Below are 46,650 nucleotides of genomic sequence, written 5' to 3' on the forward strand. Positions count from 1 at the left end.
ACGTCGCCATGACGGCCGCGTCGCTGTTGACCGTAGCAATGTTCGCTGGTGTTCAGACGGCTTCGAATTCCGTTGCGACGACGGCTCGCCGCTACGCGTAACCTTTGCGCTGGATTGCCATGACCGGGAAGCCATCAGTTGGGCTGCAACCACCGGCGGGCACAGTGGCGATATTGTGCGAGATGTGATGCTGGCCGCCGTCGAACAGCGCTTTGGCGCTGTGCAGACCGAGCGCACCATCGAATGGCTGTCGGACAACGGGTCGGCGTACATCGACCATCGTACCCGCGCCTTCGCGCGGGAGCTGGGACTGGAGCCACTGACCACCCCCGTGCGTTCTCCGCAAAGCAACGGCATGGCCGAATCCTTCGTCAAGACCATGAAACGCGATTACATTGCGTTCATGAACAGGCCCGACGTGCCAACAGCGCTCTCTCAGTTAACGGTCGCATTCGAGCAATACAATGAGCGGCATCCACACAAAGCGTTGAGATATCGTTCGCCTCGCGAGTTCCGGCGAGCTGCCACATCATCAACTTAACGGTGTTTGAGTGTCCTGAATCACAGGGTCAACTCCACTCCTAGCCCACCTGTAAGCCGCGTGGCGCGTAGTCAGGTTGGATTCACGCCGAAGGTGGGATTGGCGAGCGCATAGGCGAGTGCGTAGTCGAGTTCGCCCGACGCCTGCGCATGGATGGTGAACAGGGGATCGCCCTCCGACACGGTGTCGCCCAGCCGAGCGCGCATTGCGATGCCGGCCACCTGGTGGCGCGGCGCGCCCGCCAGCTTGGCGGTGCGCGCCAGGCGCCGGTTGTCGATGGTGGTGACGGTGCCGCTGTTTGGCGCCAGTACGTCGCGCCGGAACAGCGCCTCGCCCGGCACCGTCAGCCCGCCCTGCGCCTCGCAAATGGACTGGAACCTGGTCCAAGCCGCGCCAGTGTCAAGGATCTGCTCGGCTTTGGCCTGGCCTTCGCCCACCGTGGCCGCCCCGCAGAACTCCAGCAGCAAGCCAGACAGCAGCAGCGCGCGGCACCGCAGGTCGGTGGGCGCGTGGGCTTCGCGTCGCAACACGGCCAACACGTCGTGGGCCTCCAGCGCCGGACCAATGCCACGACCAATGGGCTGGGCGCCGTCGGTATGCACCATCATCACTTGCAGCCCGAACGCCGCCGCCACGCATTGCATGAAAGATCCCAGGCGCAGCAGGTCGGCTTCGGAACGCACCTTGGCCGTGGGGCCTACCGGGACATCGATCAGCACGTGCGTGGCCCCGGCAGCCACCTTCTTCGACAGGATCGACGCAATCAACTGGGCGTCGCTGTCGATATCGAGTGCGCGCTCCACGCGAATCATCACGTCGTCGGCCGGGCTCAGGTTCAGAGCGCCGCCCCACGCCAGCGCGCCGCCCGTGCGTTCCACTACGCGCCGCAGTTCGTGCACGTCCATTGTCACGCGCGTCAGCGTTTCCATTGTGTCTGCCGTGCCCGCTGGCGACGTGATCGCGCGTGACGAGGTCTTGGGAATCGTCAGCCCGGCGGCGGCGGCGATTGCCACGATGATCGGCGTGGTGCGATTGCCGGGCAGGCCGCCCACGCAATGCTTGTCAGCCACCACCTTGCAGCCCCAGTGCAATTGCTTCCCCGTGCCGATCATCGCGCGGGTCAGACCGATGACCTCCTGCTCGTTCATCCTGCCGCCCGCGCAGGCCGCCAGGAAGGCCGCGATCTGCATTTCCGTGTAGCGCTCGCCAGCAATGTCCTCGACGATGCCGGCCAGTTGTGCGTCGTCGATGGCCAGGCCATGAATCTTCGCGCGGACCGCGCGCAGCGACTCCAGGGCCGGCGCGTGCGTAATCTCGATGGCGTCGCCCTCACGCGCGCCCAGCTCCGCCGCAGCGCTCGCCGAGAGACTGGCCTGGTGGGTATGCAGCAGCGGGGCGCCCACCAGGTTCAGCGTGGCGATTAGCGTGCGCGCACCAATTCGCACTTGCACGCGTGCCTGCGCCGAAAATCCTTCGGCCCCGCACACCGGACAGTCGGGATGAAGGTAGATCACGTGCTCCTGCCACGTGTCGATACCGAGCGGCTTGAATACCAGCATGGCGGGGGAGAAGGGGAGCATCAACGGTCATCCCAGTATGGACGCCGGGCGCCGTCAATGAAATCAGGATGCGCTGAGCTGTCTGTAGGGCATGGATGACAGCCATCGCCGCAGCGGGTGCATCGCCCAGGCATTTTGCGCGAGAAGCGCCCGGAGGTTGATGAAAATCAAGCTGCCGCCCGGCATGCGATCCATCCTGAAAAACACAGTTGCCCGCGGTGCTGATCGCAAGGCATCCGGTTCGCGATGGCGCGGCATGGACAAGGGGATATCGATGAAAGTGCAATGTCTGGGCGCCACCGACACGGTGACCGGTTCCAAGTACGTCGTGGACACGGGACGCGTCCGCGTGATGGTGGATTGCGGCCTGTTTCAGGGATACAAAGCCCTGCGTCTGCGCAACTGGGATGTTCTCCCGGTCGATCCCGCCAGCTTGCATGCGGTAGTGCTGACCCACGCGCACATCGATCACAGTGGATACCTGCCTCTGCTGATCCGCAACGGATTCCGGGGACGCGTGTACTGCACGCTGGGGACCGCGCAATTGTGCGGTGTGCTGCTGCCAGACTGCGCGGCGCTGGCCGAGGAGGACGCGACGTATGCAAACCGAAAAGGGTTCTCGCGTCACGATCCGGCGATGCCGCTCTATACGCGCGCCGATGCCGAGCGCGCGGTGCATCGCCTGGAGGCGGTGCGATTCGACACGCGCGTGCCGGTGGGCGCGGGCATCGATGCCGAGTTCAGTCACGCCGGTCATATCATCGGCGCGGCCAGTGTCACCTTGCACGTGGATGGGCAGCGCCTGGTGTTCTCCGGCGATCTTGGGCGCCTGAACGATCCGGTGATGCGCGCGCCCGCCTTCCTGAAGCATGCCGACTGGCTGTTCGTGGAATCCACATACGGCGACCGGCGCCATCCCGACGTCGATCCCATCGACGCGCTGGGCGATATCGTCAGCCGTACGATCGACAGGGGCGGCACGCTCGTGATTCCGACCTTCGCCGTGGGCCGCGCGCAGTCATTGCTCTATTGCCTGTACCGACTCAGGCAACTGCGTCGGCTGCCGGACGTACCGATCTACCTGAACAGCCCTATGGCTATCGCGGCAACGACGATCTTTGCCCGTCATGTGTCCGAGCTGCGCATCGACGAGGCCAGCTGCGCAGGCGCTTGCGATATGGCGCGCCCCGTCACCAGCACCGAGGCATCTGTCCGCCTGAACGCGGACCGCAGTCCGAAGATCATCCTGGCAGGAAGCGGGATGGCCACCGGTGGCCGTGTGGTGCACCACCTGGAAGCGTTCGGCCCGGACCCGCGCAACACCATCCTGCTGTCTGGATTCCAGGCGCCCGGCACGCGCGGCGCCCGCCTGTACAGTGGCGCCAGGCAAATCCGGCTGCATGGCAAGGACATCGACATCCGCGCCGAAGTGACGCAGATCGAGAACCTGTCGGCCCACGCCGATACCGACGAATTGATGACCTGGCTGAAGGGATTCGAGCGCGCGCCGCGTCAGACGTTCGTCGTGCATGGCGAGCCGGCGGCCAGTGACGCGTTACGCCAGCGCATCGAACACGAGCTGAAGTGGCAGGTGACGATGCCCGAGTACCGCCAGAAGTATTCGCTGGAGTAGGGCGACAACATGACGCGATAAGGTTGCGAAAGGGAAATCGCGGATTTGAACTTATATGGAATGCTCGTCCTGGCCCATCCGAAGCTGGTGCTGCGCCACGAGCGCGCTCAGTTCTTCGAGCTTGGCCCGCGCGAGGCCAAGCGCCAGGGCGCTGTGCGGCTGCGGCACGCCGGCGGGCAGTATGCGCTGCACCGGACCGGGCGGCGCGTAGTCGCGCACGAGCACGAAGCCCTGGCTGTAGCCCTTGTCGGTGCGTTGCGTGTAGGCGCGCAGGTCGCAGTTGCAGACGCGCCTGAACAGGTCGTCGGCATCCGTCGGGGCGGCGCAATCCGGCTCGGGCGACGCGTCCGCTGCCGGCGCATCCGTGTGGAGCATGCCGGGCCAGCGCCGAAGCATCCATTGCGGCGCAACCCTCGACAGGGTCGGCACTCTCATGTTCGTCTCCTATTCTTGCCACCGGACACGCCGATATCGATGGTGTCGATGCGTGCGTGTAAGCCCTGGTTCAATATAGAAGCGAGCACGGAAAACATCTGATCCTGGTCAAGAAGATCGGAGGCCTACGTCGGGGATGAGCGATTTCTGCAGTTCGAGCACGCCTTGCCGGTACGCGTCGCCACGCACAGCGCGGCGTGCCCGCGTGGGTTGTCTGCACCGCGCGACGCTCAGACCTGTGCCAGCGCGTCCAGATCGAAGATTTCAATTTGCTTGCCGTCCACGCGGATCAGTCCTTCGCGTTGGAAGCGCGAGAACGTGCGGCTGACCGTTTCCAGCTTGATGCCGAGGTAGCTGCCGATTTCCTCGCGCGTCATCCGTAGCGTGAACGCATGCGCCGCGTAGCCCCTGGCGCGCAGGCGCCGCGAGACGTTGAGCAGGAAGGCAGCGACCCGACGCTCCGAAGGCATGCCAGACAGCAGCGTGGTCTGGCGGGATTCACGCACGATCTCCTGGCTCAGCAGCTTGTGCAACTGGCGCTGCACGCCGCGCATGTCGCGGCAAAGCAGTTCAAGCGGCGGAAACGGGATCACGCACACGGTGCTGTCTTCCAGTGCAACGGCATCGCAATCGTAGTGCTCGCCTGAGATGGCACCCAGCCCCAGCATATCGCCCGGTAACAGGTAGGCCGTAACGTGCTCGACACCTTCCTCATGGCCCGCCACCGTCTTGAACGATCCCGTGCGCAGCGTATAGAGGCACTGGAATCTGTCGCCCACACGGAACAGGTAGTCGCCGCGATGCACCATGCGCCACTGTCCGATGACCGATTCGAGCCTGGGCAGGTCGTCGTCATCGAGTCCCGCCGCCAGGCAGAGCGGCCGCAGGCTGCAATGGGCGCATCTGGGTGTCAGGGCCATGACCTGCGCTGGTGGCGCGTAGGCTTCTGGGTAGGGCATTGGCACGGCCGTGCGCAACTGTATTATCTGGTGCAGCATGTCATCCCCTTTGCTGGTCGAAGCGCTGGCTGTATGTCGGCGTCGGTATTCGGTGTCTCCCGATTTGCCTGGAGTATTGGCCACGGCTGGTCCGGCCGAAATCAGCCGTGGCTGAGAGGTGGGTCAGATTGTGCTGAGCGCGTGTCAGGAAAACCTGACACGCGCTTGCCCGCCGAATCCGCGTTCGCCCGGCGCGGCCTTGCGCCAACGCAAAGCCGCGCATCGTATTACGCCTAGAGTCATTGAGAGGCAATACGCGGACAGGCATAAGGGGGGGAGATGAAAGGCGATATTCAACTGAAGCAGGACGTGCTTGACGAGCTTGCCTGGGACCCGGAAGTCGACGAGCGAGAGGTCGGCGTGCAGGTGAGGGACGGCATCGTCACGCTCACCGGGAGTCTACGGTCATTCCATGCCAAGCGTTGCGCCGAGCGGGCCGCGCGGCGCGTGGCGGGCGTGCGCGCAATTGCCGTGGAACTGGAAGTGGTGCTGCCGGGTGACGCCGTGCGGACCGACGCCGATATCGCCTGGGCCGTGGAAAACGCACTGACGTGGAATTCGGTGGTGCCCGCCGGCCAGCTCGGCGTGGTAGTGGAGCGCGGCATGGTGACGCTCTCGGGTGAAGTGGACTGGGACTACCAGCGTCGTGCCGCGGCCGATACGGTGCGCCGCCTCAACGGCGTGCGCGGCATCGTGAACCAGATCGTGCTGCGCCCCCGGACCAGCGCGCCCGACGTGCAGCAGCGCATCGAGGATGCCATGCGGCGCCAGGCGGCGCGCGATGCGCGGCATGTGAAGGTCATCGTCAAGGATGGCGTGGTCACGCTGTCGGGCCATGTGACGTCGCTGGCCGAACGGCAGGCGGCGTTCAACGCCGCGTGGATCGCGCCGGGCGTGATGAAGGTGGTGGACGATATCCAGGTGCTGCCGCAGTAGCGTTGCCGTGGCGCAAGGCGTGCGCCATCGCGCGTTCAGCGCTCAGATGCGCAGGACGGCGGCACCGGCAAGCCGTCCCGCGCGCATGTCGTCGAGTGCCTTGCCGGCATCGCGCAGCGGATAGACCGTGGTGTGTACCTGGATCGGCAGGCTGGCGGCCACCTGCATGAGCCCCACGCCATCCTCGCGCGTGAGATTGGCAACGGACACGATGTGCCGCTCTTCCCAAAGCTGCCGATACGGGAACGACGGAATATCGCTCATGTGGATGCCGCCACATACGACGACGCCACCCTTGTCCGTGGCACCCAGCGCGGCCGGCACCAGTGCGCCGTCCGACGCGAAGATCAGTGCCGCATCCAGCACAGTTGGCGGCGGTTCCAGGCTGCTGCCCGCCCACGCCGCGCCCACTTGCGTGGCCAGTGCCTGCGCCGCCGTGTCGCCGGGCCTTGTCATCGCATAGATCGTGCGGCCCTGCGCCACGGCGATCTGCGTGACAATGTGCGCGGCCGCGCCAAAGCCGTAGATGCCCAGCCGCTGCGCGTCGCCCGCCATGCGTAGCGTGCGATAACCAATCAGGCCGGCGCACAGCAACGGCGCGGCGTGCGCGTCATCGTAGGCGTCGGGAATCGGGAAGCAGTAACGCGCGTCGGCCAGCACGTATTCCGCGTAGCCGCCATCGCAGGTATAGCCGTGGAACAGCGGCGCGTCGCACAGGTTTTCGCGCCCGCTGATGCAGAAGCGGCAGACGCCGCAGGTATGGCCTAGCCACGGCACGCCCACCCGGTCACCGAGGGCCACGCCGGCCACGCCTTCGCCCAGCTTCTCGACGCAACCCACGATCTCGTGCCCCCGGGATCAGCGCCGGCTTCGGATGTGGAAGGTCCCCGTCAATCACATGCAGGTCCGTGCGGCATACCCCGCAGGCAAGTACGCGGATGCGCACCTGGCCGGCGCCCGGCGTGGGCACGGGCACGCGCTGCGCGCCAAGCGTGTGACCGTCGAAGATCATGGCCTGCATGCTGGCGTCCATCTGGCATTCCTTGTCGGACTCGCCCGCGTAACGCGCGGGCAGTTGAGTCGATGGTTGCACGCGCCACGCGCACTGACTTGATCTGGCGCAAGTGTCGCACTCCCGCACTGATTACCTTTGACTGTAGTCGGTTCAACGACGCGAGAGGACATAGCGATGGCTTACAAGACAGTGCTGGTCGATCTGACCGACGACGGGGCAAGGCAGGCGCGGCTGGATGCGGCATTTGCGCTGGCAGCGGACTCCAATGGGCGCGTGATCGGACTCAGCGCGACCGGACCGATGCTCGATCCGTATCGCAGCGTGGGCGCGGAGACGATGCGCTATCAGGCCATGCACGCCGATATGTTGCGCGGCGTGGAGCAAGCGGGTACGCAGGCGCTGTCCGATGCCTGTGCGCGTCACGGTACGCCGACCGACTATTCGCACGTGCTGGCGGAACAGGATGCTGGTTGGGCGCTGGCCACGCACGGCATGGCCAGCGACATCATCCTGCCCGGCCTGCCGGGGGCGCCCAGTGAACTGCCCGTGCTGATGGCGTCGGCGGCCGAATATGCACTGATCAACGCGGGCCGGCCGATGCTGGTGGTGCCGCCCCAGGCGCGGCTGTCGAAGATCGATACCGCGCTGGTGGCGTGGAACGGCAGGCGCGAGGCGGCTCGCGCGGTTTGCGATGCGCTGCCGCTGCTCCAGCGCGCGAATCGAGTAATCCTGCTGGTGGTGATGGGCGGCAAGGGGCTTTGGCAGCATGGCGACGGCGAGCTGCTGCGCTGGCTTGGCACGCATGGTGTCCAAGCGTCGCTGGCGGTGGAAGAGTCGTCATCGGTGGCGGGTTGCCTGCTGCAGAAGGTGCTGCAGGTATCAGCCGACCTGCTGGTGGCCGGCGGCTACGGGCATTCAAGAATTGGCGAGCTGATGACCGGCGGCACGACCCGCACGTTGCTGCGCAACACGCCGGTGCCATTGCTCATTTCGCACTAGGCGGCCGCGCCGCCAGGCCAGGAGATCAAGCCATGCTCGCCTATCCAAGCATCTTCGTGCATGTGGACGCCAGCCCGCGCGCGCTGATCCGCGCGAAGCTGGCCGTGCGAATCGCCACCGCCCAGCGTTGCCGCCTGGTAGGCGTATGTGCCACGTTCGCCACCGATCCACAGTCGTTTTATCGCGTGGATCACGCGGCGGCCGTCCTGGAGCAGGATCGCGCCCGACGCGAACGCCAGCATAAAACGCTGCAACAACGATTCGAGTCGGCGGTATGGAGCGAATCGGCGTCGGCGGAATGGCGCAGCGTGGATGGCGACCCGGTACGCCGGACGCTCAGGGAGGTAAAGGAGGCCGGGCTGCTGGTGGCCGGGCAAATCGATGCCAGCGAACCCGAGAGCGTGGTGGCGCCGCAGTTTCTCGAATCGCTCATATTGGAATCCGGTCGGCCCGTGCTGGTGGTGCCCTATGCCGGGCCGGCGCTGACCGTGGGGCGCCGCGCGCTGGTGGCGTGGGATGGCGGCAAGGAATGCGCGCGCGCCCTGCACGATGCATTGCCGCTGCTGTTAGGTAGCACCGTGCACCTGCTGCATGCCAATCCGGTCCACCACGCACCGCGCGCAGATGCGGCACCGTTGGATATCGCGTGCCGTGTGCTGCGCGACGTGGGCGCCGATGTCCGCACGGAGTTCGAACCCGGCGCGAACGACGCCGCCATCGGCGACCTGATATTGTCGCGCGCCGCCGATGTGCAAGCCGACCTGCTGGTCATGGGCGCGTACGGGCACGGACGCTTCCGCGAACTGGTGCTGGGCGGCGTCACCAAGACCATCCTGAGTTCGATGACGATTCCCGTGCTGCTGGCGCACTGAGACGCGTCACGCCAAGTTGGCGAAGCCGCCCGCACCCCGGGGTTCCGATAGGCGCGGGCGGCGTCGGCATGCGCATCGTTAGCGTGCGAACAGCGCCGGGATCGGAGATTCATCGAGCACGGTGCAGGGAATGTCTCCCAGCTTGCCGGCCAGCTTTCCGACCGTTTCGTCGCGCGCCTGCGCGCCGCAAACCAGCAAGTCGGTGCGCGCCGTCCGGGCGGTGGCCAGCAAAGCCTTGCCCAGTGACGGATGCGCGTCGCCCGTAAGTCCGAACAGGCAGGCGCGGATGCCCCGGCGCGCCAGCCACGTCAGCGCGTAGCTGGCCGGCGCCATATCGGTGTGGCGGTGTCGGGAGAAGGGAATGCAGCAAGCCAGCGCGACATGCTGCGCGCGGCGCAGGATCGGCAGCGCGTCGCGCAACGCACGCGCCGATTCGCGCGTGCCGCTCCACGCCACCATTACGCGCGCATAGGGCCACGCCTGCGTGGGCGCGGCGTCGTGCGTCAGCGGAATGACCAGGACCGGTGGTCCGGCCTCCAGGATGGTGCCTTCCACAAACTGTCGCGTGTCAACCGGGCAATGGCCGTCGCCAGCGCACGGCTGGCTGACGATGATCAGGTCAGCCAGGCGGCCTTCGCATTGCATGGCTTCAAGTGGCGTGCCTTCTCCCACGCGCCAGTCCACGGCGATGGGGGCGCCTGCCGTCGCGGCCTCGAAGGCCAGGCGGCTGGACTCGCAATCGGCGAAGAGCGCCGCGTCGGGAGCCAGGCCGCGTTGCGGCAGCAGGCCCACAAGCGTTGCCGGCAACGCACAAGCCAGGGCGACCGCGTGGGAAAGCCGGGCCGTGGCGTACCTTGACGCATCGACGTGGACCACGATAGCTGAGATGTCCATCTGCCCCCTTGCCAGTGCCACGACATTGGGCACGCGTCAAATCTATGCCATGACTTGAAGAAGCCGTTGCGAAAAATCAATCAATAGCGGACTGACTCGATCAATCAAAGGCATTGCGGCAGATCAAGTGCGATGGGCTGGAGCAGCCTAGTCTCGAAGCACGATGACGCAGGCGGAGCCCGATCATGTACGAGAGAATTCTGGTGGCGGTGGATGGCGGCGATTCCGCCGACCTGGCGATGACGCAGGCCATCGGCATGGCTCGGGCGTTCCATGCCGATATCAAGCTGCTGTATGTGGTGGACGACAGCGAATTTTTCGATACGGCGGGCATGGCGGACACCGCTATGGTGGTGAGCCAGCTTGTACAGGGCGGCGAACGGGCACTGGACCTCGCCGCCGAGCGGTGCTCTGAAGCCGGGGTCACCTGCATCAAGGAGCTCGTGGAGCGTCCGCTTGGCCGCGGCAACATTTCGGAGACCATCGTCGAGCGCGCGGACACCTGGCCGGCCGACTTGATCGTCATGGGCACGCATGGGCGTCGCGGCATGCGGCGGGTCATCATGGGCAGCGTGTCTGAAGGCGTGGTGGCGCAGACCAGCAAGCCCGTGCTGCTGATTCGCGCGGAGGCCAGCAGTGTGGCGGCCGGCCGTCGCAGGCAGGTGGGATGAAAGATATTAGAGCGGCGATTCGCCGGGAAACAGGTTCGCCTCGATGGCGTAGCGCACCAGGGCGGCGTCGCTGCGAAGCTGGAGCTTTTCCAGTAGCCGCATTTTGTAGGTGCTGACGGTCTTCGAGCTGACGCACAGGGCTTCGGCGATTTCGGTCAGCGATTCGCCGTTGACGATGCGCCGGTACACCTCCAACTCGCGGTCGGATAGGCTGGCATGCGGCGCATCGATTTGCTCCTGCACGCCAAGCGCCAGCTTTTCCGCCATCTCGGGGCTGACATAGGTGCCGCCCGAGGCCACCTTGCGCAGGGCCGCGATGAGGTCATTGGCGGCGCTGTCCTTGGTCAGATATCCGGCCGCGCCAGCCCGGAATGCCCGTACCACGTACTGCTCCTCGGCATGCATGGTCAGCACCAGAACCCGGCTGGCCGGATACTCGGTGCGGACATGCCGCACCAGTTCCAGGCCGCTGCGCCCGGGCATCGACAGGTCCAGCAGGATCACATCGGGTGTGGTCTCGCGCAACACCTGCGGCACTTCGGAGCCCTTGGCCGCTTCGCCGACCACTTCCACGTCGTCCTCGCGCTCCAAAATATGGCGCAAGCCGTTGCGCACCACGGCATGATCGTCGGCAATGACCACTCGTATCATCGTCTCACTCCGCCACAGTGGCACGTATGGGAAAGCGCAGGCATAGCTCGAAACCTTGCCCCGGCGCGTGCGTCAGCGCCAGCGTTCCGCCCAGCAGCCGGGTTCGCTCGCGAATGCCGAGCAGTCCGAAAGAACGGCGCGTGCGGTCGCGTAGCGTGCCGTCCCAGCCATTTCCGTTGTCGCGCACGCGCAGCACGTGTTCGTCGCCGTGTTGGTCCAGGGCGATCCACACGCGATTGGCCTGGGCATGGTGCACGACGTTGTTCAGTGCCTCCTGCACGATGCGGAAAACCGCCGTCGCCTCCTGTTCGCTTACGTCAAGATGATCGGGGGCGCGCAGGTCGATCGTCAGGCCGCAGCGGCGGCTGAAATCCTTGGCCAGCCAGTCCAGCGCCGCCGCCAGCCCCAGTTCGTCGAGCAGAGCCGGGCGCAGGTCCGCGGAGATCTGCCGGACCGCGGCGATGGCGGCATCGATGCCGCCATGCATGGCCGCCGCGCGGCTCAGGCAATGCGACGCCGTGCCGGCTTCGCGCAGGTCGCCCTCCAGCATGGCAAGGTCCATTTTCAGCGCGCTCAGGCGTTGCCCGATGTCGTCATGCAGTTCGCGGGCGACGCGGCGCTTTTCTTCCTCGCGGCTTGCCAGAATGCTATCGGAAAGCGCCTGCAGTTCCTCGCGCGAGCGCCGCAGCGCGGTCTCCGCGCGCACACGCTCGGTGATGTCGCGCAGCATGACGGTGAATAGCTTGCGCCCGTGGCCGTCGTTCGTCTGCGAGATGGAAGCCTCGATGGGAAATTCGCTGCCGTCGCGGCGCAGCGCATAGAGCGTACGCTGCAGCCCCATCTGCCGATCCGAGACTCCGGTCACGCCGAACCGGCGCACGTGCTGGGTGTGCGCGGAGCGAAAACGCTCAGGCAGCAGGAGGTCGAGGGTCTTGCCGATGGCATCCAGCGCGGCAATCCCGAACAGCGCCTCGGCCATTGGGTTGAACAGCACGATCTGCTGCTGTTCGTTGATCGAGATGATCGCTTCCATTGAAGTCCGCACGATGGCTGCCAGACACGCCTCGTTGCCCGAGATCTGGGCGGGCAGGTGCGTCGCATCGCTGCGAAGGGGCGTGTCTTGGGTCATGTCGGGCCACTCTTAAGGGACGCTTAATGCCGAAGGGCGTGATTTTTCTTTTCCTAAGACGGCAGCGGTCTGCTGATCAGAATATAGAAGATGCGTAACGCCCGCGCGACTGGCGCACGGGATGCGGGCGCCCATCCGCTCACATGTACTGCACATGACTGGTGCATGTATGCGTCAGGCGGCACTTATCGTCCGCGCCGTAGGCTGCGATCGGCACCGAACATTTTTTGCGGACGCGACGCGACTGTGTTGTCTCATCAACTACTGGTCTGAAAAACGGGCGCCCCAGCGCTTGACGCAACGCAAGGGCCGGTCGTCATGGGCTGCCATGCTGAAGACAGCCGGATTTGCCGGCAGTTGAATGAAGGAGTCCACGATGACCAGCCTCAGACATTACGACCCACTTTCCATCGAGCCGATCAGCGACATGATGCAGGGCATGCTGCGCGCATTCCGCGGCACGGCCGACGGCGGCATGGTGTTCAAGGTCGATGTGACCGAGTCGGACGGCAGCTATACGGTAACCGCCGAGCTGCCCGGTGTGAAACGCGAGGACATTGATATCAACGTCGATCGCGGCACGGTCATGATTGCCGCCAGGGTCGAGCGCTCGACCGAACAGCGCGACGGCGAACGCGTGATCCGCCACGAGCGCTACAGCGGTGCCATGCGTCGTGCTTTCACGCTGGACGCCGACATCGACGAATCGAAGGTGGATGCCACCTACGCCGACGGCGTTCTGCGGCTGGTGCTGCCCAAGAAGGAAGCCACGCCGCAAAAACGCATCCAGATCCGTTCGGCAGGGGAAGACATGCAATGAATGAGAGTCGATGAACTCGGTTGCGGCTGCTCGTTATGTGGCGCGTCAGGTTTCCAGGCGCGGCTGTCGGGATTGCCTGACTCGCGCGGGCATTCGTCGACGCCGCAATGGCTACGCGATCCGCTGCAACGACCGCGCCCGCGAGGCGCGGTGAACGGCGCCCAGCACCTGGTAGCCGGACGGGGTAAGGCGCACCGCGGGAGACGCGGCTGGTGCGTTGGCCATGTCGATCAAGTGGCGGGTGGCAAGCGCGGCCAGATCGCGCGGATCGATATCGCGGCACGACCCCAGCGATCCCAGCACCATCAACGCGGCGATTTCATGGGCACTCAACATGGCATGTCTCCCCTTGGCAGCGGCAACTGTGTGTGTCTCGTCTTTTGCCTAGTGAAGATAGCCATTGTGAAATCGTTAGTGCGCGAAAACCCATAGCTGATTGATAACGATCAATTATGGCGGCATCGACGATGCCAAGTGACTGGCCTCGCCATGCCCCACCCCAGGCTTCCCAACATGTAGACGGGTGCCCCGGCGTTGGAGACTCGCCGATCGCGCGCGCGATGACAGCGGGCCCCATTCCGGTTCATCGCTGACCGGCCTTAGCAGTGCCATGTCTGATTTCATCGTCTAGCATCGCAGCCCGGGGCGATCCATGACACCCGCGCAGTGGCCCATCACGGAGCGATGCCGAACGCGTTGTTCCTTGATCTATCCCAAGCCTGGGTCACCCTTGTTGCCTACGCTTAGTACATTGCCAAACAAACCATGCATGACCCAAAGGAGACGCCAGATGAACGACGACGTGCACGCCACGCTTCCCGCCTACCGGGATGCCCTGATCAATGATCTCAACGTTCTGGTTGCCGATGCGCAAGCCCTGTTGCGCGACGTTGCCAGCGACGCCTCTGGCCGCTCGGCCGTGGCCCATGCCGATATGAAAAGACGCGTGGAAGACTTTCGCCAGCGCATGGGCGTGCTGCGCGAAGGCGCGCGCCAGCGTACGCGCCAGTTCACGGAGGCCACCGACGCCTATGTGCATGAGCACCCCTGGCAATGCATCGGCACGGTGGCCGTGCTGTCCGCCGCTATCGGCGCGATTTCGACATTGGCGGGCAGTCGACGCCACTAATCGCTTCACCGAAGCCGGCGGCCTGCTTGTCTGAAGGCCGCCGGTTCATGCTCCGCATCTGAGCTGAGGCTGCCGCGCATGCGGCTGGCCCTGCCAGCGTTTGGCGCCGATTGCGCGCCCGCAACTCGTTCGCCGTATGCGCCGTCTCGCCGTCTTCGATGTGCGGCGCACTTAAGGGGCGATGCCTTCGCACAGGTCGGCCTGGCGCTTGCAGTACTGCCAGGTGGCTTCCTCGCTATTCATCGTGAATGAGATGGTCAGGTCTATTGGCTTTCGGCCAACGATCAGCGCGCGTTCCTGGATGATGCCCTGGTACACCGCCGCCAGATAGTATTGGCCGGGCGGCACCCGCATATACAACAGCGGCCCCTCGCTCACCACGCGCAGGACGCGTTCGTGTCGCGCATTGAGCAGCAGCACCTTGACGTCCGCAAGCGACGCGCCATCCGACCGGTCCTGGAACCGCAGGTGCACGTTGAACTGCGGCGCGAGCGAGCGCATGCGGGCCACATCGTCGGCGCCGATGCCGCCCGACAGGTACGGAATGCTGGTGGCGCCCTGCTGCAAGGTGGCCTTGGGCGTGCTTGCAGACGCTTGGGCGCCGGCCGATGCGGTGAAGGCGGCAAGGATCATGACATTGACCCAGGAGCGAGGATTGCCGAGGAAGCTCATGATCGATTCCGCCGTGTGATTGCGTTGCCGCGTTGGATTTCACTTTATGTCCGCATGGGCGGTGGCCGTTGACACAGCGCAAGGCGATTGCCGTGCAATGATCAAGGGGCAGGGCGGGTTGTCGCCAACGATGCGAATTATGGCGTCGATATCGCTCGCCACCAGACAGGCGGCGCGCAACCCACGCGCGACGTGGCGCGATGCATACGCCCTTGCGGTGAATCAAATCAGCGATCGCGCCAGCGCCTAATTTAGGGACGGTGACATCTCCAGGTACGGCGACGTATCGTCGAACACATCATGAGCGCAATCGAGTTTTCAGGCATGTTGCCGACCTACTGCTCGGCAGGCCCCAGCCTTCAGTGTCAGGCGCGCGTCGATGGCGCGCCGGCGTGCTATGGCATTACCGCCGAAGCCCTGGAGGACCACTTCGGTGCGCGATCGTGTCGGCCGGAAGACCTGTTCGTGGCCTATCAGAAGCACAAGGGCGCCATCGAGACGATGGCCCGTGGCCTGTTCGAGATGACCGGGGCTCACAGCATTTTGCTGCACAGCGGACATTTTCGATTTGGTATGTAGCCGCAGGTGTCGACGGGACTTTGAACGCCACGAGAATTGCGGCGATGCCGCACGGTGTCCGTGCCGTGCCGGGCGTCTTGAAAAGAGGTGATTGACGATGAAAACGATTTGGGCCGGTCGCCGTGCCATTGTCATCCTGTTGGCGATCCTCACCGCATGCGCGAGCTATCCGCCAGGGGATCCACAGCTTCTGACATTCCTGCAGGACGGCGTCACGACCCGGGAGGACGTGTACATGAAACTGGCCGAGCCCAGCGCGGTGTGGGAAGGTGGCCGCGTCATGACCTATCAACTCGACCGCAACAACCAGGGTTATATCCCGATGCGGCGAAGGGAAGCCGCATGGACCGCCAAGTACAGCCTGGTACTGGTTTTCGACGAACAAGGCATCCTTCGCCGGCATTCTTTGGTCGGGATGAAGGACGACCCCGCTGTCCATTGAAACTGGTCTCGGGCGCATCCATTCCGGCGCGCCGATGATCCGATGATCGCAACCACGCCGCTACCCCGGACCCTACGAAGGACACAGGCGGTTTCCTTGATCCAACCCAAATGCCGGGAGGATTCGTCGCCTACCTTGTCAGCATGGGGCGGATTCACCGGTTAAGGAATCGCCGTGTCGCGTTAGCGCCCTGCCCAGTGCTGTGCGGCGCATAAGCGTTTGTTGCCGTCCTCGATTCAAGGAGCCTGTGATGCAATCCATCGTACTTGCCGCTGATGGGTCAACGTACAGCGATGCGGCGGCGCACTTTGTGGCCGCCGGAAAATTGCTGAAGGGACCATTAATCGTCCATCTGGTCCATTGCATGCCGGCCGTGTCGGGCGAGGTGAAGTCATACATCAGCGCCACCGACCTGGCGGCATGGCACGCGGACGAAAGCAGCCGGACATTGCGCTCGGCCGCCGAGATCCTGAACCTCGGCGGCGTGTCGTTCGAGCAGCACGCGCTGACCGGATTCGCGCCAGAACGCATCGTCGAATTTGCACGCTCCGTCGATGCGTCGGCGATTGTGATGGGTACTCACGGCCGGGGCGCATTCTTCGATGCCGTCGTCGGCTCCGTGGCGGGCCGTGTCATCGCTCATGCGCCGTGCCCTGTCATTCTGGTGAAGGGTGAAGCCGCGCGCGGCCGATGACCTGGCATGCCTGATGCCGGGCAGTAAAGCCGGTTCGTGGTCGTGCCGGGCACATCGGGCAGCGGTAACTCGACGCTGCCGCAAATTCTTGGCGGCCTGGGCCGGCCGTCGTCGACACGAGCCGATTGCGCTTGCCGGAACCGCTCGCGCCTCTCGATGTGCCGCGGTTCAGGAGGAAATATCGAATCGGAAAACCCATGACGTTGGATCTTGATCACTTCACCCCATCGCTGTCGCTCGGCGGCGGGCTTCTTATCGGCTTGGCGGCGGCCGTGCTGATTCTCTTCAACGGCCGCATTGCCGGCATCAGCGGCATCCTGGGCGGATTGCTGGGCGTGCCTCGCCGTGACATGGCGTGGCGCGTTGCCTTCCTTGCGGGGCTGCTCGCCGCACCGGTGCTGGGCCGCCTGGCGGGTCATCCTGCGGTTGCCAGCATCGAGGCTGGCTGGCCCCAAGTACTGGTGGCTGGCTTGCTCGTGGGCATCGGCACGCGATACGCAAGCGGATGTACCAGCGGGCATGGCGTGTGCGGAATCTCGCGCGGTTCAGTACGGTCGATTGCAGGCACGCTCACCTTCATGGCAGCCGGCTTCCTGACCGTCTTCGTACAACGTCATTTGCTGGGAGCCTGAGATGGGCGTGATCACTGCGTGGGTAGCTGGGCTGGTATTTGGGCTCGGCCTGATGGTGTCGGGCATGGCGAACCCTGCCAAGGTCCTGGGCTTCCTGGACCTTGCCGGCGTGTGGGACCCTTCGCTCGCTTTTGTCATGATCGGTGCGATCTCGCTGGCCGCACTCGGATTTCTGGTCGCCCGGCGCCGTGCACGTTCGTGGCTCGGACTGCCGATGCAGTGGCCCTCCAGCACGTCGATCACATGGCGCCTGATCCTCGGCAGTGCCACCTTCGGCATCGGCTGGGGGCTGGCGGGCTTCTGCCCGGGGCCCGCATTGGTGGCGTTGGGCGCGGGATATCCGAAGGCCGCCGGTTTCGTCCTGGCCATGCTGGCGGGGATGATGGTGTTCGAACTTATCGAACAGGCGAAATCGCGTGTGGCGCGCGCTTGAGCGTGCTGATCATAGGCCTAACGTAGGTCGAACGTGGGTTGACAAAAATCAACCCCAGGTCCGCCTGCTATCCCAGAATCGGAACTGACAGGTCGTTACGCAAAGCACTGGCCGTCAAGCCAGTCCTACATCGCACTGGCCACGACGATGCCGGCCGTCCGCGAGTCGCGACCCCACACCTGAACAGGGACCAACATGCGTGACAGCGTACTCATATCGCCCGCCGAACTGGACGAAGCAATCCGTTCGGAAGCGGTCGTGCTGATCGATACGAGAGATGCGGCCCACTACGCAGAGGCGCATTTGCCCGGCGCGGTGAACATCCACGAGATATTCACCTATCTTGCAACCACCACACCCGAGGGTCTCAGGGCGCTGCGCGCTACCTTTGCGGCGGCCTTTGGCAAGGCGGGCTTGTCAGGCAATGAAACAGCGGTCGTCTATGAGCAAGCGACGGCCACGGGGTTCGGTCAATCGTGCCGGGGATACGTCCTGCTCCGATACCTCGGTTATCCGCGCGACAAGATCAAGGTCCTGCATGGTGGCTGCGTGGAGTGCGGCCGGCCTGCCGAGTACGACCGAGGTTTTCACACCTGCCTGCGCGACCTTTCCCACCACGGACGACGACACCGGCCTGCTGGTGGATCTGGCGGAAATGAAGCGCATTGTCGACGACCCGCGCATCGTGAAGCTCGACGTGCGTGATGTCGATGAGTGGATCGGCGCGAGTTCCTCGCCGTACGGCAAGGACTTCTGTCCCCGCAAGGGCCGCATCCCGCATTCCGTCTGGATCGAGTGGTACCGCATGATGAAGCCGTCTGCCACGGGGCAGCGGTTCAAGGCGGCCGAGGAAATCCTGGCCGAATGCGCCACGGTGGGAATTCGCCGCGATACGCCCGTTGTCGTGTTCTGCTTCAAGGGCGCTCGTGCGTCGAACACCTTCGTCGCTCTGGAAGAGGCCGGCATACAGGACGTACGCCTCTACCTTGGATCATGGAACGAGTGGTCGAGGGACATGACCTTGCCCATCGAAGCGGGGCTGCCTTATGTGGGCGCCGGCGCCGGGCGGCCAGTCGGTGAACGCAATTGCCAAAGCTAGGAGACGCCATGTCCAAGCATTACACATCGAAGTTCGCCATCCGCCAGGCCGTTGGCCTGTGTCTCACGTCGGTTGCCATCGTGGCGATGGCGGCGCCGCCTGCTCCCGCAGCGCGCGGCACGAACGACTGCACGCGTGGGCCCGGCTACGGGATGTATGGCCGTTACGGCATGGGGCCCGGCATGATGGGGGGAGGTATGGGCCCCGGCATGATGGGGGGAGGGATGGGTCCAGGCATGATGGGGGGCTATGGTGAGGGCCACGGGATGGGCATGGGTGCGCAGCACTGGGCGCGCATTCCGGGCATGAACCTGTCTGACGAACAACGCGCGAAGATCAATCGCATCGCCGACGACACGCGCAAGGCGCATTGGACTACCGTCGGCGCCATGATGGACCAGCAGGCGCGGCTGCGCGACCTCTACGGCGCGCAAAAGCCGGACGAGGCCGCCATCGACGACGCCTACAAGACCATCGGCAAGCTGCGCAGCCAAATGTATGACTCGACAGTCGATGCACACAAGCGCATGGAGGCGGTGCTGACGAAGGAGCAGCAAGATGTGCTCCACAGGTATTGGCGCTGAGTGTCGCCGAGGACGTAGCCCGCCAACATCCGGGCCTGCCGGGCACTGCTTTACAAGCCCGTGGTCTGCCGGGCATGCGCCGCTATTGCACGCAGACATCAGCGGAATTCGACGCAAACCTCCATCACCTTCGTTGATGCCGTTGCCAGCGATGGTGCGGCACCACCTAGGACGCGCTGCATCTGATGGAAAGCTTGTCGGGCGAATGGATTGGGAGACGGTCGATGTATCACCATGTTCTTGTCGCTGTTGACGGCGGCGCCTGCGCCATGCGTGCGCTGACTGAGGCGATCCGGCTCGCGGCGGCATGCCGCGCGCAACTGGAAGTCGTGCACGTAATTGACTATTCGTTCTTGCAGTACGACAGCGGTTACGGTATCCGGGCGGATATCATTCCGGAACTGTTGGAGTACGGTAAGAATCTCTTGCGCGACGCTGCAGGGGCGGCCGAGCAGGCCGGCGTAAAGTGCACGACGACATTGATCGATAACATCATCTGTCTGGGTGATGTCGCCGGGCAGATCCTGGAGCAGATCAACACATCCCACGCCGACGTAGTGGTGGTGGGCACCCACGGGCGTCACGGACTGAAGCGCGTATTTCTAGGGAGCGTTGCCGAATCATTGGCGCGAGCCTCCGCCGTGCCGGTGCTTCTGGTCAGGGAGGAGCCGCGCACGCATGAGATTGCTCCCGGCGAGGCGATAGCGGAAGCCTCGCGATGACCGTCGGTTTGCTGCTGCAAATGAGACCGATCTATCTGGACCGCGCCAGACCAGTTCTTGCACCAGTCACGCTAGTGGCGTGACTGGTGTCGCTGGCGGAGAATCTCGTGTGGTATCGATGTTGATCGACTCATGACCGGGCTGTAGCCCGTGGCGGCCCAGCAGGGTGTTCCGTCTGCTGTGGCTCGGAGATGGCGCTTGCCAATCCGCGAATCCGCATCAGTATGTCGCACTGGCCGAACCACGACGCGCGCACGGCGATGCAGGCGGCCTCGAATGCCTTGACGTTTCCCCCAAGGCTGCGCGCGTGCTGGAGCCACCGGCTGTGGCAGCGATCCTGATGGTCGATGTATCGCTGACGCAGCATCGGATCCAATGGAATCAATCCATCGGAAGCGGGAAACTCGGGCGCGCCAAGATAGGACTCAAACCAGAATAGGCAGGCACACGCGCGCATTCGGTCTTCGAGGGGGGTATTGACGTAAGCCATGTCGGCTGTCGGCTATCGTATGCGGAGATTGTTGACGACATCGGAAACGCCCGGTGCGGACCATGCGGCGCCGGCGGCGGCTCGGCGCTCGGCCAGCGAGTCGACGGTTCCTTCCAGCGTGACGACGCCGGCGTTTGCCTTGATGGAGATGTGATGGGCTTCACGTTCCGCATGACGCCGAAGCGCGGATTCGATCTTTCCTTCAATTGCCTCGGGCACGATCTTCGGCACGACACGGATCAGGTTCGATACACCAACCACGCCGCGGATATGGCTGACCGCGTTTTCCGCCGCACGGCGCTGAAAGCCCCATTGGACGGTGCCACGGAGCGTAATCCAGCCCTTTTCGATTTCCACGTGCAGATTGTCGGCCGGCACATGCACATACCATTGCAACGCATTACGCGCGGCCAGCGCGACAGCTTCGTCGCCCAGCGTCGACTTCGGCGTCACCTCAAGTTTGACCACAACACCTTTGACACCGCTTATGCGCTCGGCGGCGGTTTCCGCAGCAATCTTTTCCGAGTACGTACCAACGTGGCCGGAGAGGGTCACGACTCCCTGGTGCACTTCGACACCGATACCGGCGGCAGCTACGCGGGGATCCCAGTCGAGCTCCTCATCGATAAGCTGCTTGAGTTCCATGTCAGTTTTCATTCCATCCTCCTGCCTCGGTCATGCTGGCCATCGAAGGATGGCCCTGCATGCTGCAATCTAGAAGACCCTGGCATCTGGCCCTTGACGTGGCACAAATCAGCCCATCGGCGACGGGAAGGCAGCAGCTTGCTCAGTACTGCCGGCCCGCCCGCGCTGGCATGCAGGCTAGGCTTCGTTCGGCGACAGCCATGCGGGGCGCGGAGAGGCGCCGGGATCGGTTGTCGGCTGGGAAATCAGCGCCGTTGCAAACGCGTCGATGTCGGGGCGTGCGTCGCCGCTGATGACATCACGCTGCAACAACACCATCACGGGGTGCGGAGTACGACCCAGTGCCTCGGCAATCTCCTCGGCAGCGCGGAACCCGCCGCGCGCGGCCATGACGGCGGCGGCCGCCACGCCACGCCTGAACGGGCGCTGATCCCTCAGGAAGCTGCGCATTGGTGCGGCGAGATGACCGACCCAGACGGGCGCCATAAAGACCAGGTTTGCGTACTCGGACAAGGGTGGGCCGGCGTAGCGATAGGGCACGTGCCGACGCAGAAGGTTGTCGATGACGCATCGGAGGTCACCCCGGAAGCCAGCGCGACTGACTGTGTCCTCGACTTCAAATAGGGGGCAGTCCAGACGATCGGCGAGCATTTGGGCAGCCAGTCGCGTGGTACCGCTACGAGAGTAGAAAAGCACAGCAATGTCGTTCATGGCGCGTGACCGGTAGTTGGGATCATTGGGATGCAAGTCTTCCCAACTCAAGGCTAGGTTTCTCGGATTCTCCTCGCTTGATATGCGTCAAGGTCCCGGCAGTCAGGTTTCCTACGCTGAATGCAGGAACAGACTTTCTTGTGAAGGAGTTGCGATGAAACGAAAGCTTGCACTGAGTGCGATGGCTGCTGTGGTCATGGGTTCGCTGGCCGTATCCGCCGTGCATGCGCAGAAGAACTACACCGATGGTGGGGATCTTTATGGCGGGGCACACGCGGCAACGGGCAAGGCAGCACCGTCAAAGGAAGCCAAGAAGTCATCGACACAACGCTCCGGGAAGTTCGATCCCTACACTGACGGCGTACGTGAGAAGACGACGTCTTCCGGCGCGAAGAAATTCCCTGACGAGCGCCCGCAACCGGATGACGTGGCGAGATCCGGGAAGTTCGATCCGTATTCGGAAGGACAGAGCAAGTAGGCGTGCATCGACGGGCGCGATCGGGCAGGCAAAGGCATGTCGCCACGGCATCTTGCTTGCCTTTCTCCGCAACGGCGATTGCGCCGAATCGATCTGACGCGCGGCGCTGTAAGTCATCTTTTCAAGATCGAGCTTCGCGCCACGTCTGGTGTGAAGATTGTGTAGTGGTCACGGAGACGTCATGGAACGAAACGAAGGCAACGTGGATCGCGCCCTGCGCCTGGCGGTTGGCATCGCGCTGGTCGTATTCGCCCTGGGTGGAATCATTGGCCCGTGGGGTTGGGTTGGCCTTGTCCCGCTACTGACGGGACTCATCGGCTTTTGTCCGCTCTACCGCGTGTTCGGGTGGACCACCTGTGCCCGCCGTGGCGGTACCTCCCACGGAGGTCAACACGACTGAAACCTAGCGTGCCGGTACGGCTTCCTCCGGAGCGGAGAATGGCAGGCTGGCGACGATGCAGACCCCCGCGCCAGGGTGGCTGTCGATCTGGAGGCTGCCGCCGCGTTGCAGAATACGTTCTCGCATTCCGAGCAAACCGAACGCGTCTTGCCTCGGCGCCACTTCCGGCGCGAAGCCTACACCGTCATCCTGGATTCTGAGCTGGTAGCCTTGGGCATTCGTGGAAAGGTCTACAACCACGTGGCCCGCGTGCGCATGTTTCACGGTATTGGTCAGGGCTTCCTGCGCGACCCGGTAAAGGGTGATGGCGGCCCGCTCGTCCACCGTTCCGATCGTCTCGTCGATTTGGCATTGCACCCGTAGACCGTGGTGATGCTCCACCTCCTGCGCGATCCACTCGATTGCCGCATCCAGACCGAGATCGTCGAGGAGGGCGGGACGCAGATTCGCCGCGATCCGGCGCACGGCGGAAGCCATGTTTTCAAGCCGATGGTTGATCTCGTCGAGCGTTTCGGCATGAGCGGCGCCGGCGCGGTTGGTACTAGCCGATGACATGTCGGCCTTGAGCAGCGATAGCGTCATTTGCATGGCAACGATTTGCTGACTCAGGTCGTCATGGAGTTCCCGGGCGATTCGCTTTTGCTCGTTCTCCCTGGCGTGTTGCACTAATGCCGCGGTGGAAGCGGAGCCTTCCAAATCCGATAGCCTGCGCCGGGCAGTGAGGTCCTGCGTGATCTTGGCGTAGCCCAGAAGTGTCCCGTCGTCCTTGTGCACGGCGGTGATGGTAACGTCGGCCCAAAACTGGCTGCCATCCTTTCGAATGCGCCACCCCTCGTCCTGTGCGCGTCCCGTGGTTGCCGCGGTGCGCAGCAACTGCTCCGGTTTTCCAGCAACCAGGTCTTCCTTCGAATAGAAGACCGAGAAATGTCGGCCGATGATCTCGTCGGGGGTAAATCCCTTGATTCTTTGGGCGCCGAGGTTCCAACTCGTCACATGTCCGCTGGCGTCGAGCATGAAAATCGCTTAATCACTGACGGCTTCGACCAGCAATCGATATCTGTGATCGATCTCGATGTCACTGAAGTTGGCGGCCCCTTGCCACGCCAAGCCGACAGATGCCACGGTGCGCCTCCAGTCGGAATTCCGGTGCAACTCGTTATATGCACGGCTGCCCGCGTATGCAAGGGGGCGTTGGAAAGCAAATAGAAACGGTTTTGGACTGATTTCCGCTATTCGAGATCGTATTCCCGCATTACTTCGCGCGTGACGGCCTCGACCAGTGCAAGGCAGGGCGCATTGACTCCGGGGAAGGCGTCGATCACCCAGTTGCAGGCTTGTCCGGCCGTCATTGTCCGCTTGGGAAGAGGAATCTGGCATCCCCAGCATGTCTCCCCGAGATCGGCATTATCTTGCAGCCGACGCAGTATCTCGCGACGGATTTGTTCTGCGGTAGCTTGATGCTTAATCATGGGATCCCCCGTTATTCGGCATGGGTAAATCGCTTTTCGCCGCCGTCAGCACGAACGACGCGCGATGCGCCGGGACAGAACAACTGTCTGTCACCAGAAGGCGGGCGTCGTTGGCAGAAGTGGCGCCCGGCCCGAACAAGAAGCGTTATACGGACTTGATTGCGATCTTCTTCTCCGGCTTCTGGGCTTCGGCCGTCTTCGGCAGGGTCACCGTCAATACGCCGTTCTTGAACGCCGCGTCAATTTGCTCGACGTCGACGCCCTCGGGCATGCGGAATGCGCGCTCGAAGGAGCCGTAGTGGCGCTCATGGAGGAAATAGTCCTTGTTCTTTTCCTCCCTCTCGACACGCTTCTCCCCTTTGACGACGAGCCCTCCGTTTGACAACTTCACTTCGATGCTCTTCTCATCAAGGCCCGGCAGTTCCATCGTGATTTCGTAGCCTTTGTCGGTTTCTACGAAATCGACGGCGGGACCAGCCGAGAACATCAACCCCATGTCGGGCATGGCGGATGCGAGGCCCTGCGTCAGCCGGGGGAACGAGGTCAGCTTGAAGTCCCGATCGAAGTTCTGGAACAGACGATCAACCTCGCGACGCAGTCCTTCCAACGGGTGCCACGCGTGCGGCATCCAGGGCTGCATCATTTCCTGTGGGTCCTTTGTGACAGGCAATTTGCTCTCTGTTTCGGCCATTTCATCGTCTCCTGAAAAATTGGGAAAGACGATGTCATGCTAGGTGGTGTGCATCCCGTCCCGTTGATAAAGATCAATGGCCCGCTGCCCTCGGATGCAGGGCCTCGTCGTGTGAGACTTTGCGGGCACTGAACGTGTTGGCTTGACGTATCGCAAGTGGTGGCGGTTGCCGGCATATACAGTGCGGGCAGCAGGCCTGGAGCCTGGAAGGAGTGTTTCGTCATGGACTTCGCCACGATCCTCGTACACTTGGATGGCAGCCGACACCTGCATCAACGTGTGCACCTTTCCACGCAACTGGCTCTGGCCAATGGGGCACGGCTCATTGGCTTGTTCGCTACCGCCCGGCCCGATCCCAATGACATTCGGGGCCTGATAGATGGCGATCGCTATCTCGCGTCTTTCAACACCTGGCACGATCAGGCGTGCAGGGCGGCAAGGACCGCGTTTGAGGGCGCGACTTCCGGAGTAGGTATTACGACGGAATGGCGTGAATCGGAGTCGGGCAGTCAGTCGGCCGTTCTTGTGGCGTCTCGGCTGGCCGACTTGATCGTATTGGGACAGACCGATCCCACCGACCGGATGGCGTCTGGCGATCACCAGGCGGTCGACGAGATTATCCTGCGCTGCGGACGGCCGGTCCTGGTGGTGCCGCACACGGGGTCGTTCCCAACGATAGGGCAGCGGGTGGTGGTGGCGTGGAATGGCAGGGGCGAGGCGGCGCGTGCCATTCGGGACGCCCTGCCGATTCTGGCGCGCGCCACTTCCGTCGAGATCGTGCAATGCGTGGCGCCGGATCGTTGGGAAGATCCGTGGTGCTCGCCAGGCCAGTATGCCGTCGCGTGGCTGCATGATCATGGCATTCATGCAACCCTTTCGGAGTCGATGCTGGACAACGATGCCGAGGCAGGCGAACTGCTGCTGTCCCGCCTTGCGGATTCGGATGCGGATCTGCTTGTAATGGGCGCGTATGGTCACGCGAGAATGCGTGAAGTCGTGCTTGGCGGCGCCACTCGCACCCTGCTGCGCACGATGACGACGCCGGTCTTGTTGTCACACTAGCACGCCGTGCGCAGCCCTCGCGGACGGCCGGCTGGCGGCGCGCAGCCAGCGCATGGTCTATTTCAGATTATGTGCACGGAGGCCAGTCTAGTTGATCCGCAAGTCCAGCGAAGGTGTGAGACGAAATGCGAATGATTCGTAGCGTTAATCTCATGATGCGGATGGCAGACACAATCGTTGGCGCGTTGGCACGCACCATGTATCTTGAAGAGGGAAAACGTCCCGCCGTCGCTGTTAGCGCGTGAGCCAGGCATGGTGTGCGCTGAGGAAGGCGCGAGCTGTCATGCACTGGGGGCACGATCAGGATGTCGGGTGCCAGAATGGTCAATAGCGCCGGAACAGTGTTTTCGGCCGTCACGCTTGCTGGTGGATTTGTCGCGCGGGCGTGGTTCGGGGATACCGTCGCCGACGGCGTCTGGCTGCTCGGGACGTTGCCCAACGTCATCGCGCTCACCGTCACGAGCGCCAAGGCCGTGTTTCGCAAGGAAACCGGTGTGGATCTGCTGGCCCTGGCGTCGGTGGTCGTTGCGCTGACTCTCGGCGAATTCCTCGTGGCGGCCGTTATCTCGCTGATGCTGGCCAGTGGCCGTGCGCTGGAAGACTACGCGCAGTTCCGGGCGCAGCGTGAGATGACCGCATTGCTCCGGCATGCTCCTCGCCAGGCTATCCGACAGGAACAAGGCAACTGGGTGTCCGTGGGCGTGAATGAGGTTCGCCCAGGCGATCGGCTTCTGGTGCGGCATGGCGAGGTGCTGCCCGTCGACGGTGTGTTGGCCTGCGCTGGCGATCTTGATGAATCTGCCCTGACGGGAGAGGCCACAATCCAGCGGCGGGCTGCTGGGGAAGCCGTTTGCAGCGGTGTGCTGAACGTCGGGTCCGTGCTGGAAATGGTTGCGCGTGCCACGGCGTCGGAGAGTACGTTTGCCGGAATTCTGCGTATGGTCGCGGCGGCACAGGCCGAACGCAGCCCGCTGACGCGCCTGGCCGATCGTTATGCCTTATTCTTCATCGTTGTGGCGCTGGCCGTCGCGGGTGCCAGTTGGCTATGGAGCGGAGACGCCTTGCGCGTGCTGGCCGTACTGGTCGTGGCCACGCCGTGTCCGCTGATTCTGGGTGTACCGGTTGCCGTGGTGTCCGGATTGTCGCGTTGCGCAAGCCACGGCGTACTGGTGAAGGGCGGCGGCGCGATGGAACGCCTGGCGCGCGCCAGCATCCTGTTCTCGGCACACTTACCCGCGGTGCCGCGCGGCTTGCCGAGATGGCTAGCGCGCCGGGCGAGTCGACCGAGACGCTGCTGGGCCTTGCTGCATCGCTAGGTCAGGGATCGTCGCATGTTATCTCCGATGCGCTGATGACGACAGCGCGCGAGCGTGGCATGGCGCTTGCCACGCCAGCAGGTGTGAAAGAGCAGGCGGGCGCAGGTGTCGAGGGGATTGTCGACGGTCGTTTGGTCAGGATGGGTTCCAGCGCCTATGTGGTCGGTGATGCCAGTCTGCCGCTCTGGGCCGGCGCGATAGACCAGAGTATCCGCATGGGCGGCATGTCGGCGGTGTTCGTGGCCGTCGATGGTCAACTGGTTGGCATCCTGGCACTGGCGGATGCTATACGGGCTGAGACCCCTCGTGCATTGCGGCTTTTGCGGCGCGAGGGATTTGCGCGACAGGCCATGCTGACAGGGGACCGGCAGGATCTGGCGGAAGCCCTGGGGGCAATGCTAGGTGTTGAGGAGGTCTATGCGACACAATCGCCGACCCAGAAACTCGAGCGGATTCGGGCCGCCCGGCAGGATGGGCTGGTCATTATGGTGGGAGACGGTGTCAACGATGCGCCTGCTCTGGCCGCCGCTGATGTTGGCGTCGCGATGGGCGCTCGCGGCGCGGCCTCGGCTTCGGAGGTGGCGGACGTGGTGCTGCTGGTGGACCGCCTGGATCATCTGGCTGACGGGGTGCGGATCGCACGTCGCACGCTGCGGATCGCCGAGCAGAGCGCGGTATTGGGCATGGTGCTTTCCCTGGGCGCGATGGTCGCGGCGGGCCTTGGTGTGTTGCCGCCCCTGGAAGGCGCGATTCTTCAGGAGGCGATCGATGTGTTGGCCATCCTGATGGCGCTACGCGCCGCAGTACCCGCGCGCCAGGAGCGAAAAGCGACGTTGGCCCCCGAAGTTGTGGGCCATCTGAGGGCGGAGCATGCGTTGCTGGAGCCAATCATGGACAGGATTCGCGTGGTGGCCGACACCTTGCCGACTTTGAGCGGCGAGACGGCGCGCTCCGAGTTGCGCGCGCTGAACCGGTCTCTGAGCGAGGTGCTGGTGCCGCACGAACGCAAGGACGATCTTCACCTCTACCCGGATGTCGCGCAGTTGCTCGGCGGGGAGGACCCGATGGCAGCGATGAGTGGCATGCACCGCGAGATATTTCGACTGACATCGGGACTGGACAAAGCCATCGCCGCGGTGCCGATAGATGGTCCGGGCAGCGAGGCCGTGCGGCATATACAGCGCTCCTTGTACGCCCTTGAAGCGCTCGTCCGTCTGCATTGCGCGCAGGAAGACGAGCTGTATCACGTACTCGAGAAAATTGAGCCAAAGCGGGCATGAGACCCCGCTGGGCGCACCACGCCGGATACCGGCATGCGGACGCCAACGCGACATCCTGAAGTGTGGCGACCGCACCGGGGCGAACAAGCCCAGTGCTCATGTCCTGATGGTCATTCGGGTGTCAAGACGATAGCGGGGTTCGCCAGGGTATAGCTGCACGGATAGTTTAGTGCGCCGGATGCCTGGGCGTGGATCGTGACGCCGCCAAAACATCGTGAGCCTCCAGCGGGGCCGATGTTCCGGTCGATTGGTCGAGAGCCGTCTGTGCGCAGCATCTTGACGCGCGGGCTAAAGGCGGCGCCGCGCGCAGCATGCTTGCTTCTAGCCGGTGCAGGCCTGTATCTGTGCGCACTTTCTCCGTCAGACCCACAGGCACATCAGTCAACACATGGGTCGCCCCTGCCATGACGTCATCTGCCGCGCTCGGGTGCAGGGAGCAGCATCAGACAAGCGCGGCGCCGACTGTCTCGACCACGCGCCGCTATTCAAAGAGACCTTCGTTCGCCGAATCGAATGCGTCCCGTAGGCGGAGTCGTCGAGTCCGATCGATGCCACCCACCGATGAACCAATCGCTCATCTTCTCGTGTCGAAGGCGGAGCGACGAGCGCAATCGACACGGGAATAGAAGGTCGCCGCAGCCCAACCTACGTGCGTATCCCCAAGCCTGGAGGCATTCCCAAGTCTATCAAGCAATTCCAAACTGCGCGGGTCGATGTGTTCTAGTTGCATGACCCTTGCACGCATCCCGACCTAGCTTCCTACTCAGACATCGTGAACGCGAAGACAGATAAGATTGCAAGCGCGCAGCTTGCTGTCGATGGAACATTGCCAAGTCTCGAGGGTTTACTGTGAGCTGAGGGCGCGTCCATATGGCCCAAATCTCGGATACTAGGCCATGCCAAATCAGGATCACTTCTTCAATAAAGCGATCTCGCTAGCGGAGTTTCGCCTGGGTGCTGCTCCTTCTCCATAACGGTTTCTCATTTTTCACGACGGCAAGCCTAGCGCGTTCATTGAGCGCTATCGCTCCCATAACAGTCATTCGCATGGGGCACCTCAGTGTCGCCTTGTGGCCGATCGGGTGAGGTCGCCAACGGCCGCTTGTTGGCACTCCAATTCGCAAAACCCGGATTGGCTGACCGACTGGTTCGGAGAAGATTGTCTGACCGGAGTGGGTCGACCTCAGCCCGATGCAGTTTGGAACAACGACGGTCGAGGACGCCGGCTCACTATCGGACCGTGTTCGGCCACCTAGCGAAGTCCAAGTCGCTGAATCGAACGTCCGAACCGCAGCCCAAATTGGTCATCCAGATTCGGTGCTGGCGTGGACCGGTAGAGCATCGGCGGTTACGCGCATGAGGTACTGAGCGGCAGCCGCGTTGTCCAAGTGCAAAGCCTGGACGGCACAACGTTTGCGGCCCCGGGCACGAACCTGCCGCGGTCGTTCCTGACCACCGGCGCCAGCGTGAGCCTGTTGGCGTCGAAGACGACAACCATGTCGCTGGGGCTGGATGCCGTCATCAATACGGGCCATGTGTCGGCGCAGTCGGCGCATGTTCGAGTTAACCACCGGTTCTGATCGGTGAACGATTGCATGGGAGTCACTTCGCTTCTACGAGTGCGCCGTGGCGAACGGCAGTCCTAGCCGGCCAATGCCAACGGCGAATCTCCATCGACTACCTTTGCAATGGGCATGCACGAACAAACGGCCGTCCGTACGGCGGATGGGTCCCGCTCGAAAAGTTTCAGAAAGGGGGGTGGGGAGTGAGTGCGCCAGAAGATTGGGTGCCCGTCTAGCGCCAAAATAAGATACTAAAGTAACATTGTTGTGTGAAAAGATACTTTGGTATCGTCAAACCTTGACTCCATCAGCTGACAACTACTAAAGTAGTATGACGAGCGATAGTGATACTTTAGTAATGTATGAAGTCAGTTAAAGAGATCTCCAATCTACTTTACCAGTGGGAAGCCCAGCGAGAGTATGGAAAGCTTAAGTTGGCGAGCGACGCAGGGGTCACCTATCGTACGCTGAACCACGTGCTTACTGGCGCGCAAGACTATAAGGTTTCCACCCTGCTGGCCGTCGCCGACCGCCTCGGGCTCGAGCTAAAGCTCGTGCCGAAGGAGGCATCATCACTTTTCGCTGACACCTTGCCAGCGCCCGCTCGTGCTCCGACACGCGTCAGCGGCGCGTTGCGCCGTCTGCGTGAGGCTCAAGAGCGTGAACGTAGTACCGCCGATGTCGCTGGTACACAAAAGAAGACCCAACGATGAAACTTAGAACCCTTGGTATTTTCTTGGGTACGCAGCGAGTCGGGCTGCTTTTCAAATACGGGGACACCCAACCGATCATCCGCTTCGTTGCCGACGACGCGTTTGCCAATCTCGGACCTTCCGCCCCGACGCTCTCCCTGTCGATGGAAGCCGAGACGCCGGAAGAGCAAAAAGCAGTCTGGGCCAGTGTTACGGACGAAGTCTTCAACGGTGCCTACTCCGTCAAGTCGCAAAGCTGGTTGCTTCCCGCCTTCTTCCAAGGACTGCTGCCGGAAGGTGTTTTCCGGGATCGCATTGCAGAAATTCGGGGGTGCGAACCGACCGACCATTTCGAGATGCTTGCGGCCACGGGACGCGACTTGCCTGGTAACGTCTATGCGGCACCTGTCGAACTGTCGAAGAACGAGGTCACCCACCTGGTGACGCAAGACAACGACAGTTTGGAAATGTCGGTCATCGAAGAACCGATGGTCGAAGGTGTCTCGGTCAGTGGCGTTCAGCCCAAAGTCGGTGTCCTGGAGCAGAACGGTCGATACGTTGGCCGCACCAAGAATCAGGACACCCACATCATTGCAAAGCTTCCCGTCGTGGGAAATCCTCAGCTTCCGGAGCTGGAAGATCTGTCGCTGCGTCTCGCTCAGGCGGCGGGAGTGAGCGTTTGCGAGGCAAAACTGGCTCCCCTTGAGCTATTGGCGGTGGAGCATGGCTATGACCTCGGGGATGAGGCGACGAAGAAGACGAATTTTCTGGTCGTCACGCGCTTTGACCGATCACCAAATGGGCGTTTTCACGTTGAGGATTTTGGCCAGATTCTCGGTGTACAACCAGAACGGAAGTACGAAGGGAGCTATCTCGAGATCGCCGCAGTGATGATGAGCGAGCCGTCTCTGGGGGAGTCAGCCATTCATGAACTCCTGCGGCGCATCACCGTGAACGAACTTCTGGGGAATCCCGATATGCATCTGAAGAACATTGGGGTGATCTATCGGGACGGTAAGACCGCCGAGCTTTCGCCGGCCTACGACATTGTCGGGTACAGCGCGTACTCAAAGCGAAGCGGTCATGCGCTTTACATTGTTCCGCCAGATTTGCTCGAAGACTCGAGCAACGATGACGATCGGCGCCAGACGAAGCAACGCCTCGGCCCAAACATTGTGCGCAGCTTCTGCCGGATTCTGGATATTGTCGAAAAGCCCGCCGCGGCAGCTATCCAGGAGACCGTCAACGCGGCGCTCAAGGCGTGGCCTGCGATGATTGAAGCGTCGTCGCTGACAGATAAGTCCAAGGCGAACTTGCTGGCCAATTTTGAAGCGCATCCAATGGTCGTGTCGGCCCGAAAGCGGCGTCTTGCACGAAATATGAGTGCCTGATCGCATTCACGGAATAGACGCGGTCGTACCGCGTGGGAATCCATCGAGCAACTGCCGCTAAGAGATAGGGAACCCGCGTGCGAGCAGCCTGTTGCTGCGGCAGTCGCACTTCGCATGAGAGGCGCTGGGGCTGGGCGATCGCTAACGCCTTCGAAATACGGTCTCCAATTGGTCAGCCCGCTGCGTGTCATCGTCGTGAAGATACCGCGAGGTGGTCGTGATGGACGAATGGCGCAGGTTATCGCGTACGGCGGTGAGCGACGCGCCCTGCGCCAGTGCATGCGTGGCGTGCGTGTGACGGAGCCAGTGAGGGGTCGCACGCCGCAGCTTTTCGGCAAGCGGCGGATGGTCCATTTCAATCGAATCGGCGGCAAGCGAGAGGAAGCGCCGCAGCACGGCGCGCAGGCGTGGCGTGCTGATCGGCGAGCCGTCCTCGAGGTGTGCCAGGATCGGGCAATGGCGGTCCCAGCGCGCCGGCGTCACGGGCAGGCCGCGTGAGACCAGGTATTGGTCCAGCGCCTGGCTGGCCAGCGAGGGCAGCGCGACCTTGCCTCGGCGCTCGCCCTTGCCGACCAAGTGCAGCCAGCGTTCGCCGCGTGCGCCGATCTCGATGCCGCCCAGCGACACCCCGACCAGTTCGGCCGCACGCAGTCCGGTCGCATAGCCGAAATCGAGCACAAATCGCAGGCGCGTGGCCGCATCCGGCGCCCAGCCGTACGACCACTCCAGACCGTCCGCCAGGGTACGAAGCAACGCCCATTCACCATCGGTGAAAGCGCGGGACGTGTCGAGATCCGCGGCACGCTGGGCACCGCGCACTTTCAGCCCGGCGAAGGGGTTGGCCAGGACGTAACGCTGCGCGATCAGCCAGCGGAAAAGCGCACCAATGACACCCAAGGCGTAGGCGATTGAACGCGGCGAGAGCGCGCCGGCGAATGGACGCCATTCCGGTGACGTTCTCGGGCATGCCGGCCCGACCCATCGAGACGTCGGTGCGCGCAAGAAAGACCGGTAGGCCGTGGCATCCTCGGCGGTCAGCGACGACAGTGGCTTGCCGCGCTCTAGGATCGCCCAAAGCAGCAATCGCTCGGCCTCCTTGCGATACGCCCGCGCCGTCGCTTCGGCTTCGTGCAACCCGAGCCAGGCATTGATGGCGTCGTAGTCATTGTCCGCCGTGAGCGAACACATCGCCCGTGGCGCACGAAAGACCCCATGTGAGCCGTCTACGGCAAGCGGCAACGCAATGCGTTCCCACGGCACGATACGTGCGGCATCTGCGGCTGTAGGACGCGTCACGAGCGCCCGCGCTCGCTCGGTCAACTGGGGATGTTCGGCAAAGAATGTCTCGATGGCCTGGGCACTACGCTGGCCTAAACCATCGATCGCCAGCCACCAGCGCCGGCGACGTGGAATGCGCACGGTCAGATCTGCCAGGGTCTTCAGCCCGTGGGCTTGCAGCGCCGCGGCGGCGCGCGCGGGGAGCCATACGTCGACCATGTCCGTGATCTGAGGCGTTGCCGGCGCCAGTTGACGCAGCGTTTCCAAGGCGCGGGCAACCGCTGTTGCGTGCGCGGTACGACCATCTGCGGCACAGGTGAAGAGCCTAGCTAGGTCGTCGCGCTGGCGTCGACGTGAGGCCTCAGCCAACTGACGTCGGAGGGCGCCGATCACGCCGCGTGCCGACCGGCCTGGCGTCAACGCATCGGGCCAAAAGCGGGCGATGGCAGCGCGCGATGGCGTTCCCTTGTACCAGGCGCGCAAGGCAGCGAGCGCATCGGCGCCAGGCAGGGGCACGGCTCTTTCGGACGACAGGGTTTCGTCGGGGGCAGGGCGTGAGCGAACCATTCGGAGGTGTGGCGCAAATTGTTAGCATCTAGTTTGCCATGAAAACACATTAGTATCGATAATGTTTGTTATCGATATAGCAGCGTGTCGTTGGGCGTAACTCGATACGCTGATACAACTAAAGTTGTGTGCTATCGGGGGACACGGGCCGCGCGCCAGAGGCGCTCGACAGGCGTCGGCGTTGCCAACGTGCCGCCAAAGTCCGATAACCGTTGGGCTGGCTGCGCCGGTCATCCGCCGGAATCTCGGTTCAGCGGACGCATTGGGGCAACCTGTTCGTTCGTCAGGTCGGACCGCCCGGGATAAGACACAACTTCGGTGGGAAACTGAAAATAGAACACAACTTTCGCCGGGGAAAGCCAGGGGGCCTTGAGTGACCGCCTCTTCAGGAAGGTGAGCGGCCGCGGAAGAGGTAGGGATAGGTAGCCAACAGTACCGAGTTCAGCGTAGACAGTCACGAAGGGAGCGGGCCACGGCTTTGGGCAGCTGCGCCTAGCGTACGCTTTGTACACAACTCGATAGGAAGCCAAAGAGCAGGCGTTGGAGGGCAGAATCGGGCCATCTTTGCAGGTGCGGATTATCATTGCGGCATGACATCCGAAAGAGGGGCATCGTGAAAATCAGTCGCGTCGTAATTCGCAACTTTAGGACCTTCCAGTTTCTTGATGTATCTCTGCACAACAATATCAGTTGCGTCATCGGGGAGAACAACACTGGAAAATCCGCATTCCTTCATGCGATTCGTCTCTGCATCGATGCAAACCTCTCATCGGCGTACCGTAGCTTATCAACGCGAGACATATCGACCACCCTTGATATCGGCACGCCTGCCGAGGTACTAATTGGTCTGGAAATTACAGATTACGCAGGGAGGGTTAACGAGGAAGCCCTTGCTGGAGCCTGGAGCGTCGAGCCGAATCGCGCTCGCCTGATCTATCGTTTCAGGCCGCGACCTGCCATCCGGGAACGCTTTTCCGTGGGCGACCCCACCCTTGGGAAGTTGGTGCTCTCTGACTATCAGTGGGAACTGCAGGGTGGAGGTGATCCCGCCATAGATCTTGCAGAGATAGCCTGGAACGATGACGTTGGTTTTGGGATTCGGTTCTCTGATCTCCAGGCTTTCCAGGTCGTCTTTCTTCCGGCACTCCGAGACGTGGAGAGTGACCTCCGCCAACCTCGGTTGTCTCCCTTCGTCAAACTCATTGAGGCGTCTGGCATTACAGAGGTGGAGAAGAAAGCGCTTGTCGGCGCGCTAGAGAGGGCGAACGGCACGATATCGTCGTCGGACACCATCAAGAAGCTCGCGCGTGCCATTGATACGTCGTTCAATGAGGTCGCGGGCCCCGCGTTTGAAATGACAATTGATGTTGGCTTGGCAGAGCCCACATTTCAATCCGTGATCCGGGCGCTCCGACTCCTTCTCTCGGATGACGCCGTCACTGATGTGGACCCGGGTGCCAATGGTCTTGGCGTTAACAACGTGCTCTACATCGCCATCCTTATCGAGTACTTCAAGCGAAGACTGCAGCAGGAGAACTCGGCGGGGCAACTCATACTTTTTGAAGAACCAGAAGCTCATCTTCATCCCCAACTGCAACTTTCGCTCTACGCCGCATTAGAGGCGCTGCCGTTCCAGTCGATCCTGACCACACATAGCACGCACATTACCGCTCAAGCTGGCCTGAACAAGTTCGTAACATTGACGAACGTCGGGACGGGATGCTCTCACTCATCGGTGCCGTCCGCCTACGACGTTCTTTCGGCTGATGATGTCGCTGACTTGGAACGCTATTTGGACGCGACCAAATCGGCGTTGCTCTTCGCGAGAAAGGTAATTTTGGTGGAGGGCCCGGCGGAACTGCTTCTCATCCCCGCCCTGGTGAAGAAGGTTCTGAGTCGCGATCTGGACCGGGAGGGAATCACCGTGGTGCCGATTTACGGAGTTCACTTCGACGTTTACGCAAAGCTGTTCTCTAAGCAGGGGCTTCCGAAGAAGTGCGCCATCATCGCCGATGGCGACCTGACACCCTCCGACGCTTCCGAATCAGACCTCAGCGAGGAGGATGCGCCCTTCGATGCGCCAGATCTTACTCAACTCGAAAGCAAGTACGTTAGGGTATTCGCGAACGCGACAACATTTGAGCGGGCCGTCGCGATGCCGGGAAATCTCGAGATGTTTGCGTTGGCGGCCGCGTCGCTTGGAGCGGTCACCGTTGCGAGGCAACTGAGATGTTGGCGCCAGGAGTGGGCGGCGCTCGACCCTCGAAGCGACGACGCTAAGAAGATTGCCGAGAAATGTAGGGCTAAGGTACTCAGCACCGCGAAGCGCTACGGCAAGGCGCGCTTCGCGCAAGTTGCAGCGCGCAACATCGCGTCCGCAACCGCCATCCCGCCGTATATCCGGGGCGCTGTCGAGTGGTTGTCCGAAGCATGAGGCTGACGAAAGAACAGCGCGACGCTGTCGAGTACGAGAACTCGGTGTTCCTCACCGCCTGTCCCGGCTCAGGAAAGACCCGAGTCATTACCGCCAAGCTTGGGCGCTGCCTCGAGAAGGTCGAAGCGACGCCAAGAGGAGTTGCCTGCATCACGTACACAAATGCCGCCGTTCATGAGATTGAGACTCGCGTGAGACGGTCGTTGGCTGTGCGCGATGCTTGGGCCCTGGATATATCGACGATCCACTCGTTTTGTCTCAACAACATCTTCCGGCCGTACTCCCACCGACTGCCTCTCTTTCGGGAAGGGTTCAAGGTCATTGCGCAAGACAGCGAAGAGTTCGAAGCGCTTGTGGCAGAAACGCGATCGGCATTTGGGAAACGCGCTACTGGGCGAGATATTGATGAATTCAGCCAACTCCGACGTAATGCAGAAGAGGTCATTGTCGGTCCTCCCATCCTGTCGGGCAGCATCAGTACGGGAGAGGCTTCCCACTTTTGGCGACTGATGCATGAGCGTCGACAGGTCGACTTCGCGAGCCTATTGTCTTGTTCTCTGAAGCTCTGCCAGACTTACACGGAAATTTGCGACCATCTTTCAGCCCGCTTTGCGTGGATTCTAGTAGACGAGTTCCAGGACACAACCGACCTGCAGGTTGCCATCTTCAAAGAGATTTACCGTCGAGGGCACACCAAGTTCTTCTTGGTCGGAGATCTTTGCCAGTCTATTTACGGCTTCGCGGGCGCCGCACCGGCTCTTGCAGCAAGCTTTGCCGAACACATTGGAGCACATTGTAAGTTCGCTCTATCGGCAAACTTCCGTTCCGCCCCTGCAATCATTGCCGATGGCAACCTCATTTTCCAGAGAACGCCCCCGATGACCGCAGAGGGTTCATACAAGGAACTCGCGCTCTCGACGGAGCTAGTAATTGCCCAAAGTCCAACCCATGCGGTAATCGACTTTTTTCTGCCACGGCTGGAGGAATTGGGTATCCCATTCGGCGAGTCAGCAGTCCTGGCTAACTCATGGTTTAAATTGATTCCCATCGCAAAAGAGCTCCGAGCCCGAGGCATCCCGGTTCTCGGGCCAGGAGCTCGGCCCTACCGACGACAGAGGCTCTTCGCAACGGTCTCGGAGAGGATCTGTGGGTACCTGTGCGAACCAGATTTTGAAGCTTTGGTTGGCGTGGAGCGATCACTCTACGATATGGTGTTGGAGACATCTAACCGCACACCGCAACGACTCTTCACCTATGACGGTCGGAAGTTGGTGTACGAAATCCTGGCGGATGCAGTCAATGTCCGGGACCATTCTGCCGGTGGCATGGAGCTCCTGTATTCGCTTGTTGCCCGCATTGCCGACCGGCTCCTGGCCGAGAGCTACATTCGCGCCCCAGAGGTTGAGATGCTTAGGGAATCGGTGGCGGAAATGGAGCGCGATGTCCGCAAGAATAATATTGCTCCAGAGTCGCTCTCCATTGAGGAAATAGGCATTCTTGCCAAACCAAAACGTGCGGTGAAACTTCTGACGCTCCACGCCGCTAAAGGCAAGGAGTTTGATGCAGTTGCAATGGTTGACCTGAATGAGGGGAGTCTTCCGTTCTACCAACTCAGGACAGAGGATGAATTTGCTGAAGCTCAGAGACTGTTTTACGTGGGATTGACACGGGCAAAAAAATACGTGATGTATGCCCCGGATAAGCGTGACTACAGGAACCGCCCTAGTCGGTTTGTTGGACCCGAATTTCTAGGCAAGTGCTGAAGTATTGCCAGTTTGGGATAGGTGAATGCGCGCGGCATCCTCAAGGTCAGCAGATATGCGTTCGCGTCCAAAGTCTCGAATGTCTCCACTCCTTTCGAAGCTATTGCAAGCCTTTGGCGTGCAGGGGCCTGAGGGTCCGAGATGGGTCCCAGCAACAGACACTGGCAAGAACAGCGTCTTCGCGCGTCGTTGCCCACGGCAACCCGTGGTCAAGAACTCTGACCCACGGTTACGGTTTGACGCAGATTTCCTGCACGGGCACACATTTAAAGTGATTATTGCAACGCTTTTTTGGGCGGAAGACCTCGGGTTAGAGGCTTCCAAGACATTGATTGAGCGTCAGGCTCTAGACCATAGCTAACCGGACGCCTTGCCGTCACTGCATGACAAGTTGCGGCATCTGAATATATTGCTTCGTGTTGCAACTCCAGCGGAGCGCCGAGTAGCCAGCAATCAGCCGGTGCCCCACCCATCGTGGGTCAATCAACGGAAGAAGGTTGGGTCTGTTGGCGAGTAGCAGTCGTCCCATCAACTCCCGCCACTCGGTCGCCGAAATGAGGGTTGCTCCATAGCCATGGAATGAGCGACCACTGTCAAACCACAACACACAGTCAGTTATCTTCTGGCCGAGGTACTCGTTCAGCTTGGCCAACTGGGCGCGGCTTTGGGTCGCAAAATCGACCATTGGAATGTGAAAGGTCTCCCCATCGAGGACGATGCTGGAATGCGAGGCCAGTTCCATACCCGCCGGCAACCCGTCAAGGGTAGACTGCACCCAAGGGCGCGTTACCTCGGCTATCGGCACGTTGAATGTCCGGCGCTTATCCGCGAGCCTCTGCGGCTCGTATTCGTACACGCCAAAGGTGCAGAGCGCCGAGTCCCCATACTGCTGTTTCAAGCGTTCTAGCACCACCAGCGGATGCGTGTCAAAATTCATCGCTGTCCGTCGCCTACGCGGATTCCCGACAGCAACTGGAAGGTCTTCAGTGCGAAGCTGTCAGTCATGCCGCAAATATAGTCCAAAACCAGATGTGCCCGGGCGTGCCATTCCTCAATAGCACCGTCCTTCCGCGACACGGAAACACGGTAGGCGCGTAGTGCGGCATCAGGCAACATATGGGCGAGCCGCATTTCCAAATCGAAGTGATGCTCCTTGCAGTACGCCACGTCATCCTCAAGTACGGGCCGTGCATCTTTCGCGGGTAGCTGTAGGATGCGAGCGAAATTTTTGAGGAGCCCATAGCGCCATGGTCGTTATAGAGGGTAGAGGGCGCCCTATGGGAAATTGGCGCGCGAGGCCTCGGCGTGTTCGGTTGGTAAGAAGTCAAGCGGTCACTGCCCTCCACGTAAATAATGCCCGAGCTCAGGTCACGCATGACCTGATTGAACACGCACAACTCAAAGTACCTGCGATGGACCAGGCGACTTCTCCGGCCATCGGAAACATGGCTTTTTGCCCGCTTGACCGGGAGCTAGTCGAGCCGGTTCAGTAGATCATCGCCCATAAGGTGCAAATATTTGCGGCGCGAGGTCCGAAAGGTCTGTACCCGGGCCAATGCCACCAAGACGCTCTTATCCCGCAAACTAGCTTCGAGTGGCAAGACTTCAATGCGCTGAAAGCCGCATTGTGACAACCTGGGAAACAGTGAACTTTCTGTGTCAGAGATTGGGATTGCGATCGGGTTCAATTTGTTCCTGTATTTGTGATTCGGGCGCCCCCCGTTCGGAGGGGGCGCGGGGATAAGTATGCGCGATACCATGGGAATTAATCGTTCATCAGCCTTGCCGTTATTCACGCCCGGCGTTCGAAACAGCAGACCGAGGGCAAATGCTGCGGAGTAGTCTTGATTGGAGGAAGAAATGGAGTGGCCAAAACTCTTATCTGTGAAGCGCCTCGGTAGGGGGATGGAGGCTGCAGGCAATGAGCCATTGCCTCGGACGGAGTTCACAAGGGATTACGATCGGGTCATCTTTTCCTCTGCCTTTCGCAGACTTCAGGACAAGACCCAAGTTTTTCCACTTGCCAAGAGTGACTACATTCGAACGAGACTGACGCACAGCCTCGAGGTTGCCAGTGTCGGGCGATCGCTTGGCATGATGGTGACGGAAACAATCCTCGAACGCGACAAGCATTTGGCCGCTTCCGTAGTGGCCCAGGACGTGGGGAGCGTAGTCGCCGTTGCCTGCCTTGCGCACGATATTGGCAATCCGCCCTTTGGACACTCAGGCGAAGATGCGATCCAAGAATGGTTTGAGTCGGGCCGGGAAGGGGCCAACTATGCAGGCCCATTGACGCCAGGGTCTCAGCTTCGCGATCTGCAGAAGTTCGAAGGTAACGCGCAAGGGTTTCGTACGGTGGCGACGCTGCAGTTTCCTGACCAGAAGGGCGGAATGCAATTGACGAGCGCAGTACTGGGCTCGTTTACGAAGTATCCGCGTGAGTCCTACGTAGAAGACAGCCAGGCTCAGGGAAAATCCGGTGCGAAGTTCGGTTTCATGCAAACCGAGAGGGCGCTGTTCGAGGAACTGGCGGGTGAGCTAGGCCTCATAAGGAAGTCCGGTGACGGGCTCGCTTGGCACAGGCACCCACTGGCATTCCTTGTCGAGGCCGCAGACGATATCTGCTATCACATCATGGATATCGAAGATGGCTTCCGCGCGGGGGTGGTCAGTTTCGATGAACTCCGCGATCTCCATATGCCTTGGTTGAATGACAGAAGCCTTGAACGCGCCGACCGGTTGGGGGACGACGAACGCCGGGCCGAGTACTTCCGGGCTGTGACGGTGAACGCGCTCATCCACGCGACGGTTGCGGCGTTCAATCAGAACTATGACGGACTAATGAACGGCGCGTTTGATGAAGAACTGACCAAACGAATCAAACATGCCGACCATTTTCAGCGGTTCAAGGAAGTAGCGGTACGTCAGGTGTATTGCGCCAAGCCGGTCGTCGAGGTGGAAGCGTGCGGCTTTGAGGTCATCAGCGGTCTTCTGTCGGCGTTTGTGGGCGCGGTTGAAAACAAGGCGAAGAATCCGAAGAAGCCGCCTTCACGGGCCCGCACGCTGCTCAGTCTGATGCCAGGAGGCAATGCGCCATTTGACACGATGTCGGAGTATGAGCGTCTGATTCGCGTGACCGATTTCGTCTCCGGTATGACGGATTCGTACGCTGTCGACCTTTATCAGCGTATCCGAGGTATATCCCTTCCCTGAGCACGGCGGGCCTCCGACGAGCTTGTGTTTCGGCGGCTGTGGTCCGCTGGTGTGACATTGAGGCACAGCATGCAAAAGAAAAATGGGTCGTACTTGTTCTCCGCGTCAGACATCGTATCCTTTCTCGAATGCGAACACAGCACGACACTTGGCCTTCAGAATCTCGAGACACCTCTCGAAAAGGCGCCCGAAGATCCGCAGTTGAAGTTGATTCAGGACAAGGGGCTCGCGCACGAGAAGGCCTATTTTGAGAAACTCACCCAGGGCCGGTCGTGGGTTGATGTCAATGCGGAGGGTGATTCGGTGGAAGCGCGGGTGGCCGCGACCCGCAAAGCCGTGCAAGAGGGCGTGGACGTTATCTTTCAGGCCGCATTTTTGCATGATCAGTACCTGGGCTACGCAGACTTTCTCGTGAGGGTCGATTCGCCTTCGCAGCTTGGCGCGTACAGCTATGAAGTTCAGGATACGAAGCTAGCCCGTTCCGCTCGCGGGAAATTCATCATCCAGCTCTGCTTCTATTCCTGGCTCCTAAGCCGAGAACAGGGAACTATGCCGCAGTCGATGCAGGTAGTCCTCGGCAGCGGGCATGTGGTCACTTTTCGTGTGGCTGACTATTTCATGTATTTTCGGGATGTGCTGGCTCGCTTCGAGCGCCGCATCGCGGAAGGTGAGGCGGTCAATACGTATCCGGATCCGTGCGAAAAATGCTCGCAGTGTGAGTGGATCAATCTGTGCGATGGTAGGCGGTCCGATGATGACCATCTGTCGTACGTCGCCAATATCTCGAAGGCACAAATCAAGAAGCTCTCGGAGAGCGGCGTTACTACGCTCGCCGAACTCGCCGTGATGCCGGCACAAGTGTTGATCCCCAAGCTGGCACCAAAGACGCTCGAGCGCCTGCGAGCGCAGGCAGCACTTCAACTCAAGGCTCGCAACGAGGGTGGCATACACTTCGAATTGCTTCCCAAGGTAGACCAGGGACTGCGTGGCTTTGAGCGGTTACCGATGCCGAGTGCTGGGGACATGTACTTCGACATGGAAGGCGATCCATTGGAGGAAGGCGGTCTCGAGTATCTGTTCGGGCTGTATATCGTCGATGATGGGGTCGAAGAGTTCGTTCCATTCTGGGCGCATACACGAGCGGAGGAAAGGCTGGCTTTCGAGCGTTTCATCGATTTCGTCTATGAACGGCTGCGGAAGTACCCTGGCGCACATATCTATCACTACGCAGCTTATGAGGCGACGGCCCTGAAGAAGCTGATGTCGATGCATGGCACCCGCGAAGCCGAGGTCGATGGTCTGCTGCGAAGGGGCAAGCTCGTCGATCTCTACAAGGTTGTGCGCGAAGCGTTGCTGATCTCCGAACCCAGCTACTCTATCAAGTACGTGGAGAAGTTCTATCTGGGCCAGCGGGTAGGTGACGTGACGAATGCTGGCGCCAGCATTCTCTACTATGAAAAATGGAAGGAGACAAAGGAGCTCAAACTGCTCCAGGAGATCGCGGACTACAACCGCGATGACGTCCTGTCTACCTTTAAGTTGCATCAATGGCTTTGCCAGCTGCGACCCGAGACATTGCCTTGGGCCATCTTGGCGGCGTCTGCTAGTGGTGCAGCATCCCCAACTGTGGAGGTCGGCGAGAAGAAGCCCATCGAGGTCCGGCTCGAGGAGTTTGAGCGGACGATGTGTGACGGAATACCTGAGCGCGAGGACGAGAGAACTGAGCAGGATCAGCATCGATTGCTGGCGTATCAGCTCCTTGACTACCACCGACGCGAGCAGAAGCCGGAGTGGTGGGCCTACTTCGATCGCATGGACATGACCGAGGCAGAGCTGATCGAGGATGTCGAATGCATCGGGGGTGCAACACTGGACCGGACCGTCGAGCGTGAGAAGGTCAAGGCTTCCTACCGGTACACCTATCGCTTTCCGCCGCAAGAGACGAAACTGCGCGGACCGAAAGCGATGGATTTGCGGTCTTCAAGGAGCTTGTCAAACGTTCAGGTGCTACACGGAGAAGGGCGCCTCACCTTTACCCTTGGAGCGAAGAGCGAGGCGCCGGATGTCCTGGCGTTGGGGCCGGACCGGCCGGTGGGCTATGACGTCATTGTCGATGCTGTATTTCGCTACGCTGCGTCGCTGCAGGACGCGCAGGCAAACGCGGCGAGTCGCTTTCCCGCAATTGACGATCTTCTGCGGCGCCGTCTGCCCCGGATCCACAACATTCCGGAGGGCAGGGCGCTCATCAACGAGGCAGCCCCCCTCCTGCCGCAGCTGGTCGAGGCTGTGTTGGGCATGCAAGAGACCACATTGTTTCTTCAAGGTCCTCCAGGCGCGGGGAAAACCTACACCGGCTCCCGGGTCATCCTTGCGCTCCTACAGGCCGGCAAGCGCGTGGGCGTCTCCTCCAACAGCCACCATGCGATCAACAACCTGCTACGGGCGGTAGAGGCGGCGGCCGCGGAGCAGAGCTTCGTATTCTCCGGTGTCAAGAAGTCCTCGAAAGACCAGGAGGATGGCTGGATAAAAGGCGAACTAATCAGGGACGTTTTCGAGAATGAGGAGGTATCAGGCAGCGGTGCGCAACTGCTTGCCGGCACCGCCTGGGTGTTCTCGCGCGAGGAGCTGGAAGGCGAGCTTGACTATCTGTTTGTCGATGAGGCCGGTCAGGTATCGCTCGGCAACGTGGTGGGCATGGGTACTTCGGCCCGCAACATTGTCCTGTTGGGCGATCAGATGCAATTGGGACAACCGACGAAGGGTGTGCATCCGGGCAACTCAGGGCAATCGATACTTGAGTACCTTCTCGACGGGTTGTCGACCATTCCGGCGGCGCAAGGCATTTTCCTGAACACCACCTATCGAATGCATCCCAATGTGTGCGAGTTCATCTCCGGCGCCATTTACGACGGTCGACTGACTTCGCACGAGAAGACGGCGCGCCAACGTCTGATCCTCGACGAGGTAGCGCACTCAGCCCTTGCGCCTTCTGGCATCAGGTTCGTTCCGGTTACTCACGACGGAAACGCTCAGGAAAGTCAGGAAGAAGTCGACGTGATCCGGGACCTGTATGCAAGTTTGCTGGAGCAGGAGTTTCTGGACGGGGAGGGGCAGCAGCACCGACTTGCGCCGGATAACATTCTTGTGGTGGCCCCCTACAACATGCAGGTCAATCTCCTGCGGCAATGTCTGCCGGCTGGCGCCAGAATAGGCACGGTTGACAAGTTTCAGGGGCAGGAAGCGCAGGTTGTCATCATCTCCATGGCAACGTCCAACGCAGACTATCTCCCGCGCAACATCGAGTTCCTGTTTAGCAAGAATCGTCTGAACGTTGCCCTGTCAAGGGCCAAGTGCCTAGCATTGCTGGTGGCCTCGCCTGAATTGACGTCGATCCGCTGCAAAACGCCAGAACAAATGAGCTTGGTGAACACGCTGTGCTGGGTGGCACAGACGTCGGCACAGCAGGCGCAGCGTTGACTGCGCTGGCGCGGGACGAGGGCTGGTGTCAATTGCTCTCGGTCCCGCCCTAGGGATAGCTGTCGAAAGATGTTGCGATCCCAATCTTTGCGGATGGGATCGCAAGGCTCGACCGCCGTCATTTCTGAGGTTCTTTTCGAACTCCTTTGAACGGATCACCGTCCTTTTTCTGATCCATGAACCGGCCGGTATCCGAATCGCGCTTCGTCCAGTTCTGGGTGACAGGATTGTAGACTTGCGACCGGTCACGTACCGCGCCACGTCGAGCGTTGTCGCCAATAGGGGGGTTCTTAGCCATTTCGTAACTCGCTGATTTAGACGTTGAAGCTATGGGTCCACTGGGGCAGACCGGCACGGGACAGGTAATCGACCAGATTGGGGCTGCCAAAGAACTGGGTATTCCCCCCATTTCTAGCGGTCGCTGGAAGTAGAGGCTAGGCCATGATGGCCGATCGTTGTTTCGGGGTAATGCCACCGAGCGCCATATTGGGGCGTTCGTGATTGTAAGACCATAGCCATTTTGTCGCGTAGTCCTGGACTTCGGCGACGGTCTCGAACAGGTAATGCGCCAGCCAGTCATACCGCACAGTCCGGTTGTACCGCTCGATATAGGCGTTCTGTTGAGGCTTGCCTGGCTGGATGAACTGCAACCTGATTCCCCGCTTGCGGGCCCAGTTCTTCAATGCTTCGCTGACATACTCCGGGCCGTTGTCACACCGAATCGCCTGCGGCGGCCCTCGCCACTCGATGACCTGATCCAGAGCGCGGATCACTCGCGGTGATGGCAGCGAGAAGTCCACGTCGATGCACAGGCCTTCCCGGTTGAAGTCGTCGATGACATTGAACAGCCGAATGCTGCGGCCGTCGGCCAACTGGTCGTGCATGAAGTCCATCGACCAGCTTTCATTCAACGTCAATGGCACCGCCAACGGTTCGGGCTGCTCACGCACCAGCCGCTTGCGGGGCTTGATGCGCAGGTTCAACTCCAACTGCCGGTAGATACGATAGACGCGTTTGTGATTCCAGCCAAAGCCTTTGACGTTGCGCAGGTACAGGAAGCACAGACCGAACCCCCAGTTGCGCTGGTTGTGGGTCAGCTTGACCAGCCAATCGGCGATGACGTCATTCTCCGTCGAGCTCTTGGCCTGATACCGATAGCACGTCTCGCTCACGCCAAAGGCAGCGCAGGCCGTCTTGACCGTCAGGGCGCGTTCTCGCACGGCACGCATGGCCATCTCACGTCGGTGAGATGGCCTTACCACTTTTTTTCGATGGCTTCCTTCAGGACATCGGCCTTCAGGCGTTCCTCGGCATACATCTTCTTGAGGCGGGCGTTCTCGGCTTCCAATTCCTTCATCCGTGTCATCAGCGCCGCATCCATGCCGCCATATTTGGCCCGCCATTTGTAAAAGCTAGCGTTGCTCATGCCGTGCTCCCGGCATAGCTCCGGAACCGGTGTGCCGGCTTCGGCCTGCTTCAAGATGGCGATGATCTGGCTGTCCGTGAATCGGGAGGTCTTCATGCAAATTTCCTAAGGTACCGCTGATAGAAAATTCTACTTCCCGCGACGCTTACTTTACGGGGGGAATACC

The 46,650-nt window shown here is 61.6% G+C and carries 43 protein-coding genes and 4 pseudogenes; 28 read left to right on the top strand and 19 right to left on the bottom strand.

The window, feature by feature from the left end:
* Positions 1 to 541: DDE-type integrase/transposase/recombinase (locus AC3FLX_RS31455; protein ID WP_488701146.1), on the top strand; the 541-nt coding region annotated here is incomplete at its 5' end.
* Between the two features lie 71 nt (positions 542 to 612).
* Here AC3FLX_RS31455 and AC3FLX_RS31460 read toward each other — a convergent pair.
* Complete coding sequence (locus tag AC3FLX_RS31460; RefSeq protein ID WP_488701237.1) at positions 613 to 2,121, bottom strand: thymidine phosphorylase family protein; 1,509 nt, start codon at positions 2,119 to 2,121, stop codon at positions 613 to 615.
* A 253-nt stretch (positions 2,122 to 2,374) separates the two neighbouring features.
* Here AC3FLX_RS31460 and AC3FLX_RS31465 point away from each other — a divergent pair, with 253 nt between their 5' ends.
* Positions 2,375 to 3,733 (top strand): MBL fold metallo-hydrolase RNA specificity domain-containing protein, encoded by a 1,359-nt coding sequence (locus AC3FLX_RS31465; protein ID WP_488701238.1) that lies wholly within the window; start codon positions 2,375 to 2,377, stop codon positions 3,731 to 3,733.
* 51 nt (positions 3,734 to 3,784) lie between these two features.
* On the opposite strand, the gene AC3FLX_RS31470 is transcribed toward AC3FLX_RS31465, so the two are convergent.
* On the bottom strand, positions 3,785 to 4,168 hold the full coding sequence (locus tag AC3FLX_RS31470; protein ID WP_488701239.1) for a hypothetical protein: 384 nt from the start codon (positions 4,166 to 4,168) through the stop codon (positions 3,785 to 3,787).
* A gap of 230 nt (positions 4,169 to 4,398) precedes the next feature.
* Positions 4,399 to 5,166, bottom strand: a complete 768-nt coding sequence (locus tag AC3FLX_RS31475) for a helix-turn-helix domain-containing protein (protein ID WP_488701240.1) — start codon at positions 5,164 to 5,166, stop codon at positions 4,399 to 4,401.
* Between the two features lie 279 nt (positions 5,167 to 5,445).
* Between AC3FLX_RS31475 and AC3FLX_RS31480 the strand changes: the two genes are divergently transcribed.
* Positions 5,446 to 6,102 carry a BON domain-containing protein gene (locus AC3FLX_RS31480; RefSeq protein WP_488701241.1) on the top strand — a complete coding sequence of 219 codons (657 nt, stop codon included), beginning with the start codon at positions 5,446 to 5,448 and terminating at the stop codon, positions 6,100 to 6,102.
* Between the two features lie 42 nt (positions 6,103 to 6,144).
* Here AC3FLX_RS31480 and AC3FLX_RS31485 read toward each other — a convergent pair.
* Positions 6,145 to 7,078: pseudogene (locus tag AC3FLX_RS31485) on the bottom strand (zinc-dependent alcohol dehydrogenase family protein).
* Here AC3FLX_RS31485 and AC3FLX_RS31490 point away from each other — a divergent pair.
* The 3 genes from AC3FLX_RS31490 to AC3FLX_RS31500 all read left to right on the top strand — a co-directional run bounded on the left by AC3FLX_RS31490 (position 6,977) and on the right by AC3FLX_RS31500 (position 8,988).
* On the top strand, positions 6,977 to 7,216 hold the full coding sequence (locus tag AC3FLX_RS31490) for a hypothetical protein (RefSeq protein WP_488701280.1): 240 nt from the start codon (positions 6,977 to 6,979) through the stop codon (positions 7,214 to 7,216). The pseudogene AC3FLX_RS31485 and the gene AC3FLX_RS31490 overlap by 102 nt on opposite strands.
* Positions 7,217 to 7,291: 75 nt before the next feature.
* Entirely contained in the window at positions 7,292 to 8,116 is an 825-nt protein-coding gene (locus AC3FLX_RS31495) for a universal stress protein (protein WP_488701242.1), read from the top strand.
* Between the two features lie 32 nt (positions 8,117 to 8,148).
* Positions 8,149 to 8,988: a universal stress protein gene (locus AC3FLX_RS31500; RefSeq protein ID WP_092602793.1), complete on the top strand. Its 840-nt coding sequence runs from the start codon at positions 8,149 to 8,151 to the stop codon at positions 8,986 to 8,988.
* 78 nt (positions 8,989 to 9,066) lie between these two features.
* Here the strand turns inward: AC3FLX_RS31500 and AC3FLX_RS31505 are convergent, their stop codons facing one another.
* Positions 9,067 to 9,882, bottom strand: coding sequence for an adenine nucleotide alpha hydrolase family protein (locus AC3FLX_RS31505; RefSeq protein WP_488701243.1), 816 nt, complete (start codon positions 9,880 to 9,882; stop codon positions 9,067 to 9,069).
* A 185-nt stretch (positions 9,883 to 10,067) separates the two neighbouring features.
* Here AC3FLX_RS31505 and AC3FLX_RS31510 point away from each other — a divergent pair, with 185 nt between their 5' ends.
* Positions 10,068 to 10,553, top strand: coding sequence for a universal stress protein (locus AC3FLX_RS31510; RefSeq protein WP_488701244.1), 486 nt, complete (start codon positions 10,068 to 10,070; stop codon positions 10,551 to 10,553).
* A gap of 6 nt (positions 10,554 to 10,559) precedes the next feature.
* Here AC3FLX_RS31510 and AC3FLX_RS31515 read toward each other — a convergent pair whose 3' ends face one another.
* Together AC3FLX_RS31515 and AC3FLX_RS31520 are read right to left on the bottom strand one after the other, a co-directional pair.
* The gene (locus AC3FLX_RS31515; RefSeq protein ID WP_488701245.1) at positions 10,560 to 11,204 is read right to left on the bottom strand and encodes a response regulator; all 645 of its coding nucleotides are present in this window, start codon (positions 11,202 to 11,204) and stop codon (positions 10,560 to 10,562) included.
* 4 nt (positions 11,205 to 11,208) lie between these two features.
* Entirely contained in the window at positions 11,209 to 12,333 is a 1,125-nt protein-coding gene (locus tag AC3FLX_RS31520; protein WP_488701246.1) for a PAS domain-containing sensor histidine kinase, read from the bottom strand.
* Positions 12,334 to 12,709: 376 nt separating this feature from the next.
* Between AC3FLX_RS31520 and AC3FLX_RS31525 the strand changes: the two genes are divergently transcribed.
* The gene (locus tag AC3FLX_RS31525) at positions 12,710 to 13,153 is read left to right on the top strand and encodes an Hsp20/alpha crystallin family protein (protein ID WP_488701247.1); all 444 of its coding nucleotides are present in this window, start codon (positions 12,710 to 12,712) and stop codon (positions 13,151 to 13,153) included.
* A gap of 111 nt (positions 13,154 to 13,264) precedes the next feature.
* Here AC3FLX_RS31525 and AC3FLX_RS31530 read toward each other — a convergent pair whose 3' ends face one another.
* The gene (locus AC3FLX_RS31530) at positions 13,265 to 13,489 is read right to left on the bottom strand and encodes a hypothetical protein (RefSeq protein WP_488701248.1); all 225 of its coding nucleotides are present in this window, start codon (positions 13,487 to 13,489) and stop codon (positions 13,265 to 13,267) included.
* A gap of 454 nt (positions 13,490 to 13,943) precedes the next feature.
* Between AC3FLX_RS31530 and AC3FLX_RS31535 the strand changes: the two genes are divergently transcribed.
* The gene (locus tag AC3FLX_RS31535) at positions 13,944 to 14,282 is read left to right on the top strand and encodes an ElaB/YgaM/YqjD family protein (protein WP_488701249.1); all 339 of its coding nucleotides are present in this window, start codon (positions 13,944 to 13,946) and stop codon (positions 14,280 to 14,282) included.
* 171 nt (positions 14,283 to 14,453) lie between these two features.
* Here AC3FLX_RS31535 and AC3FLX_RS31540 read toward each other — a convergent pair whose 3' ends face one another.
* Entirely contained in the window at positions 14,454 to 14,954 is a 501-nt protein-coding gene (locus tag AC3FLX_RS31540; RefSeq protein WP_488701250.1) for a hypothetical protein, read from the bottom strand.
* A 300-nt stretch (positions 14,955 to 15,254) separates the two neighbouring features.
* On the opposite strand from AC3FLX_RS31540, the gene AC3FLX_RS31545 reads away from it, so the two are divergent.
* The 8 genes and pseudogenes from AC3FLX_RS31545 (at position 15,255) to AC3FLX_RS31580 (ending at position 20,139) form a co-directional block, all read left to right on the top strand.
* Positions 15,255 to 15,533 (top strand): DUF1488 family protein, encoded by a 279-nt coding sequence (locus AC3FLX_RS31545; protein ID WP_488701251.1) that lies wholly within the window; start codon positions 15,255 to 15,257, stop codon positions 15,531 to 15,533.
* Between the two features lie 97 nt (positions 15,534 to 15,630).
* Positions 15,631 to 15,975 (top strand): hypothetical protein, encoded by a 345-nt coding sequence (locus tag AC3FLX_RS31550; protein ID WP_488701252.1) that lies wholly within the window; start codon positions 15,631 to 15,633, stop codon positions 15,973 to 15,975.
* A 250-nt stretch (positions 15,976 to 16,225) separates the two neighbouring features.
* A complete protein-coding gene (locus AC3FLX_RS31555) occupies positions 16,226 to 16,669 on the top strand; it encodes a universal stress protein (RefSeq protein WP_488701253.1) in 444 nt (147 codons plus the stop codon).
* A gap of 197 nt (positions 16,670 to 16,866) precedes the next feature.
* On the top strand, positions 16,867 to 17,301 hold the full coding sequence (locus AC3FLX_RS31560) for a YeeE/YedE family protein (RefSeq protein ID WP_488701254.1): 435 nt from the start codon (positions 16,867 to 16,869) through the stop codon (positions 17,299 to 17,301).
* A gap of 1 nt (position 17,302) precedes the next feature.
* A complete protein-coding gene (locus tag AC3FLX_RS31565; protein WP_488701255.1) occupies positions 17,303 to 17,734 on the top strand; it encodes a DUF6691 family protein in 432 nt (143 codons plus the stop codon).
* 195 nt (positions 17,735 to 17,929) lie between these two features.
* Positions 17,930 to 18,833: pseudogene (locus AC3FLX_RS31570) on the top strand (sulfurtransferase).
* Between the two features lie 8 nt (positions 18,834 to 18,841).
* The gene (locus AC3FLX_RS31575) at positions 18,842 to 19,417 is read left to right on the top strand and encodes a Spy/CpxP family protein refolding chaperone (RefSeq protein ID WP_488701256.1); all 576 of its coding nucleotides are present in this window, start codon (positions 18,842 to 18,844) and stop codon (positions 19,415 to 19,417) included.
* A gap of 224 nt (positions 19,418 to 19,641) precedes the next feature.
* On the top strand, positions 19,642 to 20,139 hold the full coding sequence (locus AC3FLX_RS31580; RefSeq protein WP_488701257.1) for a universal stress protein: 498 nt from the start codon (positions 19,642 to 19,644) through the stop codon (positions 20,137 to 20,139).
* A 130-nt stretch (positions 20,140 to 20,269) separates the two neighbouring features.
* Here AC3FLX_RS31580 and AC3FLX_RS31585 read toward each other — a convergent pair whose 3' ends face one another.
* The 3 genes from AC3FLX_RS31585 to AC3FLX_RS31595 all read right to left on the bottom strand — a co-directional run bounded on the left by AC3FLX_RS31585 (position 20,270) and on the right by AC3FLX_RS31595 (position 21,985).
* The gene (locus AC3FLX_RS31585; RefSeq protein WP_488701258.1) at positions 20,270 to 20,629 is read right to left on the bottom strand and encodes a hypothetical protein; all 360 of its coding nucleotides are present in this window, start codon (positions 20,627 to 20,629) and stop codon (positions 20,270 to 20,272) included.
* Between the two features lie 12 nt (positions 20,630 to 20,641).
* On the bottom strand, positions 20,642 to 21,286 hold the full coding sequence (locus tag AC3FLX_RS31590; protein ID WP_488701259.1) for a BON domain-containing protein: 645 nt from the start codon (positions 21,284 to 21,286) through the stop codon (positions 20,642 to 20,644).
* Between the two features lie 165 nt (positions 21,287 to 21,451).
* Positions 21,452 to 21,985 (bottom strand): flavodoxin family protein, encoded by a 534-nt coding sequence (locus tag AC3FLX_RS31595; protein ID WP_488701260.1) that lies wholly within the window; start codon positions 21,983 to 21,985, stop codon positions 21,452 to 21,454.
* Between the two features lie 154 nt (positions 21,986 to 22,139).
* Between AC3FLX_RS31595 and AC3FLX_RS31600 the strand changes: the two genes are divergently transcribed.
* Both AC3FLX_RS31600 and AC3FLX_RS31605 read left to right on the top strand, forming a co-directional pair.
* Positions 22,140 to 22,463 carry a hypothetical protein gene (locus AC3FLX_RS31600; protein ID WP_488701262.1) on the top strand — a complete coding sequence of 108 codons (324 nt, stop codon included), beginning with the start codon at positions 22,140 to 22,142 and terminating at the stop codon, positions 22,461 to 22,463.
* Between the two features lie 181 nt (positions 22,464 to 22,644).
* Positions 22,645 to 22,863: a YgaP family membrane protein gene (locus AC3FLX_RS31605; RefSeq protein ID WP_488701263.1), complete on the top strand. Its 219-nt coding sequence runs from the start codon at positions 22,645 to 22,647 to the stop codon at positions 22,861 to 22,863.
* Positions 22,864 to 22,866: 3 nt separating this feature from the next.
* Here the strand turns inward: AC3FLX_RS31605 and AC3FLX_RS31610 are convergent, their stop codons facing one another.
* The 3 genes from AC3FLX_RS31610 to AC3FLX_RS31620 form a co-directional block, all read right to left on the bottom strand.
* The gene (locus AC3FLX_RS31610; RefSeq protein ID WP_488701265.1) at positions 22,867 to 23,877 is read right to left on the bottom strand and encodes a PAS domain-containing sensor histidine kinase; all 1,011 of its coding nucleotides are present in this window, start codon (positions 23,875 to 23,877) and stop codon (positions 22,867 to 22,869) included.
* A 215-nt stretch (positions 23,878 to 24,092) separates the two neighbouring features.
* Positions 24,093 to 24,332 carry a hypothetical protein gene (locus AC3FLX_RS31615; protein WP_488701266.1) on the bottom strand — a complete coding sequence of 80 codons (240 nt, stop codon included), beginning with the start codon at positions 24,330 to 24,332 and terminating at the stop codon, positions 24,093 to 24,095.
* Positions 24,333 to 24,477: 145 nt separating this feature from the next.
* Positions 24,478 to 25,023, bottom strand: coding sequence for an Hsp20/alpha crystallin family protein (locus AC3FLX_RS31620; RefSeq protein WP_488701267.1), 546 nt, complete (start codon positions 25,021 to 25,023; stop codon positions 24,478 to 24,480).
* Between the two features lie 222 nt (positions 25,024 to 25,245).
* Here AC3FLX_RS31620 and AC3FLX_RS31625 point away from each other — a divergent pair, with 222 nt between their 5' ends.
* The 5 genes and pseudogenes from AC3FLX_RS31625 (at position 25,246) to AC3FLX_RS31645 (ending at position 32,326) form a co-directional block, all read left to right on the top strand.
* Positions 25,246 to 26,085, top strand: a complete 840-nt coding sequence (locus tag AC3FLX_RS31625; protein ID WP_488701268.1) for a universal stress protein — start codon at positions 25,246 to 25,248, stop codon at positions 26,083 to 26,085.
* A gap of 305 nt (positions 26,086 to 26,390) precedes the next feature.
* Positions 26,391 to 28,681 (top strand): annotated as a pseudogene (locus AC3FLX_RS31630) (heavy metal translocating P-type ATPase).
* A 1,346-nt stretch (positions 28,682 to 30,027) separates the two neighbouring features.
* A pseudogene (locus AC3FLX_RS31635) lies at positions 30,028 to 30,261 on the top strand (hypothetical protein); the annotation flags it as partial.
* Positions 30,262 to 30,605: 344 nt separating this feature from the next.
* Positions 30,606 to 30,956: a helix-turn-helix domain-containing protein gene (locus AC3FLX_RS31640; protein WP_488701269.1), complete on the top strand. Its 351-nt coding sequence runs from the start codon at positions 30,606 to 30,608 to the stop codon at positions 30,954 to 30,956.
* On the top strand, positions 30,953 to 32,326 hold the full coding sequence (locus AC3FLX_RS31645) for a type II toxin-antitoxin system HipA family toxin (RefSeq protein ID WP_488701270.1): 1,374 nt from the start codon (positions 30,953 to 30,955) through the stop codon (positions 32,324 to 32,326). Before AC3FLX_RS31640 ends, AC3FLX_RS31645 begins: the two co-directional genes overlap by 4 nt.
* A gap of 141 nt (positions 32,327 to 32,467) precedes the next feature.
* Here the strand turns inward: AC3FLX_RS31645 and AC3FLX_RS31650 are convergent, their stop codons facing one another.
* Positions 32,468 to 34,171 (bottom strand): site-specific integrase, encoded by a 1,704-nt coding sequence (locus AC3FLX_RS31650; protein WP_488701271.1) that lies wholly within the window; start codon positions 34,169 to 34,171, stop codon positions 32,468 to 32,470.
* A 613-nt stretch (positions 34,172 to 34,784) separates the two neighbouring features.
* On the opposite strand from AC3FLX_RS31650, the gene AC3FLX_RS31655 reads away from it, so the two are divergent.
* A complete protein-coding gene (locus AC3FLX_RS31655; RefSeq protein WP_488701272.1) occupies positions 34,785 to 36,605 on the top strand; it encodes an ATP-dependent nuclease in 1,821 nt (606 codons plus the stop codon).
* Positions 36,602 to 38,368: a UvrD-helicase domain-containing protein gene (locus tag AC3FLX_RS31660; RefSeq protein WP_488701274.1), complete on the top strand. Its 1,767-nt coding sequence runs from the start codon at positions 36,602 to 36,604 to the stop codon at positions 38,366 to 38,368. Before AC3FLX_RS31655 ends, AC3FLX_RS31660 begins: the two co-directional genes overlap by 4 nt.
* 376 nt (positions 38,369 to 38,744) lie before the next feature.
* On the opposite strand, the gene AC3FLX_RS31665 is transcribed toward AC3FLX_RS31660, so the two are convergent.
* Both AC3FLX_RS31665 and AC3FLX_RS31670 read right to left on the bottom strand, forming a co-directional pair.
* Positions 38,745 to 39,305 carry a primase 1D-like protein gene (locus AC3FLX_RS31665; RefSeq protein ID WP_488701275.1) on the bottom strand — a complete coding sequence of 187 codons (561 nt, stop codon included), beginning with the start codon at positions 39,303 to 39,305 and terminating at the stop codon, positions 38,745 to 38,747.
* Positions 39,302 to 39,535: a hypothetical protein gene (locus AC3FLX_RS31670; RefSeq protein ID WP_488701276.1), complete on the bottom strand. Its 234-nt coding sequence runs from the start codon at positions 39,533 to 39,535 to the stop codon at positions 39,302 to 39,304. Before AC3FLX_RS31670 ends, AC3FLX_RS31665 begins: the two co-directional genes overlap by 4 nt.
* 681 nt (positions 39,536 to 40,216) lie before the next feature.
* Here AC3FLX_RS31670 and AC3FLX_RS31675 point away from each other — a divergent pair.
* Together AC3FLX_RS31675 and AC3FLX_RS31680 are read left to right on the top strand one after the other, a co-directional pair.
* Complete coding sequence (locus tag AC3FLX_RS31675) at positions 40,217 to 41,581, top strand: deoxyguanosinetriphosphate triphosphohydrolase (RefSeq protein ID WP_488701277.1); 1,365 nt, start codon at positions 40,217 to 40,219, stop codon at positions 41,579 to 41,581.
* 69 nt (positions 41,582 to 41,650) lie between these two features.
* The gene (locus AC3FLX_RS31680) at positions 41,651 to 45,058 is read left to right on the top strand and encodes a TM0106 family RecB-like putative nuclease (protein ID WP_488701279.1); all 3,408 of its coding nucleotides are present in this window, start codon (positions 41,651 to 41,653) and stop codon (positions 45,056 to 45,058) included.
* 434 nt (positions 45,059 to 45,492) lie between these two features.
* On the opposite strand, the gene AC3FLX_RS31685 is transcribed toward AC3FLX_RS31680, so the two are convergent.
* Positions 45,493 to 46,580 (bottom strand): IS3 family transposase gene (locus tag AC3FLX_RS31685; protein WP_488696234.1). Its coding sequence is split into 2 segments (ribosomal slippage): positions 45,493 to 46,328 and positions 46,328 to 46,580, totalling 1,089 coding nucleotides; the frame shifts between segments, so codons are not numbered across the junction.
* Between the last annotated feature and the right edge of the window lie 70 nt (positions 46,581 to 46,650).

It is taken from the genome of Cupriavidus sp. 291-E7 (genome assembly GCF_057798835.1).

What these genes read in the sequence shown, in the direction of transcription:
- AC3FLX_RS31460 (WP_488701237.1), bottom strand. Translation starts at nt 2,121, where the DNA reads ATGCTCCCCTTCTCCCCCGCCATGCTGGTATTCAAGCCGCTCGGTATC.
- AC3FLX_RS31465 (WP_488701238.1), top strand. Translation starts at nt 2,375, where the DNA reads ATGAAAGTGCAATGTCTGGGCGCCACCGACACGGTGACCGGTTCCAAG.
- AC3FLX_RS31470 (WP_488701239.1), bottom strand. Translation starts at nt 4,168, where the DNA reads ATGAGAGTGCCGACCCTGTCGAGGGTTGCGCCGCAATGGATGCTTCGG.
- AC3FLX_RS31475 (WP_488701240.1), bottom strand. Translation starts at nt 5,166, where the DNA reads ATGCTGCACCAGATAATACAGTTGCGCACGGCCGTGCCAATGCCCTAC.
- AC3FLX_RS31480 (WP_488701241.1), top strand. Translation starts at nt 5,446, where the DNA reads ATGAAAGGCGATATTCAACTGAAGCAGGACGTGCTTGACGAGCTTGCC.
- AC3FLX_RS31490 (WP_488701280.1), top strand. Translation starts at nt 6,977, where the DNA reads ATGTGGAAGGTCCCCGTCAATCACATGCAGGTCCGTGCGGCATACCCC.
- AC3FLX_RS31495 (WP_488701242.1), top strand. Translation starts at nt 7,292, where the DNA reads ATGGCTTACAAGACAGTGCTGGTCGATCTGACCGACGACGGGGCAAGG.
- AC3FLX_RS31500 (WP_092602793.1), top strand. Translation starts at nt 8,149, where the DNA reads ATGCTCGCCTATCCAAGCATCTTCGTGCATGTGGACGCCAGCCCGCGC.
- AC3FLX_RS31505 (WP_488701243.1), bottom strand. Translation starts at nt 9,882, where the DNA reads ATGGACATCTCAGCTATCGTGGTCCACGTCGATGCGTCAAGGTACGCC.
- AC3FLX_RS31510 (WP_488701244.1), top strand. Translation starts at nt 10,068, where the DNA reads ATGTACGAGAGAATTCTGGTGGCGGTGGATGGCGGCGATTCCGCCGAC.
- AC3FLX_RS31515 (WP_488701245.1), bottom strand. Translation starts at nt 11,204, where the DNA reads ATGATACGAGTGGTCATTGCCGACGATCATGCCGTGGTGCGCAACGGC.
- AC3FLX_RS31520 (WP_488701246.1), bottom strand. Translation starts at nt 12,333, where the DNA reads ATGACCCAAGACACGCCCCTTCGCAGCGATGCGACGCACCTGCCCGCC.
- AC3FLX_RS31525 (WP_488701247.1), top strand. Translation starts at nt 12,710, where the DNA reads ATGACCAGCCTCAGACATTACGACCCACTTTCCATCGAGCCGATCAGC.
- AC3FLX_RS31530 (WP_488701248.1), bottom strand. Translation starts at nt 13,489, where the DNA reads ATGTTGAGTGCCCATGAAATCGCCGCGTTGATGGTGCTGGGATCGCTG.
- AC3FLX_RS31535 (WP_488701249.1), top strand. Translation starts at nt 13,944, where the DNA reads ATGAACGACGACGTGCACGCCACGCTTCCCGCCTACCGGGATGCCCTG.
- AC3FLX_RS31540 (WP_488701250.1), bottom strand. Translation starts at nt 14,954, where the DNA reads ATGAGCTTCCTCGGCAATCCTCGCTCCTGGGTCAATGTCATGATCCTT.
- AC3FLX_RS31545 (WP_488701251.1), top strand. Translation starts at nt 15,255, where the DNA reads ATGAGCGCAATCGAGTTTTCAGGCATGTTGCCGACCTACTGCTCGGCA.
- AC3FLX_RS31550 (WP_488701252.1), top strand. Translation starts at nt 15,631, where the DNA reads ATGAAAACGATTTGGGCCGGTCGCCGTGCCATTGTCATCCTGTTGGCG.
- AC3FLX_RS31555 (WP_488701253.1), top strand. Translation starts at nt 16,226, where the DNA reads ATGCAATCCATCGTACTTGCCGCTGATGGGTCAACGTACAGCGATGCG.
- AC3FLX_RS31560 (WP_488701254.1), top strand. Translation starts at nt 16,867, where the DNA reads ATGACGTTGGATCTTGATCACTTCACCCCATCGCTGTCGCTCGGCGGC.
- AC3FLX_RS31565 (WP_488701255.1), top strand. Translation starts at nt 17,303, where the DNA reads ATGGGCGTGATCACTGCGTGGGTAGCTGGGCTGGTATTTGGGCTCGGC.
- AC3FLX_RS31575 (WP_488701256.1), top strand. Translation starts at nt 18,842, where the DNA reads ATGTCCAAGCATTACACATCGAAGTTCGCCATCCGCCAGGCCGTTGGC.
- AC3FLX_RS31580 (WP_488701257.1), top strand. Translation starts at nt 19,642, where the DNA reads ATGTATCACCATGTTCTTGTCGCTGTTGACGGCGGCGCCTGCGCCATG.
- AC3FLX_RS31585 (WP_488701258.1), bottom strand. Translation starts at nt 20,629, where the DNA reads ATGGCTTACGTCAATACCCCCCTCGAAGACCGAATGCGCGCGTGTGCC.
- AC3FLX_RS31590 (WP_488701259.1), bottom strand. Translation starts at nt 21,286, where the DNA reads ATGAAAACTGACATGGAACTCAAGCAGCTTATCGATGAGGAGCTCGAC.
- AC3FLX_RS31595 (WP_488701260.1), bottom strand. Translation starts at nt 21,985, where the DNA reads ATGAACGACATTGCTGTGCTTTTCTACTCTCGTAGCGGTACCACGCGA.
- AC3FLX_RS31600 (WP_488701262.1), top strand. Translation starts at nt 22,140, where the DNA reads ATGAAACGAAAGCTTGCACTGAGTGCGATGGCTGCTGTGGTCATGGGT.
- AC3FLX_RS31605 (WP_488701263.1), top strand. Translation starts at nt 22,645, where the DNA reads ATGGAACGAAACGAAGGCAACGTGGATCGCGCCCTGCGCCTGGCGGTT.
- AC3FLX_RS31610 (WP_488701265.1), bottom strand. Translation starts at nt 23,877, where the DNA reads ATGCTCGACGCCAGCGGACATGTGACGAGTTGGAACCTCGGCGCCCAA.
- AC3FLX_RS31615 (WP_488701266.1), bottom strand. Translation starts at nt 24,332, where the DNA reads ATGATTAAGCATCAAGCTACCGCAGAACAAATCCGTCGCGAGATACTG.
- AC3FLX_RS31620 (WP_488701267.1), bottom strand. Translation starts at nt 25,023, where the DNA reads ATGGCCGAAACAGAGAGCAAATTGCCTGTCACAAAGGACCCACAGGAA.
- AC3FLX_RS31625 (WP_488701268.1), top strand. Translation starts at nt 25,246, where the DNA reads ATGGACTTCGCCACGATCCTCGTACACTTGGATGGCAGCCGACACCTG.
- AC3FLX_RS31640 (WP_488701269.1), top strand. Translation starts at nt 30,606, where the DNA reads ATGAAGTCAGTTAAAGAGATCTCCAATCTACTTTACCAGTGGGAAGCC.
- AC3FLX_RS31645 (WP_488701270.1), top strand. Translation starts at nt 30,953, where the DNA reads ATGAAACTTAGAACCCTTGGTATTTTCTTGGGTACGCAGCGAGTCGGG.
- AC3FLX_RS31650 (WP_488701271.1), bottom strand. Translation starts at nt 34,171, where the DNA reads ATGGTTCGCTCACGCCCTGCCCCCGACGAAACCCTGTCGTCCGAAAGA.
- AC3FLX_RS31660 (WP_488701274.1), top strand. Translation starts at nt 36,602, where the DNA reads ATGAGGCTGACGAAAGAACAGCGCGACGCTGTCGAGTACGAGAACTCG.
- AC3FLX_RS31665 (WP_488701275.1), bottom strand. Translation starts at nt 39,305, where the DNA reads ATGAATTTTGACACGCATCCGCTGGTGGTGCTAGAACGCTTGAAACAG.
- AC3FLX_RS31680 (WP_488701279.1), top strand. Translation starts at nt 41,651, where the DNA reads ATGCAAAAGAAAAATGGGTCGTACTTGTTCTCCGCGTCAGACATCGTA.